Genomic DNA, 56,807 nt, shown 5'->3' on the forward strand with positions numbered 1-56,807 from the left:
TTCGTAATAATTCAACTAAATGAATTACTGCTTGGTCACTCTAAGACTTGATATTTTTTGCCACCGAAGTGGCTGATATCGTCTTGTGAGTGCCCACACAGATTGTCTGATAAATTGTTAAAGAGCAGTGAGTTACGCGCTTTCGCTTGCTAACTCGAGGTGGCGTATATTACGCTTTCCTCATTCAGTGTCAACCGTTTATTTTACCCGGTTGCCGCTGTTTTTAATCTTTCCGACCCGGTTACTTCGTGATGTTGTTCACGTTGTTCCCTGTCGATGGAGCGGCATTATAGGGAGTTCTCAGCAGGCCGCAAGGGCTAATTTCACTTTTTTAATCAACCGCCCACAAATTCGCCAAATGAATTAATAACGAACACATAATGCATAAAAAACGGGCTCCGGAGTAATCCGGAGCCCGTTGTGGCTTCCTTATTACCTAATTACTGTCTTGCAATGATGTGATCATTTTCCACATCGACAGTAATTGGTTTGCCTGGGATCAGCTTGCCAGACAAAATTTGCTGAGCCAGCGGGTTCTCGATCTCCTGCTGGATGGCACGTTTCAACGGACGCGCACCATAAACCGGGTCAAATCCGGTATTCCCCAGCAATTCCAGAGCGGCATCGGTCAGCGTTGCTGTGTAGCCGTGTTCTTCTAAACGTTTATACAAACGTTCCAGCTGAATCTTCGCGATATTCTTAATATGCGCATGACCCAGCGGATGGAACACGACGACCTCATCTATACGGTTGATGAATTCCGGACGGAAGCTGTGTGTGACCACTTCCATGACCGATTCTTTCATCTGCGCATAGCTGGCCTCACCGAAGTGCTGCTGAATAATGTCAGAACCCAGGTTAGAGGTCATGATGACCACCGTATTACGGAAGTCGACCGTTCTGCCCTGACCGTCAGTTAAGCGACCGTCGTCCAGCACCTGCAATAAGATGTTGAACACATCCGGGTGCGCCTTCTCTACTTCATCTAATAAGATGACAGAGTAAGGACGACGCCGAACCGCTTCTGTCAGATAACCGCCTTCCTCATAACCGACATAACCCGGAGGCGCACCGACCAGACGTGAAACCGAATGTTTTTCCATAAACTCTGACATATCGATGCGGACCATCGCGTCATCGCTGTTAAACAGGAATGTCGCCAGCGCCTTACACAGCTCTGTTTTACCCACACCGGTTGGACCGAGGAACAAGAATGACCCGATCGGACGGTTTGGATCCGACAACCCTGCACGACTACGGCGAATCGCATTCGATACGGCTTCTACCGCTTCATTCTGACCAATCACACGATTGTGCAGTTCTTCTTCCATACGCAACAGTTTTTCACGTTCGCTTTCCAGCATGCGTGCCACCGGAATACCGGTCCAGCGCGCCAGCACGTCGGCAATTTCCACATCTGTCACGCGGTTGCGCAGCAGCTTCATGGTTTTACCTTCCGCCTGAGTGGCGGCTGCCAGTTGTTTTTCCAGTTCAGGGATTTTCCCGTACTGCAATTCTGACATACGGCCCAGATCGCCAACGCGGCGAGCCTGCTCAAGCGTAATCTTCGCCTGTTCAAGTTCCGCTTTAATATTCTGCGTGCCGGTAAGGGAAGCTTTCTCCGCTTTCCACTCTTCTTCCAGCTCAGAATATTCGCGCTCTTTCTGGTTGAGCTCGGTTTCCAGCATCTCTAAACGTTTCACACTGGCGTCATCAGACTCTTTCTTCAAAGCCTGCTGTTCCAGTTTCAGCTGGATAATACGGCGATCGAGACGGTCAAGAGACTCCGGTTTAGAGTCCATCTGCATACGAATGCTGGATGCCGCCTCATCTATAAGGTCGATCGCTTTATCCGGTAACTGACGATCCGAAATATAACGGTGGGACAACGTCGCCGCCGCAACGATAGCCGGGTCAGTAATCTGTACATGGTGATGCAGCTCATAGCGTTCTTTCAGACCACGCAAAATCGCGATGGTGTCTTCAACAGAAGGCTCGGCAACAAACACTTTCTGGAAACGACGCTCTAACGCCGCATCCTTCTCTATAAACTGACGGTACTCATTTAATGTTGTCGCTCCCACGCAGTGAAGTTCACCACGCGCCAGAGCCGGTTTCAGCATATTGCCGGCATCCATTGCGCCATCGGCTTTACCCGCGCCAACCATGGTATGCAATTCGTCGATAAACAGAATGACGTTGCCTTCCTGTTTAGCCAGATCACTCAGCACGCCTTTCAGACGTTCTTCAAATTCACCGCGATATTTCGCGCCGGCCACCAGTGCGCCCATATCTAATGAAAGCACACGTTTATTTTTCAGGCCTTCCGGCACTTCACCATTAATGATGCGCTGGGCCAAACCTTCCGCAATCGCGGTTTTACCGACACCAGGCTCACCAATCAGAACCGGGTTATTTTTAGTACGACGTTGCAGAACCTGAATGGTCCGGCGAATTTCTTCATCACGACCGATGACCGGATCCAGTTTGCCCTGCTCGGCACGTTCGGTCAGATCGATAGTGAATTTTTTCAATGCCTGACGTTGGTCTTCGGCATTCTGATCATCCACTTTCTCACCTCCACGCATTTGATCGATAGCCGCAGTAATTTTCTCGGCCGTTGCGCCGCAGGCTTTTAACACATCAGTTAAAGAGCCGCGGTCTTTCATCACCGCCAGAACAAACAGTTCTGAAGAGATAAAGGTATCAGCACGTTGCTGTGCCAATTTGTCACAAAGATTTAAAACTCGTACCAGTTCATTGGATGGCTGAACATCACCACCGGTACCTTCAACTTGCGGCAAACGCCCCAAAGCCTGATCAACGTCCGTGCGCAGTTTCTGGGTATCGACCCCAGCTGCAGTTAATAAAGGACGAACGGTCCCGCCTTCCTGAGTAAGCAAAGCGCTCATCAGGTGAACAGGTTCGATAAATTGATTGTCGCGCCCAAGCGCGAGTGACTGAGCATCCGCGAGGGCAAGCTGGAATTTGCTGGTAAGACGATCCAGACGCATAACACCTCCAATACTGAACAAAATTGCTACTGGAGATTAGATGAGGTCAACCCTCACGTTTTCAAGGTTATCTTGACAGTATATTAGGAGGACTGCTGCTATGCGCGATGGATCGTCTTGATTCGATAGGTTATATCAGCCAAATTAAACTTGCCAGCCGTCCGGTTATTCCGTCGCGGCGGTAAGAGTAAAATTTGTTGCTGTCTGTCACAGTGCAGTACTCGCCACCATAAATCGCGGTGATGCCAGCGGCCTGTAAACGCAATCTGGCTAACAGGTAAATGTCGGCCATGAATTTGGCTCCCGCAGGCGTAAAAGCAGCGGAGGCATCACTGTTCACCGCCATAAAGGCTTCGCGCACTTCCCCGCCGACTTCAAAATGTGCAGGACCAATTGCCGGCCCCATCCACGCCATGATTTCCGCGGGAGCTGCCTCAAAGCAGGCAACCGTATTTTCCAATACGCCCGAACACAAACCACGCCAGCCCGCATGCGCTGCCGCCACTTCATCGCCGTTTTTACTGCAAAACAGAACCGGTAAACAATCGGCTGTCATTGCTGCACAGACGATGCCTGGCTCGCGGGTATAAGCCGCATCGGCAATCAGTGAGGGAACAGTCGGAGTTTGCAGTGATAACTGAACTACGTCGGTGCCATGAACCTGCTCCAGCCAGTGTGGCGCAGCAGGCAAACCACCAAGTTCGATTAACCGCTGACGGTTCAGCGCAACATGCTCAGGAGAGTCCCCGACATGACTGCCGAGGTTAAGCGAACCGTAGGGAGGCAGACTGATACCTCCTGCACGGGTTGTCGCACATGACCGAACCGATGCCGGTTGCGGCCACTGAGGCTGGATAATCGCGCTCATTACCAGTTCATCTGGTCCTTGAACTCTTCGGTATCTGCTTTAAGCGCATTAATCAGGTCAACCATATCCTGAGGAAGTGGCGCATGCCATTCCATCTGAATACCGGTTACAGGATGATAAAGGCGCAGCATGGTCGCGTGAAGAGCCTGGCGATCAAAGCCCCGCAGCATATTGATGAATGCTTCGGAAGCGCCCTTTGGCAGACGCGGACGGCCACCATAAAGCTGATCGCCCAACAGAGGGTGGTTAATATGTGCCATATGGACGCGGATCTGGTGCGTACGGCCCGATTCCAGACGCAGACGCAGACGCGTATGGGCACGGAAATGCTCCATGATGCGATAGTGCGTGGTCGCCGGTTTGCCCGTCGGGTGAACCGCCATGTGCGTACGCTTGGTGGAATGGCGCGCAATCGGCTCATTCACTGTGCCGCCTGCCGTCATTGTACCAATAGCGACTGCTTCATATTCGCGGGTAATTTCGCGTGCCTGAAGTGCAGTGACCAGATGCGTTTGCGCAGGAACTGACTTCGCGACGACCATCAGACCCGTGGTATCTTTATCGAGACGGTGAACAATGCCACAGCGCGGCACATCAATGATTGCCGGGTAATAATGCAGCAGCGCATTCAGTACCGTGCCATCAGGATTCCCTGCGCCCGGATGAACAACCAGATCGCGGGGTTTATTGATGACTAAAATATCGTTATCTTCATACACGATATCTAAAGCGATATCTTGGGGCAGCCAACGCGCTTCTTCTTCAATTTGCGCATCGATTGCGATAGCCTCGCCACCCAACACTTTTTCTTTTGGTTTGGTCACTTTTTTGCCATTGACCGTGACCCTGTCTTCAAGGATCCAATCTTTTATGCGAGATCTTGAATAATCAGGGAACAATTCGGCCAAAGCCTGATCTAACCGTTGACCGAGTTGAGATTCGGCCACCGTTGCGGTGAGTTGTACTTGTTGTGCCATATGCAGCTTCTTGGTTAACGTTGGGTTTTCACGGCGATGCCGTTTAAAATAATGTGCTATTGTAGCTGGTCTTTGTCGGGAGCTTAACGGACAGTCTCCCAGAATAACACCTGAGGATAATCAAAACGTCATGACGCGTGTGAAATATCTGGTGGCAGCAGCCACGTTGAGCCTGGCGCTGGTCGGTTGCTCCAGTTCCAAAGAAACGGTTCCCGATAACCCGCCTAACGTCCTTTATGCCACTGCCCAGCAAAAGCTGCAGGACGGTAACTTTAAAGGCGCGATTGCGCAATTAGAAGCGCTGGATAACCGCTATCCGTTTGGGCCTTACTCGCAGCAAGTTCAGTTAGATCTGATTTATGCCTATTACAAGTCTGCTGACTTGCCAATGGCTCAGGCTTCTATTGATCGCTTTATGCGTCTGAACCCAACCCATCCAAACATCGACTACGTCATGTATATGCGTGGTTTAACGGATATGGCGTTGGATGACAGTGCGCTGCAAGGATTCTTCGGTGTTGATCGTTCAGACCGTGATCCGCAGCATGCGCGTGCAGCATTCCGCGATTTCAGCCAGTTGATCCACACGTATCCAAACAGCCAGTACGCCACTGACGCGACTAAACGTTTGGTATTCCTGAAAGATCGTTTGGCGAAATACGAGCTGTCAGTGGTGCAATACTACACTAAACGCGGTGCTTACGTCGCGGTTGTTAACCGTGTTGAGCAAATGCTGAAAGATTATCCGGATACGAAAGCGACGCATGACGCGCTGCCGTTGATGGAAAGCGCCTATCGTGAACTGCAGCTGAACAACCAGGCTGATAAAGTCGCGAAAATTATTGCAGCCAATAACGCCGCATAATTTTAGAATGTCCGTACACACAAACGGTAGCTCAGGCTGCCGTTTTTTTTTGGCTTTGGTTCAGAAAAAGTCAGAGAAGAGTGAACGTGAGGAACGAAAAAACAGGCTATGAACGCAGAGGATAATGCACTGATCCCATCAATCATGCCTGCTACTGAACGAAGTCTCAAGGCCTTTCCCGCCATTAATTACCCTGGGTCACATAAACGTCAAAGTTGACAAAAAGTGACAAAAAACCGCGATTTTGGGCAGGCATTTCGTAAAAAGGCTGGTATGTTGGATTCATCGGAGACGGAAATAAGAGAGGTAAGTCATATGACAATCAACATTACCAGTAAACAAATGGACATCACCGCCGCGATTCGTGAACACATCGAAGGCCGTCTGAAAAAACTGGATAAATGGCAAACTCAGCTCATTAACCCGCACATAATCCTGTCGAAAGAACCACAGGGATTTGTCGCCGATGCGACCATCAGTACACCAAATGGAAAACTGGTTGCCAGTGCTACGCACGATGATATGTACGCTGCGATTAACGAAATGACCACTAAACTTGAGCGTCAACTCAACAAAGCGCAGCATAAGGGTGAAGCCCGCCGTGCAGAATCCGGCGTCAAAGAACTCAATCTGGAACCGGTGCAGGAAGAGGAATAACCGGCTTATCGGAAAGGTAGTTCGCAACGCGCTCTCAGGAGCGCGTTTTTTGTGCCCTGAGGAAATCTTATTGACACAGGGAAAAGCCAGCGGTTACTTTAAGACTCTGCTCAAACTTATGGAAACAACGCTTACATGAACACCCGTCTGTTTTTCTTCGCATTCTTTTTTACCTTCCCCTGATTGGGAGGCGTTTCGTCGCGAAAGAATGAATGCGAAGACGAACAACAAAGCCTCCTGAAAAGGGGGCTTTTTTTATGCCTGCGTTTCACACATTTTGCTGAAAGAAAGAACATCTAAAAGGGTAACAACATGACCGAGAACTCATTACTGGCTTTGCGCGAACGCATCAGCGCATTAGACCTGAAACTGCTGGCTCTGCTGGCAGAACGTCGCACGATGGCCATTGAAGTTGCGCAATCCAAAATGCACTCTCACCGCCCTATCCGCGACAAAGAACGTGAAATTGAACTGATTAATGCACTGATTCAGGAAGGAAAAAAACAGGGGCTGGACGGTCATTACATTACCCGCGTTTATCAGCTGATCATCGAAGATTCCGTTCTGACTCAGCAAGCTCTCCTCCAGCAACATCTGAATAAAACCCCTTCTGATTCCGCCCGCATCGCTTTCCTCGGTCCGAAAGGATCTTATTCACATCTTGCCGCACGTCAGTTTGCTGCGCGCCATTTCGGGCAGTTCATCGAATGTGGCTGCCAGAAATTCCAGGATATCTTCTCTCAGGTAGAAACCGGCCAGGCCGATTACGCGGTATTGCCGATTGAAAACACCAGCTCCGGCTCAATTAATGACGTTTACGACCTGCTGCAACACACCAGCCTGTCAATTGTTGGCGAACTGACCAATCCTATCAATCATTGCGTGCTGGTTGCGACAGACACTGATCTCTCCCGGATCCAGACGGTTTACAGTCATCCTCAGCCTTTCCAGCAATGCAGCCAGTTCATCAACCGTTTCCCTCACTGGAAAATTGAATACTGTGAAAGCACTGCGGCGGCGATGGAAAAAGTGGCAGCTGCTAATTCTCCACACGTGGCAGCGCTCGGCAGCGAAGCGGGTGGCGCGCTGTATAAACTTCAGGTGCTTGAACATAATCTGGCGAACCAGCAGGAAAACATCACCCGCTTCATTATTCTGGCACGCAAGGCAATTGAAGTGACGGATCAGGTTCCAGCCAAAACCACGCTGATTATGGCAACCGGTCAGCAGGCAGGTGCGCTGGTGAATGCGCTTCTGGTGCTGCGCGATCAGGGCATCATTATGACCAAACTGGAATCTCGCCCGATTAACGGCAATCCGTGGGAGGAGATGTTTTATATTGATGTACAGGCCAACCTGCGTTCTGAAGAGATGAAAAAGGCACTGAAGGATCTGGCTCCTATCACCCGTTCTCTGAAAGTGCTCGGTTGTTATCCAAGCGAAAACGTCGTCTCTGTCGATCTGTAATTTCAAAAATACGCTGTAATCATGCAAACAAAAAAGGCGCTGCACACAATGGCAACGCCCTTTTTTCATTTCAGGACAACTTACTTCCGGTTGTCGTTAGCCTGTCTCAACAATGCACCACTTTCTTTCAGGAAGCGTGGCGCATAATCGCCAAACCAGTGCTCAACCTTTCTGAATTTATCGATAAACGCCTGCTTATCGCCACTTTCCAGCAGAGCGAGTGCATCACCAAAACGCTGATAGTAACGTTTGATCAGCGCCAGATTGCTTTCTGACGACATAATAATATCAGCATAAAGTTGTGGATCTTGCGCAAACAGTCGCCCGACCATCGCCAGTTCGAGGCGGTAAATCGGTGAGGACAACGCCAGTAACTGTTCGATTTGCACATTCTCTTCCGACAAATGCAAACCATAAGCGAAGGTCGCGAAGTGGCGTAGTGCCTGAATAAACGCCATGTTCTGATCATGCTCGACGGCGCTGATTTTATGCAACCGAGCGCCCCAAACCTGCAACTGCTCAAGCAGCCACTGATATGCCTGAGGTTCGCGGCCGTCGCAGTACACCACTACCTGTTTAGCCAGGCTGCTGACATCCGGACCAAACATCGGATGCAGGCCAAGCACCGGGCCTTCATGGACGGCCAGCATCGCCTGCAGCGGACGGTTTTTCACCGACGCCAGATCCACCAGAATACAGTCTTCAGGCAGTTTCGGCAGACGCGCGATCACTTCTTCAGTCAGATGGATCGGCACGCTGACGATGACCATTCCAGCATCCGCGAGCAATGTTTCCGCCTGCGGCCAGTCTTCCTGCTCCAGCACTTTCACCTGATAGCCGGAAAGCTCCAGCAAACGGGTGAACAAACGACCCATTTGTCCGTTGCCGCCAATAATCACCACAGGACGCAACGCCGGATGCAGCGTTTTGAAACCTTTATCGTTTTCGCTTGAGTAGGACTCACGCATCACACGGCGCAATACATCTTCAATCAAATCAGGAGGAACACCGAGGTTCTGCGCTTCCTGACGGCGTGAAGCCAGCATCGCAGCTTCACGTTCAGGCACATAAATCGGCAAACCATAACGGCTTTTGACTTCCCCGACTTCCGCCACCAGCGCAAGACGCCGTGATAAGAGATCTAACAACGCTTTATCGACGTCGTCGATCTGATCGCGCAACGCGTTAAGTTCTGCCACCATAAAAACTTACTCTCCTGCGATTCGTGCCGCCAGCGCATCGCCCAGTTCCTGATGCATGGTACGCAGCAGATCTTCAGTCGTTTCCCAGTTAATACAGGCATCCGTAACAGACACACCGTATTTCATGGCTGAACGCGGTTGTTCAGAAGACTGGCTGCCTTCGTTCAAATGACTTTCCAGCATCAGCCCTGTGATAGAGCGGTTGCCGGCTTTAATCTGGTCGATGACGGACTGAGCCACAACAGGCTGGCGACGATAGTCTTTGTTTGAGTTACCGTGACTGCAATCTATCATCAAGGAAGGACGGAGTCCCGCGTCAGTCATCTGTTTTTCACAGGCCTGAACGTCCTGCTCGCTGTAATTTGGTGTCTTACCGCCGCGTAAAATCACATGCCCGTCCGGGTTACCCTGAGTCTGCAACAGACAAACCTGACCGGCCTGATTAATGCCTACAAAACGGTGCGCCATTTCAGCTGCACGCATAGCGTTGATCGCCGTGCCCAGGCTGCCGTCAGTTCCGTTCTTGAAGCCAACCGGCATTGACAGACCAGACGCCATTTCGCGGTGTGTCTGTGATTCAGTGGTACGCGCACCGATTGCCGACCAGCTGAACAGATCGCCTAAGTATTGCGGACTGTTTGGGTCCAGCGCTTCTGTCGCCAGCGGTAATCCCATACCGACCAGTTGCAGCAGCAAATCACGGGCAATGTGCAGCCCTGCTTCCACATCAAACGTGCCGTCCATGTGCGGATCGTTAATCAACCCTTTCCAGCCAACAGTGGTACGTGGTTTTTCAAAGTAAACGCGCATCACGATGTACAAACGGTCGCTCAGATCAGCTGCCAGTGTTTTCAAATGACGCGCGTAATCGAGCGCAGCATCAACATCATGAATCGAACAAGGGCCACACACCACCAGAAGACGAGGATCACGTCCATGCACGATATCGGCGATGGTTTTACGTGCTTCGGAAATACTGTTTTCATCGCTGACGCTTAATGGAAAACGGTTTTTCAGCTCTTCAGGAGTGATAAGGATTTGTTCAGCAGTGATGTGAACATTGTTCAGGGCGTCTTTTTGCATGATCGTGTTCCGCTATAAGGAAAATGGGCTGCCACTGAGGCATCTGCGGACAACATTAACACAGCACGTAAACTTATCAAGCCTTACTTGTAAACATAAGATTACCAATTCACCACAACCAAGCACTTAATGGAAAGTTAACTTTACATAAAGAATATCTTAGACGAAACAGGTGTACCGTAATGGTTACATACGGGTTAACAGAGAAAGTGACGGGAATTCAGGGCTGACTACAGGGAGGATGAGGCAGGAAATGCCCTCAGCAACAGGGTGCTGCTGAGGAAAAAAAATTTAAAGGTTACGATCCAGTGTAATAAATACCTGCCCTAAAGCAGTCACTTCATCCACACCACACTCGAAATGGCTTTCCTGACGCGTAACATTAAGACGGTTACCGGGCATACGCGCCACGTCGTAAATGTCCAAATCACCATCAATATCCAGCAACCAGCGGCCATTGCCCGGATGCGTGCTGCCCAGATCAATAATCCAAGAGTGATGGCCTTTCACGACATAAGCCGGCTGAGTCAGCGAGTCATCCAGCAATGAAGGATCCACGGACCAGACCCCTTCCTCTTCCAGCGCACCGCCACGCAATCTCAATTTTTTAAGTTGACGGATGTCACCGGACGCTGCGGCGCCTGAAAGAGCTGAATCCTGCATGCTACCTTTGCCTGTCGCCAGCCAGCGTAATGAAACGCCGGTGTCCAGCGCACAGGCCACGACCACATCTCCGGGGAAATAATCTCTTCTTACCCAGGTACTTATCGTTCCAGATGACAAACCGTACAGATCCCCCAGTTCCTTCTGCATGCTAAAGCCGTAAGCCTGAAGCATACGCGTCAGAACAGCTTTTCCACCTTCAAGTTCATCTAATTGCATCTGGCGAAAACCCCTGAATCTGTAAATATCATCTTGACAACTCGCAAATGCAAGCTTAGATTGATTATGTAATGTACCGACCGACGACCATGATACCAAATTTACGGCGTCGTGGAGAAATAAGGAGACGCGATGTTTTTAGGAACAGAGCAACAGCGCCAGACCGGATTGCGCCATATCGCTCATCTGAAAGAAATTTATTTCCCTCAGGCTAAGGATCCGGTTGAGGTTATTTATGATCAGGCCAGTGAAAAATGGAAGCTTACCTTATGTTTTCATGCCGGCCTTAAGCGTCATCACACCTTACTGACATATTCACAATTAAATGATGAGGAACAAATGAAATTGACGCAGGCCTTATTATCACTACGCCATTTCACGGCGATATTTAGAGGAGAACTTTACTGATGGCAGACTGGATAGATCAATCGCAGGAGTATCAGTTAAAAATTCTTGAAGCGCAGATTACGCAGGCTACCCGCGCGCAGCCTTCGCCTTCAGCCTTCTTCTGCGTGGATTGTGATACTGCGATTGCCGAGCCACGCAGGAAAATCCTTCCCGGCGTACAGCGATGTATTGAATGCCAGGAAATTGAAGAAATTAAAAGAAAGAATTATCGCCCCGTATAAATCGCCAAATTAATACGAGTAAATTTCGCCTGTGCTTTGGAAATAAACTTATTTCCGGAAGGGCTTCTGTATTCTAATTTTCGGAAATTACTATGTCACATAATAGAGGCAGGGTAATGCCTTCCCCGCCGCCAGCTTTTAACCGGGCATCCGGACAATTATTCGCAGGGAAATGGGGATGGAATGCTCCGCACGCGGCGCTCAGCAACCCGCTGGAGAAACCTCTTAGCCGTGATTTTTGCCAGCGCCAGCAAACGGCCCTTTCTCAGATTGCAGCGTTGCCCCGCTGTTTGCGTACGCCGCTACATCAGCGGTATACATTTTTGCTGGAAACAAGCGGAGTACGCGCGGCGGTTCATTTCCTGATGACGGTTTTTACGCAACGTTTGTTGCCGCGTATTCAGCAGGTTAACGCGCGCAACACTATGAATCATCAGATCTCGCAAAAGCTACTCATGGAAGAGGAAATGTTTAACCGCCTGCCTGATCTTAATGATGACAGCCTGAGAAGGCTGGCCAGCAAGCTGGCTGTGCATATGCAAGATGCTTACGAATATCACTGTGAATGCTGGCTGCAAAACCGGCCTCATGAACCCGACGTGTTATTGCAAGACAGCACGCAGCACGAGATTTACGGGCATATCGCCGCGATGGCCCGCTCATGTCGTGTACAGCCTCTTTACTGGCAGAGATGGCAAAAAGGCCGCATGACCGCACATTCAGCCGTCGCCAGTATTTCCCGGCTGGTGAGCGGTGAATGGTGGGAAAAACAGCTGCGTTCAAAACAGCGTTTGTGGCGTGAAGCCCTGATGATTGCCTCTGGTTATGTGAGCCGCGCGACATCGCCATACGCCAGTAAAAACGCCATCCGTGATGTGGTGTCACGCCGCTTATCCGCCATTAATTACCTGAAACAATGCCAGCTCGAAAATGTTGAATCAGGGGAAACACTGAGCCTGCTGGAGACCGTATTAGCCAGCATTTCCAACCCTAAACTTCGCCGTATGGAACTGATGACGCTGATCGCCGGTGTCGAAGACGTTGCTGACCAGCAGCGGGACTGCGGCCTTTTTATCACGCTGACCACTCCCTCAAAATACCATCCGCTAAAAACGACTGGCACCGTTTCATCACCCATTTTTAACCAGAAATGGGATCAGCACGCGTTTACGCCCAAAGATGCACAGCGTTATCTGGTCGCGGTCTGGGCAAAAATCCGCACCACTTTTAAAGACCGGAATCTGAAAGTGTACGGCGTGCGCGTCGTCGAGCCGCATCATGACGGCACGCCGCACTGGCACATGATGCTGTTCACACCACAGGATCAGCAGCAAAAGGTGACAGAAGTGATGCGCCGTTACGCGCTGGAAGAAGATCCGGATGAGCCGGGCGCGGCGGAGTCACGTTTTAATTGCAAGCCGCTGAACCGCGGTGGTGCGGCGGGTTACATTGCGAAATACGTCGCCAAGAATATTGATGGCTATGCGCTCGATGGCGAAACTGATTTTGACTCCGGGCGTCTGCTTACCGATGTCGCAACCGCTGTCACCTCATGGGCATCGACGTGGCGCATCCCGCAATTTCACGCCATCGGCATTCCTGCCGTCGGCGCGTGGCGTGAATGTCGGCGGATCAGGTATCAGAGCCTGAGCAGTCGCTTTGATACACGCGTTGAGGACGTCCGCAGCGCCGCCGACCGGGGGGATTTTGCCGGTTACATTCAGGCCCAAGGCGGCATACACATTCCGCGAAAAGAGCAAACGGTTCGCGTTGCGCGCCAGCTCAGTGAGGAAACCAATGCCTGGGGCGAGCCCCGTCATAAAGTCATCGGCATTTACGCTCCTCATCTTGGCCCCTCGCTTATTTTCCTGACACATACCGAACAATGGCGGATTGTCCGTCACCGGCCTTGTTCAGAGAAAGTGCCTGATATTCGCTTATCTTGGAGTTCTGTCAATAACTGTGGATCGCCCATTTTCGAGCAAAGTCATCAATTCATACAAAAACAGGATCAATAAAAATTAATGCATAAATTCAATGAATTATAATTTTTAAAATGCCCTAAGTGTTGACGTATTAACTCATTTAAAGAATACTGTATATAAACACAGTATCTGGCGAGGGGAGAAAATGGAAAACCTGACTAAACAACAGCTAACGTTGTCCAGGATACAATTGATCGCAGACATATCTCAGACGGCGCAATGCAATCCAAAAGAATTTCTGGTCGTGATGTCATTGATCTCAGAGCTGGCCAGTCAGGCGCTGACTGACGAAAATCAGAATGTAGTCTGCTACAACGGGAGTGCTGACGACCCTCACTGATTGCCAGACCCTGCGGCGGTAGTAGTCAACATTGTTGGCGCTTGCCCGACCGGTTTTCCTCCGGACTAAGCGCCCCGCCCTCTCCCTGTGTTATTTATCCATTTCTCTGTTGTGCCAGTCATTTCACATCCCATCCAGATTGCCGCTCCACGGCCGATTCCGCAGACTGATCTCATCACCTGACGATCCTACTCACTCGCGGAGAAAACCCATGAAAGTCTATGCACAACAGGGCGATACCCTCGATTCCCTATGCTGGCGCTATTACAACCGCACCGCTGCGGTCGTCGAAAAAGTCTATGCCGCCAATAAAGGCATCGCCGATTTAGGCCCGTTATTGCCTCACGGTACGGCCGTTGATTTACCTGACATAGCCGCACAACCGGTTCAGGAGGCGATCAAATTATGGGACTGAGCACTGAGCGCATCAGTTCAGGTTGCGCCTATTTTATAGCCACTTCGCTAACCTGGCTCGCCACCCTGACATCACAGGACATCGCCTTTCTGGTCGGCTCAGGGGTGGGTGTCGGTACGTTTCTGATCAACTGGTATTACCGGCGCAAAAGCTACCAGTTGCTGGCACGCAGCGGCCTGAGCAAAGACACCTATGAAAACCTCAACTCTTAAACGCTGTAGTGCTGCCGTCGTGCTAGGGCTGATGGCGGCATTGCCGGGCTATCTGTCACTGCAGGTGTCGGAAGAAGGATTGCGGCTTATCACCGATTTTGAAGGCTGTCAGCTGCAGCCCTACCAGTGCAGTGCAGGAGTATGGACCAGCGGCATCGGCCACACGGCCGGGGTTAAACCGGCACAAACCATTACCGAACATCAGGCCGCAGAAAACCTGCTGGCAGATATTCAGCAGACAGAGCGCGCCATCAAAAAATGTATGCCGGTGACTATGCCGCAGCCAGTTTTTGATGCCGTGGTGTCATTCAGTTTTAACGTCGGTACCGGTGCGGCCTGTACATCCACGCTGGCGTTTTTCATCAACCAGCAACGGTGGCAGCAAGCTTGTGACCAGCTGCCGCGCTGGGTTTTCGTGAATGGTGAACGTAATCGCGGGCTGGAACGCAGGCGAAATGCCGAGCGCACCGTCTGCCTGAAAGGGGTCTGAATGCGCCTGTTACCGTCCCTTCTGGCCGTGATGGTTTTGCTGATCGCTATCCTGCTGCTTTCCAATCGTTCGTTACAGCACGACCTCAACAACGCTGGTCTGCAGCGCGACGCCCTGACGACTCAGCTGCAGCAACGGGATCAGATGATCACCGTTCTGAACCAGCAAATGCGCCAGCGCGAGCAGGCTGAACTGGCGTTACGCGAAGACCTGAGCACCGCCCGGCAAGTGATGCAAAACCGCGAAAAACAGAGACAGAGGAGCCTTGATGAAAATCTGCAAACCCGTCAGTGGGCTGATACCGGGCTGCCTGCTGATGTTAGCCGGCTGCACCAGCGTCCCGCCTTCAGCTCCGCCATCGATTATTTACATTGGCTGTCCGGCGGTCAGCTCATGCCCGATCCCCGCCAGCAAACCGGTCACGAATGAAGATCTGAGCGCTGACATTCTCCAGCTGGAATCTGCGCTGATGGATTGCGGCTTACAAATCGAAGCCATCAAAAAGTGTCAGGAGGCACAACATGCAAAAACCGATTCAGTTGCAACAACGGCTCATTGAACAAATCCCTCAGCTTACAGCCGCCCCGGAAAAACTGGCCCTGGCGACCGGAGCCGGCAACGTGGTGGCCACATCGGCCCCTTCGCTTTCTTTTGAATATCGCTACCCGCTGACAGTGACGATTACGGATGAAGCGCTCAGCGAAACATTGGTCGATCTGGCCGTGGTCACCGTGCTCGACTGGCTGCAGGTTAATCAGCCTGAGATCCTCGGCAACGCGGCCCACCGGCTGAGTGATTTCACGTTTGTCCAGCAGGCAAGCAGCCTGGTGCTGACGCTGCAACTGACCGAGCGCGTGCTGGTTGCCGATGCAGAAGATGTCCGCACCATCACCCATCTGCCAGAACCGCCATTGCCGGAAAACGTGGCACTCCCGCGTGAGGTTTATCTTAACGGCGAACTGATCAGCAGCTGGACGGTGTGACCCGGTAAACCTTGTTGTGTCAGCCGCTGGCGAACGGTCACCGGTTGTCGCTCAACCCTCTGAAACGGCATCCTTTATCCCATGAATACGACTCTTCAACTCAACGACATAATGCGGCTGATTGGCAATCTGGTACGCATCGGCAACGTCTCAGAACTGGATCTTGCCAACGCACGTTGCCGCGTCGCGACGGGCAGCAATGTAACGGCCTGGCTGCCGTGGATGACGCACCGCGCTGGCCGTACGCGCAGCTGGTGGGCGCCTTCCGTCGGTGAGCAGGTGTTACTGCTCTCGATGGGCGGCGAACTGAATACGGCATTCGTTCTACCGGCGGTATTCTCCGATGCGTCGCCCGCCCCATCGGCCTCGCCAGACGCCCTTCATCTGGCCTTCCCGGACGGCGCCATTTTTGAATATGAACCGGCACAAAGCGCTTTAAAAGTGACGGGAATTAAAACCGCCGTCATTAACGCCTCGCAGAAAGTGGAGGTAACAGCGCCCGAAATCCGCTGTACCGCCAGCACCCGCATCACGCTGGACACGCCGGAAGTGGTTTGCACCAGCAAGCTGACCACCGGATCCCTTGAAGTGAAACAAGGTGGCACACTGACCGGCAACTTAATCCACAACGGCGGCAGCCTGACATCCAACGGCATCGTTGTGCACACCCATCGCCACAGCGGTGTTCAGACCGGTGGCGGTCAGACAGGAGGCCCGCAATGAGCAATCCGAAATACCTGGGGATGGACAGAAACAGCGGTCTGGCTATCGAAGATCTCGACCATATCCGCCAGTCCGTCAGCGATATTTTGAATACGCCGGTTGGCTCAAGAGTGATGCGCCGCAATTACGGCTCGCTGCTTTCGGAGCTGATTGACCAGCCGCAAAACGGCGCTCTGCGGCTACAGATGATGGCCGTGTGTTACACCGCCCTGTTGCAGTGGGAACCGCGCGTTTCACTGACTGCGATCACTTTCGACACCGGCTACGACGGCAAGATGGTGATTGAACTGACCGGAAGCCGTAACGATACGGCGACGGATTTTTCCCTGAATATTCCTGTGAGCTGACACTTATGGCAACGATCGATTTGAGCCAGTTACCGGCCCCCGATGTGGTCGAACAACTGGATTATGAAACCCTGCTTGAAGAACGTAAAACGACGCTGATTTCGCTTTACCCGGCAGACCAACAAGAAGCAGTCAGCCGGACACTGACGCTGGAATCCGAACCGCTGGTCAAACTTTTGCAGGAGAACGCTTACCGCGAACTGATCCTGCGCCAGCGCGTCAACGAATCCGCCCGCGCCGTGATGGTGGCTTATGCGACGGGCAGTGATCTGGATCAGCTGGCGGCGAATTTTAATGTTCAGCGCCTGGTTTTACAGCCAGCGGATAACACCAAAGTTCCGCCAGTCCCTGCCGTCATGGAAAGCGATGCAGATTTTCGCACCCGAATTCCGCAGGCTTTTGAAGGAATGAGCGTTGCCGGACCTTCCGGTTCGTACGAATTCCATGGCTTATCTGCCGATGGACGGGTGGCTGACATCTCGGTTATCAGTCCTTCCCCCGCCAATGTCACCATCTCAGTGCTGTCACGTGAAGCCAATGGTATCGCTCCGGAAGACTTATTAGCGAAAGTCCGTATCGCGCTGAATGACGAAAATGTCCGGCCTGTTGCCGACCGTGTTCTGGTGCAGTCTGCCAGCGTCGTCCCCTATGAGATTGATGCCACGCTCTACCTGTATCCAGGGCCAGAATCTGAACCCATCATTCTGGCCGCCGAAGAAAAGCTGAAATCTTACATCAGCGATCAGCATCGCCTGGGGCGTGATATCAGGCTTTCCGCCATCTATGCGGCGCTGCACGTTGAAGGTGTCCAGCGTGTTGAGCTTGCTAAACCCGCCGCAGACATTGTACTCGACAGCACGCAAGCCTCTTACTGCACAAATTACGTGATTACCGTCGGAGGCTCCGATGAGTAACAGGTTGCTGCCCAGTGGATCTTCCGCGCTGGAACTGGCAGCCGCAGAAGCCTGCGCTGAACTGGCTCGTGTGAATGTCCCGCTAAAAACATTATGGAATCCGCAGACCTGCCCCGCCAAATTTTTACCTTATCTGGCATGGGCACTTTCTGTCGACCGCTGGGACAGCGAATGGCCAACGGCGACAAAACGCAGCGTGATTCAGTCTGCATGGTTCATCCATCAGCATAAAGGCACCGTCGGCGCCATTAAACGCGTGGTCGAGCCTCTCGGTTATGTCATTAACGTCACCGAATGGTGGGAAACCAATGACCCGCCTGGCACGTTCAAACTCGATATCGGTGTTCTCGACTCCGGAATTGACGAAGCCATGTACGAAGAAATGGAGCGCCTGATTGATGATGCGAAGCCCGCCAGCCGTCATCTGATCGGACTGACGATTACTCAGGATATTCCCGGCACCGTCTATCTCGCCGCGGCAATGTATGACGCAGAAATACTCACTGTTTATCCGGACTGATAAGGAATCTTATGAGCAAATTTAAATCCGTCGTCACCACGCTTGGGCAGGCGCGCATAGCATCAGCCATCGAAAGCGGAAAAGACGTCAATATTACCCATCTGGCCGTCGGTGATGGTAAAGGCAACGCGACTGAGCCCTCTGTGGGTCAGACGGCACTGGTCCATGAAACCTACCGTCTGAAGCTGAACTCCATCAAAATCGACAATAAAAATGCCAACTGGATTATTGCCGAAGCCATTATCCCGGCAGAAGTCGGTGGTTTCTGGATGCGTGAGATGGGCCTTTATGCTGCAGACGGCACCCTGATTGCGGTCAGTAATATGGCCGATACTTATAAACCCACACTCGAGGAAGGTTCTGGCCGGACACAAACCCTGCGCATGATCATCACCGTCACAGATACTGATGCAGTTAGTCTGACCATCGACGACACACTGATTATTGCAACCGAAGAATACGTCAATAATCTGCTGGCTGAGCATGAAGCCTCACGACGTCACCCAGACGGTACGCTAACCGCGAAAGGTTTTGTGCAGCTGAGCAGCGCGGTGGGCAGTACCAGCGAAGTTCTGGCGGCAACGCCAAAAGCGGTGAAGGCGGCGAATGATAATGCAAACGGGCGCTTACCTTCAGGTGGAACAGCTGTTGCAGCGACTAAGCTGGCGACGGCAAGGAAAATAGCCGGTGTAGCATTTGATGGGACGGCGGATATCGAACTTACAACCTCTAATATCAAAAATATTGTTGGAAGCGAATATCCCGTTGGTGCACCTATTCCCTGGCCATCAGATATTATTCCGGATGGTTTTGCATTAATGATTGGCCAGGCGTTTGATAAAAATGCATATCCAAAACTTGCTCTTGCTTATCCTTCGGGCATTATTCCAGATATGCGAGGGTGGATTATAAAAGGTAAACCAACCAGTAACCGAACAATACTTTCATTCGAACAGGATGGTATTAAGACACATACGCATAGCGCATCTATTTCCAATACTGACCTCGGTACTAAAACCACATCTACGTTCGACTATGGGCGCAGAGATAGCTCAAGTTTCGATTATGGGAACAGAGGGACGGATGCGCAGGGGAATCACCAGCATGGTAATGGTATTCGTATACCAGGCAACCAAGATGGAGCCGTTATTTATGGCACCCGGCCAACTAGCCTGGTCAACGCAGCGTGGGCGAAAGGAGGAACAAATACAGGGGCAGAAGCTGTCACCTCTGCCGATGGCAATCACGCCCATACTATTAGTATAGGGGCACATAATCATTATACTGATATTGGTGCACATAATCATACAATGGTTATTGGGTCACATAGTCACGGAATAACTGTGAATGCTACAGGGGGCGTCGAAAATACCGTTAAAAACATTGCAATGAATTACATTGTAAGAATGGCATAAACCAGTAGAAAATATTATTGAGATGGGATATTAGTTAGCTCATCGTGGATTGAATTAAAAAACAATCCACGAACTTATAAATTACAACCGATTGCCCTTAAGATTTTTTTACTGTGATTATTTTATAGAAAATTGGCAAAAATATGCGTTTGAGACGACTTTTTAATTTAACTTTCAATGGGCGTCTACGCATAATTTTTTGCCAGGCTTGCTGCCGTTCATTTTTAAAAAGCTGAGTATCAACATCTTCGACGATTGTTGAAACCAATGCTTCCTCTGCCAGTGTAACTGGAGGTGGGAATACAGCCTGAACTTTAATAAATGAATAATCCTCAAACACTGCCCATTTATCTGCAGTTATCCAAACCGGATATAAATTTTCCAACAGGTTTTTGGCAGCAAGATTATTTATTATATAGCCATGGGAAGTAGTGGCATGATAGACAGGATAGATTTTTGCCCCATAAACGCCTAACGCCATAGGCTTATCGATAAGTCTATTCACAGGGGTTAGAAGGGTAACCATTGGGCATGATGCATTATTAAGTGAAATCACTGCTTCTATTATAGAGCTAAGATTTGTCGATAATAATGCGTCATCTTCCAGAACCAATGCAGCATTAAGACTATCCTCTACTATTTTCTCATATATGCGAAGATGACTTAAAGCACATCCGATCTCTCCTGGACGATATGCATAGTTGATTTCAGCGGTATGCAACTTTAATTCTTCAGGAGAAAAAATACGTCCATCGACAGCTTCAATCACCTCGTAATCTAAACCCAATGCGTCACACTGGGTTGTAATTGCTAACCTTCGTTCAACCGAACGTTTCAGGTTGATAATGTATATTTTCACTTAAAAAACCTTTTATTAACGTTGTATTTCAGTTTTCCGAACATAAATTCCCAGAAGCATCATAGAATTTTATCTCCCTTCAATTTTGAATTTAATTTTCATCAATTACAAGCCTAAAGAAGTAAACACGCTGAATGTAGTTTTCTAACCTCTGTTGTGCCACCGCCCTCACGCCCCTGATGAAATGCGCTTTCTGTTGCGAACCGGCATCCTTGCTTCACCACCCACAACAGAGAGAGTCACCCTGATGGCTGATTATCATCACGGCGTACGTGTCGTCGAAATCAACGACGGCACCCGCGTTATTTCTACCGTTTCCACCGCAATTATCGGCATGGTTTGTACCGCAGAAGATGCGGATGCGACCGTTTTCCCTTTGAATACTCCGGTTCTGATCACTGATGTTCTGGCAGCCAGCGGTAAGGCAGGCACCAGCGGGACGTTGCGCGCAGCGCTTCTGGCGATTGCTGACCAGTGTAAACCGGTCACTGTCGTGGTGCGTGTTGCCACGGGCGAAGATGAGGCTGAGACCACCAGCAATATTATCGGCGGTTCTGATGCCAATGGCCGTTATACCGGCATGAAAGCGCTGCTTTCTGCTCAGGCTGAGCTTGGCGTTAAACCACGCATTCTCGGTGTTCCGGGTCTGGATAATCAGGCAGTGGCAACCGCACTGGCAGGTGTTTGCCAGCAGCTGCGTGCCTTTGGTTATGTCGGCGTATATGGCGCAAAAACGATTTCAGATGCGATTAAATACCGTGAAAACTTCAGTCAGCGCGAACTGATGCTGATCTGGCCGGACTTTATTAACTGGAATACCACCACCAGCCAGTCCGATATCGCTTATGCCACCGCTCGTGCTCTGGGCTTACGCGCCAAAATCGACCAGGACACAGGCTGGCATAAAACCCTGTCAAACGTCGGCGTGAACGGTGTGACCGGCCTTTCTGCCAGCGTCTTCTGGGATTTACAGGCAACCGGCACCGACGCCGATTTGCTCAACGAAGCCTGTGTCACGACGCTGGTGCGTAAAGACGGCTTCCGTTTCTGGGGTAACCGCACCTGCAGCGATGACACGCTGTTCCTGTTCGAAAACTACACCCGTACCGCGCAGGTTCTGGCCGATACCATGGCTGAAGCACACATGTGGGCGGTCGATAAGCCGATGACCCCGACGCTGGTTCGAGACATGATCGACGGCATCAAAGCCAAAATGCGTGAGATGAAATCAGCGGGTTACATCATTGACGGCGACTGCTGGTACGACGAAACCGCTAACACGGCGGAAACCCTGAAAGCCGGCAAACTGTATATCGATTACGACTACACCCCGGTCCCTCCACTGGAAGATCTGACCCTGCGCCAGCGTATCACCGACTCTTATCTGGTGAACTTTGCCGCGTCCATTAACAGCTAAGGAGACAAAGACTCATGGCACTTCCAAAGAAATTGAAATACCTGAACCTGTTTAATGACGGGAACAGCTACCTCGGTCTGGTCTCTTCGCTGACACTGCCGAAACTCACCCGCAAACTGCAAAACTACCGTGGCGGCGGCATGAGCGGTTCGGTCGCGGTGGACTTCGGTCTGGATGATGATGCGCTGACGCTGGAATGGTCTATCGGCGGTCTGGATGAACTGGTTCTGCAGCAATGGGGCAGCACATCTGATATTCCGCTGCGTTTTGCCGGTTCACTGCAGCGCGACGACACCGGCGATGTTTCCGCGGTCGAAGTGATGATGCGCGGCCGCCATAAAGAATTTGATTTCGGCGAGTACAAACAGGGTGAAGACACTGAAACCAAAGTCACCACCCAGTGTACGTATTTCAAACTGACTATTGATGGCAAAGAGCTGATTGAGATCGACACCGTCAATATGGTCGAAGTCGTCAACGGCGTTGATCGTCTGGCAGAACACCGTACCGCGCTCGGCCTGTAATTCCCTTCCCCAAGCCGGCAGCCATTGCCGGCTTCATTTCCGACTTAAGCAGGAAAAACCATGAACCCGACTGACATTAACGACAATACCGTGATCCTCGATGTTCCGCTCAAACGCGGCGAAATGGAAATCACAGAAGTTCAGGTCACCAGACCTACCGCCGGCAGCCTGCGCGGTATCGGTCTCGCGGCACTGGCGAACGCGGATGTGGACGCGCTGATCACTATTTTACCGCGTATCACGTATCCGAATCTGACCAAAGAAGAGTGCTCGCGCCTGGAGCTGCCGGATCTGATTGCGCTGGCAGGCAAGGTGATTAGTTTTTTATCGCCGAAACCGGTGGCGTAAGTATTGCGTCCCGCCTCACCGTGGATGACCTGATGGCAGATATCGCGGTGATATTTCACTGGCCGCCGTCTGAAATGGACGGCATGTCACTTACCGATCTGCTGAACTGGCGACATAAGGCACTGCAACGCAGCGGAGTAAAAACAGATGAGTAATCTCGAAAAGTTACCCGACACGCTGGAAAAAATAAATCAGGATCTGGCCTCTTTCAGGGCCGAAACGGACAGAGTCAGAAAAAACCTGCTGACGCTGCCCGGGAAGACCTTATTCAGCGTCGTCTCAGACGATATCACTGACGCTTCCCTCCAGTTTGATAAGTCAGTGTTCGCCCCCGACAGCGGGACAGAAACGCAGGCATTTTCCGGCCTGAAAAAGGCAGTGGCCAGCCAGTCGGCAGAAAAGCTGCGCCAGCAACGCCCGATGCAAATGGAACAAAAAGGGCAGGAGATCGGGAAAGAGTTTAAAAATCGCGAACTGAAAATTGGCCAGTTAAAAAATATCAGCTCGTCTGCCCTTTCCTTTGCACAACCGAAACTGGCGCTGGCACAAAACTTTCTTAAACCGGGTGCAGAGCTGGAATCCGGGCTTGCAGAAGTGCAGTCTGTTCTCGGCCTGAAAAATGACGATCCGCACGTTGCCGCTTTACGCCAGCAAAGCTTGTCGATGGCGGCTGCCGGCCATTCACCGGCGGAAGTGGTCGCTAAACAGCAGGTACTCGCTAAAAACGGAATGAATGCCGATCAGGTTCTGGAACAAACACCGGCAGCACTGAATGGCGCAACGCCTGCGGCGCAGATGGCGGTGACCGTGAAAGGCGACAACCTTGACGGTGATATCGCCAAGCTTTTTGCCACCTGGGACACTATCCGTATCAACCTTTTCGACGGGCAAAGTGCCGCCCTGCGAGAACTGACGCAAACCGCCACCAGCTGGCTGGGCACGCTCAATACCTGGATCACTGATAACCCCGTGCTGGTGAATTCCCTGCTCGGTCTGGCCTTAAGTATTACGGGCATTGTCGGCGGCATGGGTACACTCGGCATGGCTATCGCACCGGTGCTGAGCGGTATCAACATGCTGATGGCCGGTGCCGGACTGCTGGGAACCATTTTTACCGGTACCGGCGGCGTTATTGCTGCAGCCTTTGCCGCCATCGGACTTCCGCTGCTGCCCGTCATCGCGCTGATTGCCGGGATTGGCATCGCCGTAGTGAAACTTTGGGAGCCGATCAGTGCGTTTGTTGGCGGAGTTATTGAAGGATTTAGCTCGGTAATGGGACCAATAAGCGCTGCGTTTACGCCTTTCAGAACCGCGCTGGGATGGATTACCGATTTGTTTGAACCGATAAAATTCAGTCAGGATACCCTGAGCGGCTTTACCGATATTGGCAAAGAGGTCGGTGAAGCGATCGCCGAGATTTTCGTCACGCTTAATAAAGCGGTCACACAAATCGGTGAAGTCTTCAGTTGGGCGAAAAAAGGTTGGGATGCCATTTTTGGCAATGACGATGCCGAAAGCCAGGGTATTCCGGCAGCGCCGGTGGAGAGCATTTCTCCGACAGGCGGTACGCTGAGCCTGTATCAGCCTGCTAAAAACAGCGTGGCAAATAACCTGACGGATAACCGGGCGACGACCGTGAACTTAAGTTTCACCGCGACGCCGGAGACAGATCATAACCAGATCAGAACCTGGATTGAAGATTCCATAAACCAGCAGAAATGGAACGATACCAACAATCTTCTCAGCCAGTACAACAACGGAGGGATTTACTCATGATGATGTCGCTGGGTTTATTTGTGTTTAAGTTAAGCACGCTGCCCTATCAGAATACGTCCCGTCAGGTGAACTATGGCTGGGGCACGAACGCGCGTTTCGGACAGCGTCCGGTTTCGCAATTTCTTGGACTGGGTGAGGAAACGATAAAAATTACCGGGCAGTTATTGCCTGAAATGACTGGCGGCATGCGCTATTTACAGATACTCCAGAGCATGGCCGACTCCGGCCGTGCATGGCCGTTGATTGAAGGCAGCGGCACGATTTACGGCATGTTTGTCATCAAAAATATCACCCATGACAATGCTGAGTTTAATTCCAGCGGCCAGGCGCGCAGCATCAACTTCACGCTCAATCTGACTCGTGTCGATGAGTCGCAGGCCGCCATGTTTGGTGATTTGCTGACTCAGGCCGAAGGTTTGTATAACAAAGCCAGTTCAACCATCAGCAATTTCACGAGCGGGGTCTGATCATGCTGACTGATTTTCAGTTACCCGTGGGTGCGCGCATCGCGCCGGTGTTCACCCTGGCGATAAAAAATAAGGTACTGGAAGAAAACATCTCGGATCGGATCATCAGTTTATCCGTCACGGATAACAGCGGTTTTACCGCAGATACCTTGAATTTAACCTTCGATGACAGCGACAGACAATTACAGATGCCCGTTCGCGGCGCCGTTTTACATCTGCATCTGGGATGGTCAAAACAGGCGCTCTATGACTGCGGCTATTTCACGGTAGATACCGTGGTTTATTCAGGCTCACCAGACAGAATTGCGGTCACTGCCCGCAGCGCAGATTTCCGCGGTTCGTTTACCACCAAACTCAGCCAGTCTTATGACGATTACACGCTGGGCGCCATTGTGCGCATCATCTCGAGCCGGAATAAACTGGATCTGCCGGTTATCCCCCAGGAACTCGATAGCATTAAGATCCCGCATATCGACCAGACCGCTGAAACTGACAGCTACTTCATCACCCGTCTCGCACAAAGCTATGGTGCGCAGGTGACTGTTAAAAACGGCACAATCTTGTTTTTTAAAGCTGGCACCGGCCGGACTGCTTCCGGACAGGCTATTCCCTGGAAAACAATTGTCCGCAGTGATGGCGATAATCACAACTATAAGACGATCGACAAGAAGGCTTACGACGGCGTAAAGGCACAGTGGCATGACCTCAAAAAAGCGACCACCAGCAATGTGGCGTTGAAAAACTCAGGAGAAAAGAGTTATACCGCGGGCTCAGGCAATAATATTTTACAGCTGGCTAAAATCTTTCCTGATGAAGAGACCGCCAAACGCGCAGCAGATTCCGTGTTTAACCAGATTCAGAATGATTCTGCGTCTTTCAGTATCCGGCTGGCATTAGGACGTGCCGACCTCAGTGCGCAAACACCGGTGAATGTGCAGGGGTTTAAAGATGTGATCGACAGTCAGGACTGGGTGATTGATTCCGCTGTGCATGAGATAAATGAGAAAGGGTATACCACCACATTGAATCTAAAGCCGTATGTTGCAGATATCACTTATGAGTCATCAATTTCATAATTACAACTTGCTTTTGCGAGTTATGCGTTTCATAATCACCTTATCGCTTACCTGTCATGCCGGAGGTTTTTATGATGCATTGCCCGCTTTGTGGAAAAGTAGCCCATACACGTTCAAGCCGTTATCTGAGTGAATCAACGAAGGAACGCTATCATCAGTGTCAGAATATCGAATGCAGCTGTACGTTTGCCACGCACGAATCGGTCGCCCGGGTTATCTCAAAACCCGGTAGCCAGCCATCCGCTGCGTAATTATTTTACAGGCCATAATACAAAAAAAGGGGTTAGCCGATGGCTAACCCCTTGTTCTATATTAACTAGTAGATGTCGCGTTAGCGATACCTTAGCCCAGACGTTCTTTGATACGTGCAGACTTACCAGTACGCTCACGCAGGTAGTACAGTTTAGCTTTACGAACGGCACCACGACGTTTAACAGTAATGCTGTCGATTACTGGGGAGTGAGTCTGGAATACACGCTCAACACCTTCGCCGTTAGAAATTTTGCGAACAGTGAATGCAGAGTGCAGACCGCGGTTACGAATAGCGATAACCACGCCCTCGAATGCCTGCAGACGCTTTTTAGAACCTTCAACGACCCATACCTTAATTTCCAGGGAATCACCTGGACGGAAAGCAGGTACGTCTTGCTTCATCTGCTCTTGTTCGATTTGTTTAATGATATTGCTCATAATATGTCTCTTACCCTAGGTAAACTGATATATCGGGACGGCCTCGCGTTACGCTTTGGCGTTCCCTTCATAGTTTTGTTGACTGAGCCGATGTTCCTTTTGGAACTCTCTCAGCAACACCTCTTGCTCGTCAGTCAGAGCTAGGTTTTCCAGAAGTTCAGGTCTTCTAAGCCAGGTTCGACCCAGCGACTGTTTCAGGCGCCAGCGACGTATATCAGCGTGGTTTCCCGACAGTAAAACCGGCGGTACCTCCATGCCTTCCAACACTTCAGGGCGGGTATAGTGGGGGCAATCCAACAATCCATCAGCGAAAGAATCTTCTTCTGCTGACGCCTGACGACCCAGAACACCCGGTATAAAGCGGGATACTGAATCAATCAGAGTCATTGCCGGTAACTCTCCACCGCTGAGAACATAATCGCCAATTGACCATTCTTCATCAATTTCGGTTTTGATTACGCGCTCATCAATCCCTTCATAACGACCACAAACCAGAATAATTTTCTGATGAGCCGCCAGTTCGCAAACACCGGTTTGATCCAGTTTGCGACCCTGAGGTGAAAGATAAATCACTTTCACACCTTCGCCTGCCGCTGCTTTTGCTGCATGAATCGCTTCCCGCAAGGGTTGCACCATCATCAGCATTCCGGGACCACCGCCGTAAGGGCGCTCATCCACGGTACGATGTCGATCGTATGCGAAGTCACGAGGACTCCAGCAATTTACGCTCAACAGGCCATTCTTAACTGCCCGGCCAGTTACCCCGTAATCCGTAATCGCGCGGAACATTTCAGGAAACAGGCTAATTATACCGATCCACATAGCCTACCCCTTCCAAATGTTTGACCGCTCAACCAGACCTTGTTTACGTGAATAAACACTACGGAGGTCAAAAACCAGGATCCCAATCTACTTCAACAGTGCGAGTAGCGAGATCGACTTTCTTGATAACCTGCCCATCGAGGAACGGAATCAACCGCTCCTTGAGTCCGAAGGCATCTTTCAGGTTGGCTTTAACTACCATCACATCGTTAGAACCGGTTTCCATCATATCGATGATTTTGCCCAGTTCGTAACCGGAAGTTGTCACTACCTGGCAACCAAAAAGGTCTTTCCAGTAGTAGTCACCGTCTTCCAGTGGAGGCAGTTGCTTTGAATCGACGACAATTTCGCAATTGGTCAGAAGATTCGCTGCATCCCGGTCATCAACGCCTTTGACTTTGATAATCAGGTCCTGAGTGTGGCGTTTCCAGCCTTCCAGCTCGACAACTTGCCACTTACCGGCACGCTGGATAAACCACGGCTGGTAATCGAAGATGCTTTCAGCGTCTTCGGTGGATGAAAACACTCTGAGCCAACCACGAATGCCGTATGTTGAACCCATTTTGCCGAGTACTAACGGCTCAGCGGGTACCACTGGATTGGATTGCTTGCTCATTGCCACCACCGCGACAGATTAAGCTGCTTTCTTAGCGTCTTTGATCAGCGCAGAAACGCGATCAGAAACGGTTGCACCCAGATCTACCCAATGGGCAACACGATCCAGGTCCAGACGCAGAGCTTCAGCCTGGCCAGAAGCCAATGGGTTGAAGAAACCTACGCGTTCGATGAAACGACCGTCACGAGCGTTGCGGCTGTCGGTCACTACTACTTGATAAAACGGACGCTTTTTTGCGCCGCCACGTGCTAAACGAATTGTTACCATAACATCCTCTTTAGTTAATAAAACAACCAGACCCCATCGGGGAACGGGGTCTGGTTGCAATATAAAAAGCCCGAAAATTTTACTCATTTTGGCGCAAAAAGCAATCTAAAGCGTAGATAGCCTAGCCCGCAATTTGCATGAGCCGCCTATGTGGCTGATATATAGACAGTGATGTCGATTAACGGCCCGGGAAACCTGGTGGCATCATACCCTTCATGCCACGCATCATTTTCGCCATGCCGCCATTCTTCATTTTCTTCATCATGCGCTGCATGTCGTCGAACTGCTTCAGTAAGCGGTTGACGTCCTGCACCTGCATGCCGGAACCCACCGCGATGCGGCGTTTACGGGAACCTTTAATAATTTCTGGCTTGGCGCGTTCTTTGTGCGTCATCGAGTTGATGATCGCTTCCATCCGCACCAGCACTTTGTCATCCATCTGGGATTTGACGTTATCCGGCAACTGGCCGACACCCGGCAGTTTGCTCATCATACTCGCCATGCCGCCCATATTACGCATTTGCTTGAGCTGCTCGAGGAAATCAGTCAGGTCAAAGCCGTCGCCTTTCTTGAGTTTGCTGGCCAGTTTTTCAGCCTGCGCGCGGTCAACTTTGCTCTCAATGTCTTCGATAAGAGAGAGAACGTCGCCCATGCCCAGAATACGCGACGCGATACGATCCGGATGGAACGGCTCCAGAGCATCGGTTTTTTCACCCATACCCAGGAATTTAATCGGTTTGCCGGTGATGTGACGAATGGACAGTGCAGCACCGCCACGCGCATCACCGTCGACTTTGGTCAGGATAACACCGGTGAGCGGCAGCGCTTCGTTAAAGGCTTTCGCAGTATTCGCGGCATCCTGACCGGTCATGGCATCGACAACAAACAGCGTTTCAACCGGATTAATCGCGGCGTGAACCTGTTTGATTTCGTCCATCATCGCTTCGTCGACGTGTAAACGGCCGGCGGTATCGACGATCAGAACGTCGTAGAATTTCAGTTTGGCCTGCTGCAGGGCGCGGGTGACGATATCAACCGGCTTCTCCTGCGCATCAGACGCAAAGAAATCCACTTCAACTTGTTGCGCCAGGGTTTCCAGCTGTTTAATCGCCGCAGGGCGATAAACGTCGGCAGACACCACCAGCACTTTTTTCTTTTTCTTCTCTTTCAGAAATTTCGCCAGTTTACCGACGCTGGTAGTTTTACCTGCACCTTGTAAACCCGCCATCAGAACTACAGCCGGAGGCTGCGCCGCTAAGTTAAGCTCGGTGTTAGCCTCGCCCATCGCGGTTTCCAGCTCTTTCTGGACAATTTTGACAAATTCCTGACCCGGAGTGAGGCTCTTATTGACCTCAACGCCAACGGCGCTCTCTTTCACCCGGTTGATGAAGTCGCGAACTACCGGCAGCGCAACGTCCGCTTCCAGTAATGCCATACGCACTTCACGTAATGTTTCTTTAATGTTTTCTTCGGTCAGCCGCCCGCGGCCGCTGATATTGCGCAGTGTGCGCGACAATCGATCGCTTAAATTCTCAAACATCGTCTCTTGCTCAACGTTATGACAGGCCGCTTTTGCGACGTAATTGCGGGATTATAACACGAAGCGCGGACGATCTCTGCTTTGGCATCTCAGATAGGTTGGAGCGTGACGCCGGTAACGTTATACTGCGGTTCTCATTCACTTTTCGATGCTACTGAAACGCTATGTCAGTTTTTGCTCTCGTCGCCATGTTGGCCTATCTGCTCAGCCTTGCACTGATCATTCCGAGCATTATCCGGAAGAACAGCGCATACCGGCGTTTAGCATTGATTTCTGTTGTGGTGGCGCTTGTCTGCCATGCCGTGGCATTGCAGCAGCGTATTTTTGATGTCAGCACCGGCCAGAATCTCAGCCTGGTGAACATCGGCTCTGTGGTCAGCTTAATCATCGGAACGGTGATGACCATCGTTGCATCCCGTAATCGCGGCTGGTTTGTGTTACCGATAGTTTACAGCTTCTCGCTGATCAATCTGGCATTTGTCACCTTCCTGCCGGGCGAGTTCATCACGCATCTGGAAGAAAGCAAAGGCTTGCTGGTGCACATCGGACTGGCATTATTCTCCTATGCAACGTTGATGATCGCGGCCCTTTACGCGTTGCAGCTGGCGTGGCTGGATTATCAGCTCAAGAACAAACGCCTGACGTTCACAGCCGACATGCCGCCGCTGATGAGCATCGAACGTAAGCTGTTTCACATCACACAGATTGGCGTAATCTTACTGACGCTGACGCTGTGCACCGGATTACTGTACCTGAACAACCTGTTCAGCCCGGAAAATATCGACAAGGCTGTCTTATCGATACTGGCATGGTTCGTTTATATCGTCCTGTTATGGGGCCATTATCACGAAGGCTGGCGTGGCCGCCGCGTGGTATGGTTCAGCATGGCGGGCGCCATCCTGCTTACTCTTGCCTATTTTGGCAGCCGCCTGATCCAGCAAATCATGGTTCATTAATTAAAAGGAATACCCGTTGGAGCACGTCTCGACAACAACCCTGATCATCACATTGATCATCATGGTGGTGGTTTCGGCTTATTTTTCAGCCTCCGAAACCGGTATGATGACACTCAACCGTTACCGGTTACGTCACCTGGCCAAACAGGGTAACCGCGCGGCACGCCGCGTCGAAAAGCTGTTAAAACGCCCGGACCAGCTGATAAGCCTCGTGCTCATCGGCAACAACCTGGTCAACATCCTTGCTTCCGCTCTGGCAACAATTGTGGGCATCCGTCTGTACGGTGATGCAGGTGTGGCGATTGCCACCGGTGTACTGACGTTTGTCGTCCTGCTGTTTGCCGAAGTGTTGCCAAAAACATTTGCCGCGCTGAACCCTGAACGCATCGCTTTCCCGAGCAGCATTTTGCTGCGACCGCTGCAGACCATCATGATGCCACTGGTGTGGATCCTGAACAGCCTCTCACGCCTGCTGATGAGAATGTTCGGCATCAAAACCACCACCGGCCTGAGCGACGCGGTCAGTAAAGAAGAACTGCGAACCATCGTTAACGAATCACGCTCGAACATCTCCCGCCGTAATCAGGACATGCTGCTTTCCGTGCTGGATCTGGAAAAAGTGACGGTGGACGACATCATGGTGCCACGCAATGAAATCGTGGGTATTGATATCAATGACGACTGGAAATCCATCATCCGCCAGCTGACGCACTCGCCTCATGGCCGCATCGTGCTTTATCGTGATTCGCTCGATGATGCGATTGGTATGCTGCGCCTGCGTGAAGCCTATCGTCTGATGACGGAGAAAAAAGAGTTCACCAAAGAAAACCTGCTGCGCGCCGCCGATGAGATTTACTACATTCCGGAAGGCACGCCGCTGAACATTCAGCTGGTAAAATTCCAGCGGAATAAAAAGAAAGTGGGCATCGTGGTGGATGAATACGGTGATATTCAGGGACTGGTCACCGTTGAAGATATCCTCGAAGAGATCGTCGGTGATTTCACCACGTCTATGTCACCCACGCTTGCCGAAGAAGTCACGCCGCAAAGCGACGGCTCTGTCCTGATCGAAGGCAGCGCTAACGTCCGTGAGCTGAATAAAGCCTTTAACTGGCATCTGCCGGAAGACGGGGCGCGCACCATTAACGGCATGCTGCTGGAAGTGCTGGAAGAAATTCCCAATATCGGTACGAGTTTGCGTATTGAAGATTACGAAGTCGAGGTTCTGGATGTGCAGGACAATATGATCAAGCAGGTGCAGGTTCGTCCGTTACAGCCGCTGAAAAACACCGTAAATCAGCACTAATCCGCTGAATCTGAGGCATAAAAAAAGACGCGAACATCGCGTCTTTTTTGTCTTCGGTATACATCAAAACTAGATGTGCAGCTCAGACAGTTTTTCTTTTGGGAGAGCCAGTTCGTCGTTATGGTTCACCACAACGTCATGGTCGATAATGTGCTGCGCGATTTCCTGCGCTTCTTTCAGGGAATGCATCTCGAAAGTACCGCACTGGTATTCATTCAGCTCAGGGATTTGACGCTGTTCTTTTACCTTCAGAACATCCGCCATCGCCGCTTTCCAGGCATCCGCCACGCGTTGCTCTTCAGGCACACCGATCAGGCTCATATAGAAACCTGTGCGGCAACCCATCGGAGAAATATCGATGATCTCAACACCGCTACCGTTCAGGTGATTACGCATGAACCCTGCAAACAGGTGCTCAAGAGTATGAATACCACGTTCAGGCATCACTTCAATGTTCGGGCGGCAGAAGCGCAGATCGAACACAGTAATGGTATCGCCGTGCGGGGTATGCATGGTTTTTGCGACGCGAACAGCAGGTGCTGCCATACGGGTATGGTCTACGGTAAAGCTATCCAACAGTGGCATATCGTCACCTCTCCTAAATAAATTAATTTTTTTTACGAACTCAGGAAACCTTTTCCCAGCATGCGGGTCTTACTTAGTGAAAGACGCGCATTTGTTATCATCATCCCTGTAAACAGAGATGTTTATTTGGCCACATTGATTGTGGCCTTTTTCTTTTCTACTCAACGCTACTTTTATTCAACGCTACTGCCTGCATTCGCAGCCAGGTATTCTTCAAAGCTTAGCTTATCCGCCGCTTCCAGTGCGCGCTGACGCTGCCATGAGCCGTCCTGCTCAGCCATTAATGCGCTGGCATCTAATACTTCCAGCGGCTCACTGACCAGCATCTGACGATACTTCTCCGCCAGTTCCAGTCCAAGATTACCCACACCCTGCTGTTTCAGATCCTTCAGGATACGTGCCGAATACGTTAGCTCAGGATTATCAAACGCAGCGACCAGCTCTTTGCAGACGTCCTGATAAAGAGTATCACCGTTCTGGTTATCCATGACCTGAGCCACACGATTCAAATCAGCAAACAGCGCATTACCCACTTTGGCTAACGGTTGGCGCTCATCATGACACCCGATACCGATCGTCTGACCCGGTTTACGCCCTTCAAGGATCACCCGGTTCCAGTTCTTACGCGTACAGAGCAGCTCATCGCTGTTCATTTCCGGGGCATCCGCCAAAGCACACCATACCAAAAACAGATCCAGGAAACGCGCCTGAGTGGCATCAATGCCTACCGGAGAGAACGGATTGACATCCAGTGAACGGACCTCAATGTATTCGATCCCGCTACGCATCAGGGCATCGGAAGGTGTTTCGCCCGATTTGGTGACGCGCTTAGGACGAATTGGCGCATAAAGTTCGTTCTCAATCTGTAACACATTGGTGTTCAGTTGCAGATATTTTCCGTCCTTCTGCACCCCCATTTCTGCATATTCAGCAGACGGGGTACGAATCGCTTTCTTCACGCCCTGAACGTAGGTGGTCAGGTCGTTAAAGGTAATGCCCAGATTGCTTTGTGATTTATTGGTGTAACCCAAATCACTCAGACGCAGCGATGTCGCATACGGCAGATAGCACACTCCCGCTTCGGTATATTCAAACGGCAAATCTGTTTCACGCCCTTTCAGGAACGAAGAACAGATCGCAGGCGAGGCCCCGAACAGATAAGGGATCACCCAGCCAAAACGATAATAGTTGCGGATGAGTTTGAAATAACCCGCAGAAATCGCCTCTTTACCGCTTTCAGCATCTTTCACACCTAATCTTTCCTGCCAGAAATTCAGTGGCAGTGAGAAGTTGTAATGGATGCCTGAAATCACCTGCATAAGCGCGCCGTAACGGTTTTTCAAACCTTCACGATAAAGCGTTTTAAAGCGCCCGACGTTAGACGAACCGTACTGCGCCAGCTCGATATCCTGTCCGGATTCGATAAAGCACGGCATACTGAACGGCCACATGCGCTCGTCACCGAGCTCACGGGCTACATGACGATGAATGTCACGCAGGAACGCCATCAGATGTTCGATGTTGTCATCGACGGGCGTAATGAATTCCAATAAGGCTTCAGCAAAGTCGGTGGTTATCCAGCGATGCGTCAGTGCGGCACCTAAAGATTCCGGGTGGCCGGTTGTCGCTAATGAACCATCGGGATTGACCCGCAGCGTTTCACGCTCAATACCGCGACGAATACCTTTTAATGCCTGAGGGTGGGCTTCCAGCCAGGAAAGCGCCTGAGATACATCCGGGATCAAATTGACCTCCCGCTCGGTGAAACCATTAATTTGCAAGCATACTGAGTCTGCATAGATGTGACCATAATTGATAGCTGATGCCAATCTAACCGAACCATGAGAGCCCCTCCAGCGTCACCACCGTCAAAAGGATGTAACGCAGCGCTTTTCCAATAAGCATGAAAAAGACCACAGGCCCCCACGGCATTCGCAGCCAACCTGCTAACACGCATAACACATCACCTATCACCGGTAACCAGCTCAGCAATAAAGCTGCCGGTCCAAAGCGCTTCAACCAACCCTGTGCAACGTGGAGCCCACGCTGAGGTTTAAGCTGTGGCAGAAAGCGTCCGATGATGACGTTGGTTATGCCACCTAAGGTATTGCCAACAGTTGCAGACAAAACCAATGCCGCTGGCATTGCGCTGCCAGCTGACAATAAAGCCACTAATAAAACTTCTGAATTTCCAGGCAAAAGTGTGGCACTTAAAAAGCTGCTGCCGAATAAGGAAGCCAGCGCCACAGCGCTGCTCACAGCGTACGCACGTCCACAAAAGCCATATTGGCGCGTTTCGCCGCCTCGATACCGAAATCTGCATCTTCAAACACAACGCATTTTTCGGGAGGCACGCCGATTAACTCAGCGCAACGCAAAAAAGTGTCCGGCGCAGGTTTGTGGTTCTGCACGTCATTAGCGCCCACAATGGCATCGAAGCAATCACGCAGGCCTAAATGCCGCAACAGTGCATCCGCCATCCAGTGCTCACTGCCCGTACCCACCGCCATTGGCCGGCGACCATGATAGGCCTTCACGACATCTATCAGTGGCAAAGGACGCACGGTATCAAGCAACATTTCCTGAACCGCTGCTGTCTTCTCAGCCGCCAGAAGATGGGGATCCATCTCAACGTGATTACTGTCGATCACAAACTTCGCGATGCGCCAGGTCGGAGAACCATTCAGAGCAACCATGGATTCAACATCATACTGCATGCTGTATTTGGTCAATACCTGATGCCATGCCTTACGGTGCGTCGGTTCGGTATCCAATATGGTGCCATCCATATCAAATATTAGCCCTTCGTATCGATCGTACATCGAAAGCTCCATGATCACGAAAAAACAGGAAAACTACTTTATCGCAAAGTCTTTCGAAAGTCGCATTTTGTCCACACCTACAGCACATCCGAACACGCAGGAAACCTCATGGAAATGAAAAGGAAGGGATAAAATCAGGAGATAAAATGCAGAAAGCAAAAAACCCGCCGAAGCGGGTTTCTCTAACATGCCGGAGGACTCTATATGAAAGTCGTCGCTCAAACATGTTTGGAATAGGGTGCACCCAGGAAGATTACTCGGCTAACGCCTCGCCCGCGGGCCGTTGCTAAAGCAACGTTATCTTCCTTCGCGCTATCTGCATGCTGAGTGCTATATAGAATTCTATCATCGCGTCAACATACACAAAATATGGTGCACCCAGGAAGATTCGAACTTCCGACCGCTCGGTTCGTAGCCGAGTACTCTATCCAGCTGAGCTATGGGTGCATTGGGGTGGTGCTGAGTTTTTTCGGAAAATACTAAGAGAAAGAATGGTGCACCCAGGAAGATTACTCGGCTAACGCCTCACCCTGTGGGCCGTTGCTAAAGCAACGTTATCTTCCTTCGTGCTATCTGCATGCTGAGTGCTATCTAGAATTCTATCATCGCGTCAACACACACAAAATATGGTGCACCCAGGAAGATTCGAACTTCCGACCGCTCGGTTCGTAGCCGAGTACTCTATCCAGCTGAGCTATGGGTGCATTTTGATTCTTACTGCAGATTTACCTGACCATTTTTCCGTACTACATCGGCTTTCGCCTTTGCCCATCACGCTCATTTGATTGCAAATCAATATACGTTCAGGAAAGTATGGTGCACCCAGGAAGATTCGAACTTCCGACCGCTCGGTTCGTAGCCGAGTACTCTATCCAGCTGAGCTATGGGTGCATTTTAAATGGCGGTGAGGCGGGGATTCGAACCCCGGATGCAGCTTTTGACCGCATACTCCCTTAGCAGGGGAGCGCCTTCAGCCTCTCGGCCACCTCACCATACGCCTCTTGCGAGTGTGCTGACTAACTTTGTTTAAGCTCATCGGCACTGCGTGGCGCACATATTACTTTCTGGCCCTTATAAGTCAAACCCTTTTTTCCTAACAATCACCCGTTTGGACATTTCACGCGCAACCTGAGCAGTTTGAACACAAAAACAGGCTATCGAGGGTGAAAAAACGGCTTCTTTTAGGCAAAGGCAGTCGAAGGGATATGACACTGACAGAAATGAAAAACGAAAAACGCAGGAAAATAAGGGAGGGAAAATCGATAACGCGCACAAAAGAGGATCAGCGCCTCGCCATTAGCGAGACGCCTCGTAAATCAGTAACTCGTCTGTTGAGACTTCTCAGCCTGAATACGCTGATAAATCTCTTCACGGTGAACAGAGACCTCTTTTGGCGCATTCACACCAATGCGCACCTGATTACCTTTAACACCTAAAACGGTAACAGTAACCTCATCGCCAATCATGAGGGTTTCACCAACTCGGCGAGTTAGAATAAGCATTCTTTGCTCCTTGAATAATTAAAAGAGTCGGGTCTCTCAGTTTCCCGGCCATTATCGATCATAAGCGGGTAAAACGTAAGCCATGACCCCCACATTAAATGTAAGCAGCCTGCAACTTCAGCCATGAGTACTTTAAGTTTAGCCGATATCGTCATTGTCGCGACTTTAATCGCGAAGCTCACACCGCCATTAAGACTGAAAACGCCATACAGCACAATAGATTATGGCGTTTTCAGGGTTAGCTATTTATTTCTTCTTACAGCTTAGCTTCAACCCAGGCTTCAACAGTCGCCAGAGCAGCAGGCAGTGCCTGCACATCGCTGCCACCTGCCTGCGCCATATCAGGACGACCACCACCCTTACCACCGACCTGCTGTGCTACAGAAGCAATCAGCTCACCGGCTTTAACGCGATCAGTCAGATCTTTCGTGACGCCCGCAATCAGACTGACTTTATCGTCAGCAATGGTTGCCAGAACAATAATCACAGAACCCAGCTGATTTTTCAGGTCATCAACCATCGTACGCAGAATTTTAGGCTCTACGTTATCCAGCTGACGAACCAGCAACTTAACGCCTTTCACTTCTTTAGTCTGGCTGGAAAGCGATGCACTTTCCTGCGCAGCTTGCTGACCTTTCACCTGCTGAAGCTCTTTTTCCAGCAAACGTGAACGCTCAATCAGAGTACGGATTTTATCGGTAATGCTGTTCACATCACCTTTAACCAGATGCGCGACATCCTGCAGCAAATCGCTTTGCTGATGCAGGGCATTAATCGCGTTTTCGCCGGTGATCCCTTCGATACGACGGATACCCGCCGCTGTACCTGATTCACTCTGAATACGGAACAGACCGATATCGCCGGTACGGCTGGCGTGAGTACCACCACACAGTTCAGTGGAGAAATCGCCCATGGTCAAAACACGAACGCTGTCTTCGTATTTCTCACCAAACAGCGCCATTGCGCCTTTTTCTTTCGCTTCTTCCAGATCCATGATCGTGGTCTGGATTGGCAGGTTGCGACGAATCTGAGCATTCACCAGATCTTCCACCTGACGGATCTCTTCAGGTTTCATCGCTTCAAAATGAGAGAAGTCGAAACGCAGATAGTTATCGTTAACCAGAGAACCTTTCTGAGCCACGTGCTTACCCAGCACCTGACGCAGCGCTGCATGCAGCAAGTGCGTTGCAGAGTGGTTCAGACGGATACGGTCACGACGTGCAATATCCACTTCAGCTTCAACGCTGTCGCCAACGCTCAGCTTACCGGCATTCAGGGAACCCTGATGACCAATTGCTTTGCCGTATTTCTGGGTATCAGACACAGAGAATACGCCTGATGCCGTTTTCAGGATGCCTTTATCGCCAACCTGACCACCGGATTCGCCATAAAACGGCGTGTCATCCAGCACTACGATCGCGTTAACGCCCGCCTGGATATCATTGACTGGCTGACCATCAACAAACAGCGCCACCACTTTAGAATGGCGTTGCAGATGTTCGTAGCCGGAGAACTGAGTCACGCCATCAACACGAACCATGCTGTTATAGTCGGCGCTGAAACCGCTGGACTCACGCGCACGACGACGCTGAACTTCCATCGCTTTCTCAAAACCAGCTTCGTCCACTTTCAGATTGCGTTCACGGCAAACGTCAGCGGTCAGATCCAGCGGGAAACCAAAGGTGTCATACAGACGGAAAGCAATTTCGCCGTCCAGAGTGTCGCCTTTCAGTGCGGACAACTCTTCGTCCAGCAACGCCAGACCGCGCTCCAGAGTACGGGCAAACTGCTCTTCTTCGGTTTTCAGCAGTTGCTCAACCATCGCCTGCTGTTCTTTCAGTTCTGTCGCAGCCGGGCCCATCACTTCAATCAGCGGAGCAACCAGTTTGTAGAAGAACGTATCTTTTGCACCCAGCATGTTTCCGTGGCGGATCGCGCGACGAATGATGCGGCGTAGCACGTAGCCACGGTTTTCATTCGATGGGATCACGCCGTCTGCAATCAGGAATGCGCAGGAACGAATATGGTCGGCGATAACACGCAGGGATTTGTTGGTCAGATCGGTCGCGCCTGTGACTTCAGCCACCGCAGCGATCAGTTTCTGGAACAGGTCGATATCGTAGTTGGAGTTCACATGCTGCATAACCGCAGTGATACGCTCCAGCCCCATTCCGGTATCTACGGACGGTTTCGGCAATGGCAGCATCGTACCATCAGCCTGACGATTGAACTGCATGAACACCAGGTTCCAGATTTCGATGTAACGGTCGCCATCTTCTTCAGCAGAACCCGGAGGGCCGCCCCAGATGTGATCGCCATGATCGTAGAAAATCTCAGTACATGGGCCGCAAGGACCGGTATCGCCCATCTGCCAGAAGTTGTCAGAAGCGAATGCACCGCCTTTATTATCGCCAATGCGGATAATACGTTCTTTCGGAACGCCGACTTCTTTTTCCCAGATTTCAAACGCTTCGTCATCCGTCTCATAGACGGTGACCCACAGCTTTTCTTTCGGCAGATTGAACCAGTGTTCGCTGGTCAGTAATTCCCAGGCGTAGCTGATGGCTTCATGCTTGAAGTAATCGCCGAAGCTGAAGTTGCCCAGCATTTCGAAGAAAGTGTGGTGACGTGCGGTATAACCGACGTTTTCGAGGTCATTGTGTTTACCGCCTGCGCGGACACAACGCTGGGACGTGGTAGCGCGGTTGTAATCGCGCTTGTCCAGACCGAGGAAAACATCTTTAAATTGGTTCATCCCGGCATTGGTAAACAACAGTGTCGGATCGTTTGTCGGGACAAGCGAACTGCTTGAAACAATGTTGTGTCCCTTACTATGGAAGAAATCGAGAAACGCTTGACGGATCTCAGCGGTGCTCTTGCTCATAAATATCCCGGAATCATGCTGGAAGAACGGCTCTTGAGCCGGATAACGCTGCATATGGCAGCAATCTGTACAGCTCACGAACGAAAAAGTGCGGATAAGATAAAATTTCTGCGCGGGGAAGTAAAATACCGTATGCGGTCAATCGTCAAAATCGCGATAAATAGACTGTATTTCTTCCTGAAAGAAGCCCCGATAGAGCAAATAACGCAGAACTTTTGATTTTTCTTTCCAGTCAGTCGGTAAATTTTCACCAAATTTTCTGACCGCCAAATCGCGTGCCAGAGCGCACCAGTCCACGTCTGTGTTTTCCAGTGCGACTGTGATGATTTCTTTATCGACACCTTTTTGCAGTAATTCCGAACGGATACGCTGCGCGCCGTAACCTTTATTACTGCGACCCGAAATATAGCGGCTGGCAAATTTGGCATCATCGAGCCACTGATGTTGATAACAGTAGTCGATCACCGCCTGCACATGCTCTTCAGGAATCTCTTCCGGCACTGGTCGCGGCTCTTGTTTGGCTCTCACGACTTCTTCTTCGGCGAACTCATTCTGCACCGGTTTTTTTCGCGAAGACCAGCTGCTTTTCTTATTCTGAGGCTTAACAAAAGGCATCGGAGGAATGAGTAACTTGCGGCGCAATTCTGTTTCGCCATGATCGCGCTGAGCAAGAAGGCGCATTGCCCGGTTAATCAGCGTATTGATCTTCGCTGCATCGCCGTCTTTTTTGGGCGGCTCAAACATCGTGGACTCGCTGTTTTGTGCGACCTCTTCCAGCAGTTTTTTCAGATCGATGACTTTTTTATCAGGTATGTTTTCATCGGACATAAGGTTTCCCCTTATATGCAAAATGCCAGTCTGGAAACCAGACTGGCATTTTAACGACGTTTGAAAGTAACGGACAAAGTCCCCTGCCCTTCAAATGTCTTTGTCAGACAACCGCGAAATTAAAACTCTTCGCTGGTTTCCATGTTGTCGTCAGCGGCTTCAGCCGTCGTTGCTGCGCTCAGTTCACCGGTGCCGCTCAGCAGCATGTCACGCAGTTTTTTGTCCAGCTCAGCAGCCACTTTCGGGTTTTCTTTCAGATAGTTGCAGGAGTTAGCTTTACCCTGACCAATCTTCTCACCGTTGTAGCTATACCATGCACCGGCTTTCTCGATCAGCTTGTGCTTAACGCCCAGGTCGATCAGCTCGCCGTTGATGTTGATACCTTCGCCGTACATGATCTGGAATTCAGCTTGTTTAAATGGCGCAGCGATTTTGTTCTTCACCACTTTCACACGCGTTTCGCTACCAACAACCACATCGCCTTCTTTGATAGCGCCGATACGACGGATATCCAGACGAACAGAGGCGTAGAATTTCAGCGCGTTACCACCGGTAGTGGTTTCCGGGTTACCAAACATCACACCAATTTTCATACGGATCTGGTTGATGAAGATAAGCAAGGTGTTGGCGTTTTTCAGGTTACCGGCCAGCTTACGCATCGCCTGGCTCATCATACGTGCCGCGAGGCCCATATGAGAGTCACCAATTTCGCCTTCGATTTCTGCTTTCGGCGTCAGTGCTGCCACGGAGTCAACGATGATCACGTCAACAGCGCCTGAACGGGTCAGCGCGTCACAGATTTCCAGAGCCTGTTCACCCGTATCTGGCTGAGAACACAGCAGGTTATCGATATCTACGCCCAGTTTTTTAGCGTAGATCGGGTCAAGGGCGTGTTCTGCATCGATGAACGCACAGGTTTTGCCTTCGCGCTGTGCAGCTGCGATAACTTGCAAAGTCAGCGTGGTTTTACCGGAAGATTCTGGTCCGTAGATTTCAACGATACGGCCCATTGGCAAACCACCGGCACCTAACGCGATATCCAGAGACAAAGAGCCGGTAGAGATCGTTTCTACGTCCATGGAGCGATCTTCACCCAGACGCATGATGGAGCCTTTACCGAATTGCTTTTCAATCTGGCCCAGTGCTGCAGCTAACGCTTTTTGCTTGTTCTCATCAATAGCCATTTTTACTCCTCGTCTGATACAGGGGAACATCCCGCCTGCATCACTGAATATAATTTGTGTACAGGTAATTGGCAGTAATTATACTGTATGCTCATACAGTATCAAGCCTAATTTTTAATAAACTCACGCAATGCAGTTTGTAGCGAAAAAACAGCAGCTTGCAAACGCACCGCTTCGCGATCGCCGGAAAACTGCTGTTTAGCCGTCAGAACGCGCCCGTCTTTTCCGGCAAATCCAAACCAGACCGTGCCGACAGGTTTTTCTGCAGAACCGCCATCAGGTCCGGCAATGCCGCTGACCGAAACGGCCACATCCGCGCCCGCAGCGTGCAATACCCCCTGCGCCATTTCATGCACTACCTGCTCACTCACCGCGCCATGTTGCTCAAGCGTACTTTCAGACACGCCCAGCAATTCATGCTTGGCCGCATTACTGTAAGTCACAAATCCACGATCAAACCAGGCGGAACTGCCGGCAATGTCAGTAATCGCTTTAGCAATCAGGCCGCCGGTGCAGGATTCCGCACAAGTGATCCACCATCCCTTCACTTTCAGCGCCGCTCCGATTTCCACACTCAATTCATGTAAACGCTTTTCGTCCATATCCCCTCCCGGCGGGACATCTGAAACTGACCCGATGTTAGCATTTCTCTTCCGCTCTGCGAGTCCCGTCGAAGCAATTTGCGCGATGTATTCAGAACTTAAGTGAAAAGAAAAAAAAGGGCCACACTCTGTGGCCCTCATCAACGTTGAACGACCCGGCGTTAGCGCGCGGCTTTCACCGCTTCACCCAGTTGCCATACCGCCATCGCATAATGCACGCTGTGGTTGTAACGGGTGATGGTGTAGAAGTTCGGCAACCCGTACCAGTACTGGTAATTGGTGCCCATATCAAGGCGCAGCAGACTCGCTTCCTGATAGTTGCCAAGTGATCCTAACGGGCTCAGTCCGGCGGCTTTCAAGGTATACAGCGGATATTTGGTTTTGAAGCCATTCTCAAGCAGAGGCGCCTGACCGGCAGCTGGCACCGCAATCGGCGCGCCTTTGGTCCAGCCATGGGCTTTGAAATAGTTGGCGACACTGCCGATGGCATCAATCGGATCCCACAGATTGGCATGACCGTCGCCGTTAAAGTCCACGGCGTAGTCTTTATAAGATGACGGCATAAACTGGCCATAACCCATTGCGCCTGCGAAGGAACCGCGCAGACTCAGCGGATCATCACCTTCCCGGCGTGACATCAGCAGGAACGTTTCCAGCTCACCGGAGAAATACGCTGCACGGCGCGGATAGGCAAAGGATAAGGTCGCCAGCGCATCGATAATGCGGGTTTTACCCATTACGCGTCCCCAGCGGGTTTCCACGCCGATAATGCCGACAATGATTTCCGGCGGCACGCCATAGACCTGTTCCGCACGCTGCAACGCATCCTGATATTGATTCCAGAACACCACGCCATTCTGCACGTTATCCGGCGTGATGAATTTGCTGCGATAACGGTTCCATGCGCCATTCGGCACGGTGGATGGCGGGCCGGAAGGCGCCTGCTGATCCATCAGACGTAATACGAATCCCAGACGTTTGGTTTGCGACAACACATCATGCAGTTGCTGACGGTCAAAACCATGCTCACGCACCATTTTGTCAACAAACTGATTCATGGCCGGATCATAGGCGAAATCGCCGGTCTGAACCGCGCCGGTATGCTCAGGCAGGAGCAGAAAACCGCCGTCAGGAACCGTATCCGCGCTGGCATTTCTTCCATCGGAGAAAGGATTACGCGGCCCTTCAGGCTGAGGCGCGGGCTTATTACTGCTACAGGCAGAAAGTGTAAGAACCAGGGGAAGAATGATTGCCAGGTGGCGCATCGGATATCCGTAACCATGCAATAAAAGAGGTACAGATATGGTAGAGCATTATCAGAGCCGAAAAAACTGAAAATCACCGTCTTTACAAGCTTGTTAACCAGATTACTGCGCCATAATTAATGGAGAGGAGTGAGGTGATGTGGCGGCGGCATTTTTAATCAGTCCGGCAATTTTATTCTGTATGCTTTCTTCCAGACCAGGATAGAGCGGCAAACAGATGACTTTTTCCGCGAGCCGGTGCGCAACAGGCAGATTTTCCTTGCTGGCACTTTCAGCAAACTTATACATAAAGAAACTGCTGATTAAGGGATAAAAATAGCGTCGCGCCATGATGTGATTGTCTTTCAGCAATTCGTACAGTTCGTCACGCGTCAGAGTAAAATCTTCATCGATCATGATCGGGTAATACGCGTAATTCCAGGTCACATCCTCAGGAACTGCTATCAGTGAAACACCTGGAATATCCGCCAGCAGCATATTGTAATGGCGATATAATCTGCCGCGCTCGTCCAGCGCCTTATCAATGTGTTGCAACTGAAGGAGCCCGTACGCGGCCTGTAATTCATTCATCTTGCCATTGATACCCGCCGCGACAACGGTGGTTTCATTAACGAAACCAAAATTTTTCAGATAATCGATGCGCTGCTTCATTTTGGCGTCGTGACAGATGATGGCACCGCCCTCAATCGTATTGAACACTTTGGTGGCATGAAAACTCAGAATAGACAGGTCGCCCTGACGCAGAACGCTGACGCCATTTTGTTTAACACCAAAAGCGTGGGCAGCATCGTAGATGACCTTCAGCCCGTACGCATCCGCCAGTTCTTCGATTTTGCGGGTATTACAGGGGATGCCGTAACAATGGACGGGCAAAATGGCCGTTGTGGCCGGAGTAATCGCCTGCTCAAGCTTGTCCGCATCAAGATTGAACGTATCAGGATCGGTATCGACAAAGACCGGCGTAAGGCCATTCCAGAGCAGTGAATGTGCCGTAGCGACAAAAGAATAAGGCGTTGTGATCACCTCACCGGTAATCCCAAGCACCTGAAAAGCAGTCAGTAAGGCCAGCGTACCATTTGAAAACAAACACAAATGCTCCACACCCAGATACTCTGCCAGTTCTTTTTCCAGCTGTTGATGATACGGGCCAGCGTTAGTCAGGTGCTGACTTTCCCAGATATTTTCCAGATAAGGAATAAACTCCTCAAGCGGAGGTAATAAAGGACGAGTAACAAATATGTTTTTTTCCATGACGGCTGTGATCCTGAAAAAGTTAGAACAAGCGATATTCTGATAATAAGTCCCGAACGGTTTCTACAGAGCAGTTCATCAGCACATCAATAATAGAAAGATTAGAATGAAACTCATCACCCCCCTGCGGATAGCGGATGTTATTCATTTTTATAAACTTCAAATCCAGCTTTGATTTTAAAAACTGTCCGCGGTCATATAAATCAATACCACCTGCGCTGTTAATATAAATATCTGCGCCAAGCTCATGGCATATGGCGATCACTTTCTCACTGGCACTGCCCGTCTGATCGTAATTAATCTGGCTGGAAAGCATGACAACCTTTTCGATACCCAGATAATCAAAAACACAGCGCATCATCTTCTGGCACATTAAGGCAATACTTCGCTGCTCCGACTGCAACACCTCTTCAATAATGGGAAAAACGGAGCCAAAGAAAGGCCTGTTCTGATAGGCCTGCCGTATTTGTTTGTTCAATTTCCCCATATCCGGACTGAACTCCAGTTCCTTAATAGGTTTGAAGGAGGATGCTCCGGGCACAGGAATAACAAAGCGCTGGATCTGACCGGCACTGAGAATATAATTCCTGTTTATAAACCCCTGTTTGATATAGTTCGCATTATCATATAACACAAAAATATCACCTGAAGCAGCCAGCTGAAAATACCCTAAATAAGGAAAGAGGTAAGGCTGCATAATAGCAACGCGTTTTAATTTACTCATCAGAAAGACTTTCAGGAACAAAATAAAATACGGTCTCTAAAAGGCCCTCGGAATAATGGCGTAAATACATTTTATAGTCAGGGTTGTAGCTCAGAACCCGCTGCGGAATTGTCCACAGATCATCAGGTTTGTGGTAACAACAAATCGCCAGCAGGGGCTTTTGAGTTTTAATCATATTCTGCGCACCGGCTAATGCAGGCAATTCATAGCCCTCAATGTCCATTTTTAAGTAGCTGACATCTCCTTTAAGCAATCCATCCAGCGTCACAACTTCAACGGTGACGTCGCCCGAATCACAAATCTTCGATGCACTGCCGGACCGTGAAAACCGCAGTGTTTCTGACTGGTCTGAAACACCAAAAGGATAGACCCTGACACCGGGAAGAGCACTCAGCGTTTGCGCGACCAGCCGGCACTGACTGATGTCAGGTTCAAAAACCTGAATACTTTTATAATCCGGAAACAGTCTCGAAAATTCCAGGCTGGTTGCGCCATCAAAACCACCGCAATCTACAAAGTGACGGGCATGATCTTTGACAAACGGCAGATCAAAATACTGCTCATTCGTCCGGCAGGTAAACCCTTCAAGTGCCGCTAAGCGGTTTGTCAGCCTGAAATTAATAATTTTGTCGAACGTTTCAGCTGAGAGAACATCTGCCAGCTGAAGACGCACATTGTCATAGCGGCTTTTATTCAGGTAGTAATCATCGACAAAAGCCTGACCATGGTAAAAAGCGACAGGGTTTAAAAAAGTCGTGAAATACCGATAGAAGGAAAAGAAATCCAGGCAGTCACACTGTTTATCTTTCATCACCCGCTGCGCGGCAAGCGGGTGGCAATCGGCAATCCCTGACACCACCATGGCATCTGCCGGCACCTCTGACCATAAAACGACAGGCAGACCGTCAACCGACGTGGCATCAGTAAACTCATCGATAAATCCGGTTACCGCAAATTTTCTGGCGATATCTTTTGAATAAGGCGTCACCCCAAAAACAAACCGTGGACGGGTGGTTTTCGCAAACTCCTCGCAAAAAACAACAGTATCTTTAATTATCATATTAATTTCCGTATCCGGTTAACGTAGCAAAAACTCAACAGCATCCACATCCATCACTGCGACATTTTTCAGCCTGGCGACATCCTGACGCTCAATAAAATAGTTATCGATAAAAAGACTCTTCTCAGGAATATAAAATGACTTCTTATCTGTACTTTCTGTTAAATGAATAACCTGATCAAATAAAGACTCAGCAATGGCAGACTGACGCAGGGTATCCACAGGATCGCTGATATGCCGGGTAATCAGGTGAAGTTTTTTACCCTGTGCTTTGCACTGATAAAGTAATGCCATCACAGCCGGAACGGCATGACCGTTAATGATGAGCGTATCGTCGAGATCAATAAAAACATGTTCAACAGGGAAATTGATACGGCTGACGGTTTTAACCGATCTGTCTACCAGAGTAATATGTTCACTGGCGAGCGGCGTTATACTGCGCTCCAGAAAATCATGCAGCGTCATCAGAGGTAAATTAATGCCGCGCGCGCGCTGGAAAACCATTGTGCCTGCGATACGGCAAGATATTTCCAGCAATTTCCATTTGCCATATTTATCTTTTTTTAACTGAACAAACCACGGACCACGAAATACCAGCCGGGAGTTTATCGTGGTGATGATGTCCATGATTTCATCATCCGGGTTCTGTTTTTGCGAACGCATACTGATACCGGCACGTACTCGTTCCCGGCTGCGTGGCCCTGCCCAGATGAGCTGCCTGTTTCGGTCAGTGAAGCAATCAACTGTGATTTCTTCACCGGGCAGATACTCCACCACCAGTGGCTGAGGAACGTTCTTAATGACCTGAAGTAACTGAGCTTCATCATCGATCCTCTGAACATCCCTTCCCCCCTGCCCGCAATCCGGTTTAATCAGCACCGGCCATTCAGCCACGGGATATTCCGGGTGATAACAGACGGGCACCCAGCGACAATCATGAAAAAGCGCATAAGTTTCGCTTTTATAACGGGTAATTTGTGCAGTTGCTGGATTGCCATTTACCAGATAAAACCCCTGCCGCTGCGCCAGTAGCGCGAGTTTTACGGCTACACTGTCATGGGTAGCAAAAACAATATCTGTCCGGCTCTCTTCTAACAGGGCCAGAAAAGCCTCGTCAAAACTTTCGTCATCAATCAGCGGCAAACCGCCGCGGTAATTTTCGAACCTGAACTCACCATGATCGCTGACACCTGATGCCCCCACCAGCTGATTAACATGCACGGAATACCGGAGTGCCTGATATATTTCACCCGCATTTTCCGAGCCGCAGGGGAAGACTAAAACGTTTAATTTTTTCATTTAAGTTTTTAATTTAAACACCAGCAGACGGATTAAGAAAATAAGCGACTTTCTCAACAATGAATTCCATTTCCGCAATGCCATATCTTTGATCGACAGGCAAAGGGATCAGATGGTTAATAAAATTGCTCTCAATGCCTGATGGCATCACTCTGCCGGCTGCATCATGCCAGTACGCCGGGGTGTAAATACGTTCATTATTTAAGAACTGACGCAGGCCGGATGTTCTGTTCAAAAAGGGATAGCAAAGAGCCCCGTCGGCAGCAGCGTTATCAAAGGCAGCCTCGTTAAAGCGCCCGAGGTGCTGATGCAGGAAGCGGAAGTTTTCGTTCCTCGCCACTTTGCATTGCTGATAATCAATCGTTTTTAACAGTGTTTCCGTCAGCTGAGACATTGCAGACGGCGTTTCTGTAAACGTTTCTTCTGCCTGCTGATAGGCGGCAAAACCAGATTCCGCGTTCTCTGCCAGTCTGCGCAGCAAATGCGCCGAACGGTTTAGTGAAACCAGCGGGTCGGTTTGCGGCACATCCACCGGCAATGACGTTGCCAGCAGGCCACCGTCAGGAACACCGAAGAACTTTCTCGCAGAATACAGCGTTGCCAGACAATCACCCGGCGGGGAATAAAAGGCCTGGGAATGATCAAGAATCAGCTGACGGGGATTAAACCGGGCGAGCAGTTTTTGCCTCTGAACCTCACATAACCCGAAATAATTGACCCACAGTACCCATTCATTCTGCGCAGGAACCACTTCAGAGCCCGGCATTAACTGGCTATCCAGCGAATAATATTTCACCGGGATCTGCAATGTTTCCAGGGGTGAAAGCATCGCATCACAGATATAGCGCGGCACCCAAACAGCATCGGGTTTTCCTGACATCAGTAATGCGTAAAAAGCGCCACGGGCAGATGAAAATAACGCTAAATTCGGATAAAAATGCCCCTGCAAGCAGGGAAGCTCAAGGGGGAAATATCCCCCGATAGCGTCTGAGAATTTAGTCATCAGCAAGGACTATGGCTTGTGCGGGCAACCCTTGCTTGTGCAAACTCCAGGCCTGTTCGAGAACTTTTTCAAAGTAGAATGCGCGGTGGCTGACTCTTTTTTCTCTTTCCAAAATACGTTCACGAAGGGACAGGCGCACATTGTTCAGATGCTCAAGCTGCTCATTAAGCGCGACGGCTTTCGCCACGTATTCATCCGCTGAACTCGCGACAAACTCCTCAAGACCCAGGAATTTCATCGCTGCGCCGGCCTGACGTGAAACGACGCTATCCCCTTCCAGGGTCAGTGAAGGGATCCCCATCCAGGAAGCATGATTGGTGGTTGTACCGCCGGTGTAAGGGAAAGTATCGAGAATAATATCCACTTCGCCATGCATGTGCAGATACGGGCCAAATCCGCACTTCAGGCGTGCAATAATTTGTTCCCTGCGGACTCCCCGGCTTTCAAACTCCAGCATGTATTTCTCAATCATTTCCTCATCGCTCATTGAAGCGAAAAGTAATCTGGCATCAGGAAGCCGAGTTAATATTCTTGCCCAGGCATCAAGCACAGCAGCAGTAATTTTTTGCGGACGGTTAAACGTGGCAAACGTGATATACCCATTTTTGAGCGCAGGAAGGGTATTAATATCTATATTGTAATCCGCAGGCTCGAATTGCTTCGCCGCAGGTAAATAAGCCAGTTTCTCGGTAAAGTGACTGTCTAATACCCCCGGCGCGGCAAAATTGCTATCAATAAGATAGTAGTCCATCTCTTTTACGCCGGTAGTCCCGGGATATCCTATCCACGACATTTGAACCGGGGCCGGTTTCAGACCAAAAACAGGTAAACGGTTGTAGGCCGTGTGGCCCGATAAGTCGATCAGGATATCAATGCCATCCGCTGCAATTTTTTCTGCCAGCTCAATATGACTCAGACTTTTAACGTCATTCCATTCTGAAGATAATGCCGCATAAAGCTGTGTATGGCGGTCATTAGAAGGAGAAACATTATAGCCAATGACGTCAAAGCGGGTTTTATCGATTGAACTGAGCACGGGATAGATGAAATTACTCACCGGATGATCCCTGAAGTCACCCGATACAAAACCAATCCGCAGGCGGGGGTTGTCATTCACTGAAACCGGGCGTTCGACCGTTTTATTTTTCGCCCACGCACTCAGCTTGTGGCCGTACTTCTGGTGTTCGGAAAGGATTTCTTGTGGCGAACACTGATGATCGTGAAGAATGACAAACAGCATGTTGCTGTAATTGGCGAAATATCCGAGAGAAGACTCTGACAGTCGCACGCCTTTTTCCAGATACGCTCTGGCTTCACGCATCTGATTACGTTCACTCAGAACGTTACCTAATTTGAGCAGGTATGCGGCGTTATTACTGTTCATGTCTGCGGCTTTACGTGCGCAGTATTCATATTTCAGGCTGTTACGCAGATCGTTATAAACCTTCCCGAGTAAATCCCACGCTTGCGCATTTTTCGGATGATTTCTCAGCAAATGCTGTGCAACTTTTTTAGGATAATGACGATCATTGAGTTTTGAAAGGCACAATACGATACCGCTGTAAAATTCAAACAAATTCGAATTGATCGACAAACCTTTGGTAAGGCATTTTAATGCCTCATCCACGTTGTTAGCCTGATGATAAATAGAGGATATATCACTTAACAGCGTAATACTGTCCGGGTATTTTGCTCTCAGCTCTTCCATTATTTCAAAAGATTCCTGGACATGTCCGGACAAATATAAGCCTTTTAGTTTACTCAGAGATTTCTGGTCAACATCATTATCGGTTTTTTTACTGAGGCTTTTATGACCGGCATGTTCCTGACGGAATCCCCCTTCTTTTGTGCTTGTGGAAAACAGCATTAAGCTTGAAATCCGGCGTCTGGCAATATCCACATCTTGCAATGCCATGACCTGCTGATATAAGCGCAACCAGGCAATGTCTGAGCCGGTAAGCAGCCCTTTGCTGACCAAATCCATCGCCAGGCTATAACTTTCCTCATCTGAAATACGTAAACCAGATTGAACAAACTCTGCTTCACTTTTCTTCAGAACAGCCTTTTCACCCCACAGATTCTCTGATTCGATGTAGCCACACTCTGGCCAGACAATGTTGTCAGTCGGGTAAATCAGTTTAAGATTGCCAAAGCGTGAGTGGTTATAAGGTGAAGGCGTTAAAGACGTATAAATACCCGAAACATTCTCTATGTATAATGCCTGCAGCGTTTTAATCACTTTGCCGGCATGCTCTTCAGGCTCTTCGGGCAAACAGGTATTCTTTATAATCTGCTGCGTACTGACACTCAAAGGCCAGCTGTTTCCTATTACGTCAAGGATCCGACCCAGCAAATCATTCTCTGAGGTCAGGGATTCTCCCTGCCGGTTATAGAACGTTTTTGCATCAGCTTGTCTTTGATAATTGCCTGCCCAGTGCAAATTTTCAACTTCACTGAGCTGAACCTGTTTATGAATCACTGACTGATTGTTTTTGGAAATCAGAAGACTAAAGCGAATCTGCCGGTCGACGGCAAAGTCCAGATATTGCTGGGCTGTGATGTTGTCGAGTAAACCGGTGGCCGTCGCATGTACCGCAGTGACATCTTTCCCGTAATGCTGCGCTATTTCATACTGAGGCGTCACATCGCCGACGTAGTTAATATTTGATTTTATAATGTCGTGAGTAAAATTAACCAAATAGCGTGCATCATTTTTACTGTAAATATAACGTACAGCCAGCTCTGTATCCGATAAAGATAATGCTTCAGTGATACGGTCTTTCAGGGCACCGTCAGGATGAGCAATATTCATAAATCCCAGCATCGCTCTTGCTGATGATATTTTCTCTTCATCGCTGACTGAATTTTGGGTATGCAGTGCAATGGCTTCACGTAACGTATCAGTGATCTGCGCGCCCGGTAACGTATTCCACTTTACCGCGACAATTCCCTGTTCTGTTAAATGTTGCTCACAAAAACTCAGCAATGAATGACGGGTTTCCTCATCCAGCAGGCTGAAAAGTTCCTCAATAATAATATAATCAAACTTACCCGGATCGATGGAAAATAAATCCTGTAACCCGAGGCAATATAAATGGGTGTTTTCAATTCCAAAACAGGAAGCCGTCTGTTGCCCCTGCTTAATAGAATCAGGATCAATATCTATTCCTGCTGACGTACTTAAAGGGTTCGCAACGGCAAAACGAATGAGATGCGCGCCTTCGCCACAACCGATTTCGAGAACGTTCGCCGTTTTCGGATCAGCGCCTTTTACGCCGTACATTGCCGCAGAGGTATAAATTCCGGCAGGAGAAAAGTGATGAGATGAATACAAATCTTTCAAAATATAAATCCTGTTATCTCAAATTTGTTTTAGTTATCTGTAAGCAAAGCTACCGCACGACTCGCGCAATGCAGCCTTATTTTTTACACAGTAATAATATGGGGGTATTTTATCATCAGAAGCCGGGAGTCCATTGTTTGAAAAGATGACAACTTAACAACCAAATAGCGTTATCAGATAAAAAAAAAGAGGCGTGTTCGCCTCTTCCGGTAATAACGTGAGTCATCAAATTAATTAAAATTCGGTCCAGGCACCTTCAGTCGTGCTGACGTCTTTTTTAAATGCAATTTCTTTCGGTTGGGTGGTTTTCTTAATCCGGCCTGACTGACGGACAGCTTCCCCGTGAGTGGACTCCTGCGTCACAGGCTGTGCAGCATTATCGGTTTTTTCCACCCGGAAGAAGGAGACAATATCAAACAGATGCCGGGCATTATTATTTAAGTTTTGAGTAATCACGGATGACTCTTCCACCATTGCCGCATTCTGCTGAGTGGCTAAATCCATTTCATTCACCGCCATTGCTATCTGGGCAACACCCGTACTTTGTTCTTCAGAAGCCTGGGTTATTTCCTGCATGATATTGCTGACGTGGGTGACTGATGTGACAATCTCATGCATCGTTTTACCGGCATCTTCTATCAGGCGCGCACCGTCATCGACGTTTTTAACAGACTCATTGATCAGCAGATTAATTTCTTTTGCCGCATCGGCACTGCGGGCGGCAAGATTGCGAACCTCACTGGCGACAACGGAGAAACCGCGTCCCTGCTCACCGGCACGTGCGGCTTCAACAGCGGCATTCAGTGCCAGAATATTCGTCTGATTGGCGATGCCATCAATCACGCCGTTGATTTCAGAAATTTTTCGCGCACTTTTGGAAATCTTATCCATGGTGGAAACCACGTTGGCCATCACCGAAGATCCGTTATCCGCAGTGTTACGCGCCTGCTGAGACAACAGATTTGCCTGACGTGCATTTTCAGCATTGTTAGACACGGTGGTTTTAATTTCTTCCATGCTCGCTGCGGTCTGTTGCAGTGCGCTGGCTTGTTCTTCGGTTCGGGAAGCCAGATCATGGTTACCGGTGTCGATTTCAGAAGCATCGGTTCGGATGTTATCCGACGTATAGCGGACGGAAGTAATAATCCCGCTCAGTGAGCCTTTCATGTTCTGCAGCGATTCCAGCATCACACCAATTTCGTTGCGAGCCCCTGTTTCAAACTCATGGAACAATTCGCCGGAGCTGATTTTATCCAGCATGGATGACGCAGTTTGCAGACGATTGAACACAAATCGTTTGATAAGAATAAATGACAGACATGAGATACAGATGGTCACCGCCAGAAGAAGCCCCGAGATGATCAGGAACGCCAGACGGTCTGCGGAAAATTTGTTGGTAATATTATTTTCTACCTCAACGCTATAATTTGCGTATTCCTGTACGGCGTCATCCAGCGCATTCTCCAGCTTACCGTTATCGAAGCCAGTATTGTTGTTAGCTTCGAGAGAACGCATATTATTGGTGTAACTTTCAATTAATGCGTTGAATTTATTATAAACATTGGTTGCATAAACCTCACCTTCCTTATTGTTTTCAGCGGAACGTTGAAAATTACTGGCATGGCGCTGTGCATTTTTAATCCCTTCAGAAATTACTGCTGCTTTTTCTGCGAGGAACTCATGGGAAGCATTCGGGTCATTGTACACATAGTTAATATCCCCGCGGACAGAGCCAAGAAATGCACTCATGCGGCGTAGCTCTCTGATATTTTGAGTCAGAACTTTCATTTCATTGAAAGAATCACCGGCTTGTGACATGGATTTAAATGAAAAAGCCGAGGTGACCAACAGAATAAAACAAAGCAGAAATAAAATAGTCTTAATCAGGGTCGATATTTTGAAGGATGCCATTAAAGCCTCTGCAATAATCTACTATATTAAAAAGTCAGGTCAACAGAAGGATTATTTTTGTCAGGTGCTCAAAAATATCTTCCATCATATTTTCAAAAAACGGCGCAAGGGTATACATGATCATCGACATCGCTATCATGCCGATACTCAGCGTCAGCGGAAAACCGACGACAAAGATGGAAAGCTGAGGCGTCAGGCGGTTAAGCAGCCCCAGCGTCAAATTCAGTGTCAGAAGCAGAGTGATAATGGGCAGTCCCAGCATCAGCCCGCATTTAAAGACCATTCCGGCGGTGTAAGTAATCGCTAACAAACCATCTGCATTGATCGGCGTTGCGCTCACAGGCAGTAATACAAAACTGTCCGCCAGAATATTAAGCATCCATAAATGACCATTAAAGGTCAGAAACAGCAACGTCACGAGCAGATTCAGGATGCGGGAAATCACCGGCATATTTCCCCCGGCGGCGGGGTCAAAGAATGTGGCAAACGATAATCCCATTTGCAAACCGATAATCTCCCCGGCATTGCGCACGGCCACAAAAATAAACTGTACCGTCAGCCCTATGGCAGCACCGATAATGAATTGTTGCGCGCCCACCCATAATCCGGCGAAAGAAAAAATTTCTATATGTGTGTTAGGCTGATGCTGTCCAATCAGTAATGAGATAATTATCGCCAGACCTATTTTGGCTTTCTTCCCGATGCCCTGTTCATTAAAAATTGGCGCGGTCGTGAATAAAGCCAGTACCCGCAGCATTGGCCAGAAATACTGGTTCATGACGGCATATAAGCTGGCAACGGACAATGTAAGCATAACTATCCGATGACGTACGGCAAATTAGTGAAAAGCGTGCGCATATAATCCAGAAACAGATTTAGCATCCACGGGCCCATCAGAATACCGACAGTCACGATCATCAGGATTTTGGGAATAAATGATAATGTCATTTCATTAATTTGCGTGGATGCCTGAAATATACTGACCAGCAACCCGGTAAACAATGCGGCAAATAACAAAGGTGCCGCAATCATCAACCCGACTTTCATGGCCTGGAATCCCATCGCCATTACACTTTCCGGTGTCATTTTCCATCCTGTTTAACTTTTTAACTGTTTAACTATTCACTGCTTACTGTTCACTGCTTAACTAAAGAAACTTTGTGCCAGTGAGCCCATCAGTAATTGCCAGCCATCCACCAGAACAAACAGCATCAGTTTGAAAGGCAACGAAATGGTCGCAGGGGGAACCATCATCATGCCCAGCGCCATCAGTACGCTGGCGACCACCAGATCGATAATCAGGAACGGAATGAAAACGGTGAAGCCAATCTGGAATCCGGTTTTCAGTTCACTGGTCACGAAAGCGGGCAGTAAAATGCGCAGTGGCACTTCTTCCTTACTCTGGAAGTTTTCTTCTTTGGCCATACGCGTATACAGCGCCAGATCGGTTTCACGGGTTTGTTCGAGCATGAAAGTGCGCAGTGGCTGAACGCCTCGTTCCAGCGCCGTTTCCATGCTGATTTTATCTTCCGATAAAGGTTGCCAGGCGTCTTTGTAGATCTGATTAAAGACCGGAGACATAACATAAAACGTCAGGAACAGCGCCAGCCCCAGTAAGACCTGATTGGGCGGCGTAGAGGGGGTACCGAGTGCATTGCGCAATAGCCCTAAAACGATGATCACCCGGGTAAAACCGGTCATCATCAGCAGGATTGCTGGCAGGAAAGTGAGTGAGGTCAGCAGCACCAGCGTCTGCACCGGCAGTGACCAGTTTTCACCATCGGCTGAACGGGTCAGCATCACATCGCCGTTCGCGGCGAAAACATCCCGGGCAGGTAACATCAGCCCGACAATCATTAAAAGAAACAGTCCCGAAGGCAGCCACCGGCGGG

Annotated in this window: 61 protein-coding genes, 4 tRNA genes and 1 other annotated feature; of the genes, 29 read left to right on the plus strand and 36 right to left on the minus strand. The window is 49.9% G+C overall.

Annotation, left to right across the window (positions count from 1 at the left end; translation table 11 throughout):
- Positions 1-440: 440 nt before the first annotated feature.
- The 3 genes from clpB to rluD all read right to left on the minus strand — a co-directional run bounded on the left by clpB (position 441) and on the right by rluD (position 4,859).
- On the minus strand, positions 441-3,014 hold the full coding sequence (gene clpB / locus J1778_RS01780) for an ATP-dependent chaperone ClpB (protein ID WP_113878078.1): 2,574 nt from the start codon (positions 3,012-3,014) through the stop codon (positions 441-443).
- A 130-nt stretch (positions 3,015-3,144) separates the two neighbouring features.
- Positions 3,145-3,882 carry a purine nucleoside phosphorylase YfiH gene (gene yfiH / locus J1778_RS01785; protein WP_217171730.1) on the minus strand — a complete coding sequence of 246 codons (738 nt, stop codon included), beginning with the start codon at positions 3,880-3,882 and terminating at the stop codon, positions 3,145-3,147.
- A complete protein-coding gene (gene rluD / locus J1778_RS01790; RefSeq protein ID WP_217171731.1) occupies positions 3,882-4,859 on the minus strand; it encodes a 23S rRNA pseudouridine(1911/1915/1917) synthase RluD in 978 nt (325 codons plus the stop codon). Before rluD ends, yfiH begins: the two co-directional genes overlap by 1 nt.
- Before the next feature lie 130 nt (positions 4,860-4,989).
- On the opposite strand from rluD, the gene bamD reads away from it, so the two are divergent.
- The 4 genes from bamD (at position 4,990) to pheA (ending at position 7,848) form a co-directional block, all read left to right on the plus strand.
- Entirely contained in the window at positions 4,990-5,724 is a 735-nt protein-coding gene (gene bamD, locus J1778_RS01795) for an outer membrane protein assembly factor BamD (RefSeq protein ID WP_112290596.1), read from the plus strand.
- Positions 5,725-6,039: 315 nt separating this feature from the next.
- Positions 6,040-6,381, plus strand: coding sequence for a ribosome-associated translation inhibitor RaiA (raiA, locus tag J1778_RS01800; RefSeq protein WP_217171732.1), 342 nt, complete (start codon positions 6,040-6,042; stop codon positions 6,379-6,381).
- 134 nt (positions 6,382-6,515) lie between these two features.
- Positions 6,516-6,640 (plus strand) — a sequence feature (Phe leader region).
- The gene (locus tag J1778_RS24835; protein WP_369794779.1) at positions 6,517-6,564 is read left to right on the plus strand and encodes a hypothetical protein; all 48 of its coding nucleotides are present in this window, start codon (positions 6,517-6,519) and stop codon (positions 6,562-6,564) included. (Overlaps the previous feature by 48 nt.)
- A gap of 53 nt (positions 6,641-6,693) precedes the next feature.
- Positions 6,694-7,848, plus strand: coding sequence for a bifunctional chorismate mutase/prephenate dehydratase (gene pheA / locus J1778_RS01805; RefSeq protein WP_217171733.1), 1,155 nt, complete (start codon positions 6,694-6,696; stop codon positions 7,846-7,848).
- Positions 7,849-7,928: 80 nt separating this feature from the next.
- Here pheA and tyrA read toward each other — a convergent pair whose 3' ends face one another.
- The 3 genes from tyrA to J1778_RS01820 all read right to left on the minus strand — a co-directional run bounded on the left by tyrA (position 7,929) and on the right by J1778_RS01820 (position 11,015).
- Positions 7,929-9,050, minus strand: a complete 1,122-nt coding sequence (gene tyrA / locus J1778_RS01810) for a bifunctional chorismate mutase/prephenate dehydrogenase (protein ID WP_217171734.1) — start codon at positions 9,048-9,050, stop codon at positions 7,929-7,931.
- A 6-nt stretch (positions 9,051-9,056) separates the two neighbouring features.
- Positions 9,057-10,133, minus strand: a complete 1,077-nt coding sequence (locus J1778_RS01815) for a 3-deoxy-7-phosphoheptulonate synthase (protein ID WP_217171735.1) — start codon at positions 10,131-10,133, stop codon at positions 9,057-9,059.
- Between the two features lie 291 nt (positions 10,134-10,424).
- Entirely contained in the window at positions 10,425-11,015 is a 591-nt protein-coding gene (locus tag J1778_RS01820; protein ID WP_217171736.1) for a phage repressor protein CI, read from the minus strand.
- Positions 11,016-11,147: 132 nt separating this feature from the next.
- Between J1778_RS01820 and J1778_RS01825 the strand changes: the two genes are divergently transcribed.
- The 15 genes from J1778_RS01825 (at position 11,148) to J1778_RS01890 (ending at position 19,988) form a co-directional block, all read left to right on the plus strand.
- Positions 11,148-11,423, plus strand: coding sequence for a hypothetical protein (locus J1778_RS01825; protein ID WP_217171737.1), 276 nt, complete (start codon positions 11,148-11,150; stop codon positions 11,421-11,423).
- The gene (locus J1778_RS01830; RefSeq protein ID WP_217171738.1) at positions 11,423-11,644 is read left to right on the plus strand and encodes a TraR/DksA C4-type zinc finger protein; all 222 of its coding nucleotides are present in this window, start codon (positions 11,423-11,425) and stop codon (positions 11,642-11,644) included. The genes J1778_RS01825 and J1778_RS01830 overlap by 1 nt, the downstream gene beginning before the upstream one ends.
- Positions 11,645-11,736: 92 nt before the next feature.
- Entirely contained in the window at positions 11,737-13,662 is a 1,926-nt protein-coding gene (locus tag J1778_RS01835; protein ID WP_217171739.1) for a replication endonuclease, read from the plus strand.
- A gap of 112 nt (positions 13,663-13,774) precedes the next feature.
- Complete coding sequence (locus J1778_RS01840) at positions 13,775-13,969, plus strand: hypothetical protein (RefSeq protein ID WP_217171740.1); 195 nt, start codon at positions 13,775-13,777, stop codon at positions 13,967-13,969.
- Positions 13,970-14,180: 211 nt separating this feature from the next.
- Positions 14,181-14,384 (plus strand): tail protein X, encoded by a 204-nt coding sequence (locus J1778_RS01845; protein ID WP_217171741.1) that lies wholly within the window; start codon positions 14,181-14,183, stop codon positions 14,382-14,384.
- Positions 14,375-14,596, plus strand: coding sequence for an HP1 family phage holin (locus J1778_RS01850; protein WP_217171742.1), 222 nt, complete (start codon positions 14,375-14,377; stop codon positions 14,594-14,596). Before J1778_RS01845 ends, J1778_RS01850 begins: the two co-directional genes overlap by 10 nt.
- Positions 14,577-15,086: a lysozyme gene (locus J1778_RS01855; protein ID WP_217171743.1), complete on the plus strand. Its 510-nt coding sequence runs from the start codon at positions 14,577-14,579 to the stop codon at positions 15,084-15,086. Before J1778_RS01850 ends, J1778_RS01855 begins: the two co-directional genes overlap by 20 nt.
- Positions 15,087-15,515: an Rz-like lysis system protein LysB gene (lysB, locus tag J1778_RS24550; RefSeq protein ID WP_238484521.1), complete on the plus strand. Its 429-nt coding sequence runs from the start codon at positions 15,087-15,089 to the stop codon at positions 15,513-15,515.
- A complete protein-coding gene (gene lysC, locus J1778_RS01860; RefSeq protein WP_238484522.1) occupies positions 15,403-15,645 on the plus strand; it encodes an Rz1-like lysis system protein LysC in 243 nt (80 codons plus the stop codon). Before lysB ends, lysC begins: the two co-directional genes overlap by 113 nt.
- On the plus strand, positions 15,608-16,069 hold the full coding sequence (locus J1778_RS01865; RefSeq protein WP_217171745.1) for a phage tail protein: 462 nt from the start codon (positions 15,608-15,610) through the stop codon (positions 16,067-16,069). The genes lysC and J1778_RS01865 overlap by 38 nt, the downstream gene beginning before the upstream one ends.
- 81 nt (positions 16,070-16,150) lie before the next feature.
- Entirely contained in the window at positions 16,151-16,792 is a 642-nt protein-coding gene (locus tag J1778_RS01870; protein ID WP_113878069.1) for a phage baseplate assembly protein V, read from the plus strand.
- The gene (locus J1778_RS01875; RefSeq protein ID WP_112290622.1) at positions 16,789-17,139 is read left to right on the plus strand and encodes a GPW/gp25 family protein; all 351 of its coding nucleotides are present in this window, start codon (positions 16,789-16,791) and stop codon (positions 17,137-17,139) included. Before J1778_RS01870 ends, J1778_RS01875 begins: the two co-directional genes overlap by 4 nt.
- A gap of 5 nt (positions 17,140-17,144) precedes the next feature.
- A complete protein-coding gene (locus J1778_RS01880; RefSeq protein WP_217171746.1) occupies positions 17,145-18,053 on the plus strand; it encodes a baseplate assembly protein in 909 nt (302 codons plus the stop codon).
- The gene (locus tag J1778_RS01885) at positions 18,046-18,573 is read left to right on the plus strand and encodes a phage tail protein I (protein WP_217171747.1); all 528 of its coding nucleotides are present in this window, start codon (positions 18,046-18,048) and stop codon (positions 18,571-18,573) included. The genes J1778_RS01880 and J1778_RS01885 overlap by 8 nt, the downstream gene beginning before the upstream one ends.
- Positions 18,574-18,584: 11 nt before the next feature.
- Positions 18,585-19,988, plus strand: coding sequence for a phage tail protein (locus J1778_RS01890; RefSeq protein ID WP_217171748.1), 1,404 nt, complete (start codon positions 18,585-18,587; stop codon positions 19,986-19,988).
- A 97-nt stretch (positions 19,989-20,085) separates the two neighbouring features.
- On the opposite strand, the gene J1778_RS01895 is transcribed toward J1778_RS01890, so the two are convergent.
- On the minus strand, positions 20,086-20,847 hold the full coding sequence (locus J1778_RS01895) for a glycosyltransferase family 25 protein (protein ID WP_217171749.1): 762 nt from the start codon (positions 20,845-20,847) through the stop codon (positions 20,086-20,088).
- A gap of 247 nt (positions 20,848-21,094) precedes the next feature.
- Here J1778_RS01895 and J1778_RS01900 point away from each other — a divergent pair, with 247 nt between their 5' ends.
- The 8 genes from J1778_RS01900 (at position 21,095) to J1778_RS01935 (ending at position 26,706) form a co-directional block, all read left to right on the plus strand.
- Complete coding sequence (locus tag J1778_RS01900) at positions 21,095-22,264, plus strand: phage tail sheath protein (RefSeq protein WP_217171750.1); 1,170 nt, start codon at positions 21,095-21,097, stop codon at positions 22,262-22,264.
- A gap of 14 nt (positions 22,265-22,278) precedes the next feature.
- Positions 22,279-22,788, plus strand: coding sequence for a phage major tail tube protein (locus J1778_RS01905; protein WP_013574045.1), 510 nt, complete (start codon positions 22,279-22,281; stop codon positions 22,786-22,788).
- A 60-nt stretch (positions 22,789-22,848) separates the two neighbouring features.
- The gene (locus J1778_RS01910) at positions 22,849-23,136 is read left to right on the plus strand and encodes a phage tail assembly protein (RefSeq protein ID WP_217171751.1); all 288 of its coding nucleotides are present in this window, start codon (positions 22,849-22,851) and stop codon (positions 23,134-23,136) included.
- Between the two features lie 20 nt (positions 23,137-23,156).
- Entirely contained in the window at positions 23,157-23,291 is a 135-nt protein-coding gene (locus tag J1778_RS01915; RefSeq protein WP_013574043.1) for a GpE family phage tail protein, read from the plus strand.
- A complete protein-coding gene (locus J1778_RS01920; protein WP_217171752.1) occupies positions 23,284-24,912 on the plus strand; it encodes a phage tail tape measure protein in 1,629 nt (542 codons plus the stop codon). The genes J1778_RS01915 and J1778_RS01920 overlap by 8 nt, the downstream gene beginning before the upstream one ends.
- Entirely contained in the window at positions 24,909-25,379 is a 471-nt protein-coding gene (locus J1778_RS01925) for a phage tail protein (RefSeq protein WP_217171753.1), read from the plus strand. Before J1778_RS01920 ends, J1778_RS01925 begins: the two co-directional genes overlap by 4 nt.
- Positions 25,380-25,381: 2 nt before the next feature.
- A complete protein-coding gene (locus J1778_RS01930; protein ID WP_217171754.1) occupies positions 25,382-26,455 on the plus strand; it encodes a contractile injection system protein, VgrG/Pvc8 family in 1,074 nt (357 codons plus the stop codon).
- A 71-nt stretch (positions 26,456-26,526) separates the two neighbouring features.
- Positions 26,527-26,706 (plus strand): ogr/Delta-like zinc finger family protein, encoded by a 180-nt coding sequence (locus J1778_RS01935; protein ID WP_129954609.1) that lies wholly within the window; start codon positions 26,527-26,529, stop codon positions 26,704-26,706.
- 91 nt (positions 26,707-26,797) lie between these two features.
- Here J1778_RS01935 and rplS read toward each other — a convergent pair whose 3' ends face one another.
- The 5 genes from rplS to ffh form a co-directional block, all read right to left on the minus strand.
- Positions 26,798-27,145 (minus strand): 50S ribosomal protein L19, encoded by a 348-nt coding sequence (rplS, locus tag J1778_RS01940; RefSeq protein WP_095923499.1) that lies wholly within the window; start codon positions 27,143-27,145, stop codon positions 26,798-26,800.
- Between the two features lie 48 nt (positions 27,146-27,193).
- Positions 27,194-27,967: a tRNA (guanosine(37)-N1)-methyltransferase TrmD gene (trmD, locus tag J1778_RS01945; protein WP_217171755.1), complete on the minus strand. Its 774-nt coding sequence runs from the start codon at positions 27,965-27,967 to the stop codon at positions 27,194-27,196.
- 67 nt (positions 27,968-28,034) lie between these two features.
- Positions 28,035-28,583, minus strand: coding sequence for a ribosome maturation factor RimM (rimM, locus tag J1778_RS01950; RefSeq protein ID WP_013574036.1), 549 nt, complete (start codon positions 28,581-28,583; stop codon positions 28,035-28,037).
- A gap of 18 nt (positions 28,584-28,601) precedes the next feature.
- On the minus strand, positions 28,602-28,850 hold the full coding sequence (rpsP, locus tag J1778_RS01955; protein ID WP_056772785.1) for a 30S ribosomal protein S16: 249 nt from the start codon (positions 28,848-28,850) through the stop codon (positions 28,602-28,604).
- Positions 28,851-29,028: 178 nt separating this feature from the next.
- A complete protein-coding gene (ffh, locus tag J1778_RS01960) occupies positions 29,029-30,390 on the minus strand; it encodes a signal recognition particle protein (RefSeq protein WP_112286849.1) in 1,362 nt (453 codons plus the stop codon).
- A 164-nt stretch (positions 30,391-30,554) separates the two neighbouring features.
- Here ffh and J1778_RS01965 point away from each other — a divergent pair, with 164 nt between their 5' ends.
- Together J1778_RS01965 and J1778_RS01970 are read left to right on the plus strand one after the other, a co-directional pair.
- Positions 30,555-31,346, plus strand: a complete 792-nt coding sequence (locus tag J1778_RS01965) for a cytochrome C assembly family protein (protein WP_013574033.1) — start codon at positions 30,555-30,557, stop codon at positions 31,344-31,346.
- Between the two features lie 16 nt (positions 31,347-31,362).
- Complete coding sequence (locus tag J1778_RS01970; RefSeq protein ID WP_217171756.1) at positions 31,363-32,652, plus strand: HlyC/CorC family transporter; 1,290 nt, start codon at positions 31,363-31,365, stop codon at positions 32,650-32,652.
- A 69-nt stretch (positions 32,653-32,721) separates the two neighbouring features.
- On the opposite strand, the gene luxS is transcribed toward J1778_RS01970, so the two are convergent.
- From luxS to fliP, 24 genes are all read right to left on the minus strand, one after another.
- A complete protein-coding gene (luxS, locus tag J1778_RS01975) occupies positions 32,722-33,237 on the minus strand; it encodes an S-ribosylhomocysteine lyase (RefSeq protein WP_120134262.1) in 516 nt (171 codons plus the stop codon).
- A gap of 173 nt (positions 33,238-33,410) precedes the next feature.
- Positions 33,411-34,982, minus strand: a complete 1,572-nt coding sequence (gshA, locus tag J1778_RS01980; RefSeq protein WP_217171757.1) for a glutamate--cysteine ligase — start codon at positions 34,980-34,982, stop codon at positions 33,411-33,413.
- Positions 34,983-35,067: 85 nt separating this feature from the next.
- Complete coding sequence (locus tag J1778_RS01985) at positions 35,068-35,496, minus strand: YqaA family protein (RefSeq protein ID WP_217171758.1); 429 nt, start codon at positions 35,494-35,496, stop codon at positions 35,068-35,070.
- The gene (gene yqaB, locus J1778_RS01990) at positions 35,493-36,059 is read right to left on the minus strand and encodes a fructose-1-phosphate/6-phosphogluconate phosphatase (protein WP_120163542.1); all 567 of its coding nucleotides are present in this window, start codon (positions 36,057-36,059) and stop codon (positions 35,493-35,495) included. The genes J1778_RS01985 and yqaB overlap by 4 nt, the downstream gene beginning before the upstream one ends.
- Positions 36,060-36,429: 370 nt before the next feature.
- Positions 36,430-36,506, minus strand: a tRNA-Arg gene (locus J1778_RS01995).
- 180 nt (positions 36,507-36,686) lie between these two features.
- Positions 36,687-36,763, minus strand: a tRNA-Arg gene (locus J1778_RS02000).
- A gap of 110 nt (positions 36,764-36,873) precedes the next feature.
- Positions 36,874-36,950, minus strand: a tRNA-Arg gene (locus J1778_RS02005).
- An 8-nt stretch (positions 36,951-36,958) separates the two neighbouring features.
- A tRNA-Ser gene (locus J1778_RS02010) sits at positions 36,959-37,051 on the minus strand.
- Positions 37,052-37,375: 324 nt separating this feature from the next.
- Positions 37,376-37,561, minus strand: coding sequence for a carbon storage regulator CsrA (gene csrA, locus J1778_RS02015; RefSeq protein ID WP_013574027.1), 186 nt, complete (start codon positions 37,559-37,561; stop codon positions 37,376-37,378).
- 256 nt (positions 37,562-37,817) lie between these two features.
- A complete protein-coding gene (alaS, locus tag J1778_RS02020) occupies positions 37,818-40,445 on the minus strand; it encodes an alanine--tRNA ligase (RefSeq protein ID WP_217171759.1) in 2,628 nt (875 codons plus the stop codon).
- A 138-nt stretch (positions 40,446-40,583) separates the two neighbouring features.
- A complete protein-coding gene (recX, locus tag J1778_RS02025; protein WP_217171787.1) occupies positions 40,584-41,150 on the minus strand; it encodes a recombination regulator RecX in 567 nt (188 codons plus the stop codon).
- 242 nt (positions 41,151-41,392) lie between these two features.
- Positions 41,393-42,457 carry a recombinase RecA gene (gene recA, locus J1778_RS02030; protein WP_217171760.1) on the minus strand — a complete coding sequence of 355 codons (1,065 nt, stop codon included), beginning with the start codon at positions 42,455-42,457 and terminating at the stop codon, positions 41,393-41,395.
- A gap of 107 nt (positions 42,458-42,564) precedes the next feature.
- Positions 42,565-43,059, minus strand: coding sequence for a nicotinamide-nucleotide amidase (gene pncC / locus J1778_RS02035; RefSeq protein ID WP_217171761.1), 495 nt, complete (start codon positions 43,057-43,059; stop codon positions 42,565-42,567).
- A 161-nt stretch (positions 43,060-43,220) separates the two neighbouring features.
- On the minus strand, positions 43,221-44,324 hold the full coding sequence (gene mltB / locus J1778_RS02040; RefSeq protein WP_217171762.1) for a lytic murein transglycosylase B: 1,104 nt from the start codon (positions 44,322-44,324) through the stop codon (positions 43,221-43,223).
- Between the two features lie 102 nt (positions 44,325-44,426).
- On the minus strand, positions 44,427-45,575 hold the full coding sequence (locus tag J1778_RS02045; RefSeq protein ID WP_217171763.1) for a DegT/DnrJ/EryC1/StrS family aminotransferase: 1,149 nt from the start codon (positions 45,573-45,575) through the stop codon (positions 44,427-44,429).
- 22 nt (positions 45,576-45,597) lie between these two features.
- Entirely contained in the window at positions 45,598-46,299 is a 702-nt protein-coding gene (locus J1778_RS02050; RefSeq protein WP_217171764.1) for a WbqC family protein, read from the minus strand.
- The gene (locus J1778_RS02055; protein ID WP_217171765.1) at positions 46,292-47,359 is read right to left on the minus strand and encodes an FkbM family methyltransferase; all 1,068 of its coding nucleotides are present in this window, start codon (positions 47,357-47,359) and stop codon (positions 46,292-46,294) included. The genes J1778_RS02050 and J1778_RS02055 overlap by 8 nt, the downstream gene beginning before the upstream one ends.
- Before the next feature lie 18 nt (positions 47,360-47,377).
- Entirely contained in the window at positions 47,378-48,658 is a 1,281-nt protein-coding gene (locus tag J1778_RS02060; RefSeq protein WP_217171766.1) for an ATP-grasp domain-containing protein, read from the minus strand.
- 13 nt (positions 48,659-48,671) lie between these two features.
- Positions 48,672-49,661 carry a hypothetical protein gene (locus tag J1778_RS02065; RefSeq protein ID WP_217171767.1) on the minus strand — a complete coding sequence of 330 codons (990 nt, stop codon included), beginning with the start codon at positions 49,659-49,661 and terminating at the stop codon, positions 48,672-48,674.
- Positions 49,654-53,004 (minus strand): O-linked N-acetylglucosamine transferase family protein, encoded by a 3,351-nt coding sequence (locus J1778_RS02070; protein ID WP_217171768.1) that lies wholly within the window; start codon positions 53,002-53,004, stop codon positions 49,654-49,656. Before J1778_RS02070 ends, J1778_RS02065 begins: the two co-directional genes overlap by 8 nt.
- Before the next feature lie 234 nt (positions 53,005-53,238).
- The gene (locus J1778_RS02075) at positions 53,239-54,915 is read right to left on the minus strand and encodes a methyl-accepting chemotaxis protein (protein ID WP_238484523.1); all 1,677 of its coding nucleotides are present in this window, start codon (positions 54,913-54,915) and stop codon (positions 53,239-53,241) included.
- 34 nt (positions 54,916-54,949) lie between these two features.
- On the minus strand, positions 54,950-55,729 hold the full coding sequence (gene fliR, locus J1778_RS02080; protein ID WP_217171769.1) for a flagellar biosynthetic protein FliR: 780 nt from the start codon (positions 55,727-55,729) through the stop codon (positions 54,950-54,952).
- Positions 55,730-55,731: 2 nt separating this feature from the next.
- A complete protein-coding gene (gene fliQ, locus J1778_RS02085) occupies positions 55,732-56,001 on the minus strand; it encodes a flagellar biosynthesis protein FliQ (RefSeq protein WP_112291438.1) in 270 nt (89 codons plus the stop codon).
- Positions 56,002-56,058: 57 nt separating this feature from the next.
- Positions 56,059-56,715, minus strand: coding sequence for a flagellar type III secretion system pore protein FliP (gene fliP / locus J1778_RS02090; RefSeq protein WP_238484530.1), 657 nt, complete (start codon positions 56,713-56,715; stop codon positions 56,059-56,061).
- Between the last annotated feature and the right edge of the window lie 92 nt (positions 56,716-56,807).

The sequence above is a fragment of the Rahnella bonaserana genome (genome assembly GCF_019049675.1).
Classification (GTDB): Bacteria; Pseudomonadota; Gammaproteobacteria; order Enterobacterales; family Enterobacteriaceae; genus Rahnella; species Rahnella bonaserana.

Excerpts from the sequence above, each read along its gene's own strand:
- alaS (WP_217171759.1), bottom strand. The coding sequence starts at position 40,445 with ATGAGCAAGAGCACCGCTGAGATCCGTCAAGCGTTTCTCGATTTCTTC.
- rpsP (WP_056772785.1), bottom strand. The coding sequence starts at position 28,850 with ATGGTAACAATTCGTTTAGCACGTGGCGGCGCAAAAAAGCGTCCGTTT.
- J1778_RS01905 (WP_013574045.1), top strand. The coding sequence starts at position 22,279 with ATGGCACTTCCAAAGAAATTGAAATACCTGAACCTGTTTAATGACGGG.
- pheA (WP_217171733.1), top strand. The coding sequence starts at position 6,694 with ATGACCGAGAACTCATTACTGGCTTTGCGCGAACGCATCAGCGCATTA.
- J1778_RS01900 (WP_217171750.1), top strand. The coding sequence starts at position 21,095 with ATGGCTGATTATCATCACGGCGTACGTGTCGTCGAAATCAACGACGGC.
- J1778_RS01845 (WP_217171741.1), top strand. The coding sequence starts at position 14,181 with ATGAAAGTCTATGCACAACAGGGCGATACCCTCGATTCCCTATGCTGG.
- J1778_RS02045 (WP_217171763.1), bottom strand. The coding sequence starts at position 45,575 with ATGGAAAAAAACATATTTGTTACTCGTCCTTTATTACCTCCGCTTGAG.
- J1778_RS02055 (WP_217171765.1), bottom strand. The coding sequence starts at position 47,359 with ATGATAATTAAAGATACTGTTGTTTTTTGCGAGGAGTTTGCGAAAACC.
- J1778_RS01820 (WP_217171736.1), bottom strand. The coding sequence starts at position 11,015 with ATGCAATTAGATGAACTTGAAGGTGGAAAAGCTGTTCTGACGCGTATG.
- J1778_RS01965 (WP_013574033.1), top strand. The coding sequence starts at position 30,555 with ATGTCAGTTTTTGCTCTCGTCGCCATGTTGGCCTATCTGCTCAGCCTT.
- J1778_RS01865 (WP_217171745.1), top strand. The coding sequence starts at position 15,608 with ATGCAAAAACCGATTCAGTTGCAACAACGGCTCATTGAACAAATCCCT.
- J1778_RS01925 (WP_217171753.1), top strand. The coding sequence starts at position 24,909 with ATGATGATGTCGCTGGGTTTATTTGTGTTTAAGTTAAGCACGCTGCCC.
- J1778_RS02075 (WP_238484523.1), bottom strand. The coding sequence starts at position 54,915 with ATGGCATCCTTCAAAATATCGACCCTGATTAAGACTATTTTATTTCTG.
- ffh (WP_112286849.1), bottom strand. The coding sequence starts at position 30,390 with ATGTTTGAGAATTTAAGCGATCGATTGTCGCGCACACTGCGCAATATC.
- raiA (WP_217171732.1), top strand. The coding sequence starts at position 6,040 with ATGACAATCAACATTACCAGTAAACAAATGGACATCACCGCCGCGATT.
- fliP (WP_238484530.1), bottom strand. The coding sequence starts at position 56,715 with ATGCTGACCCGTTCAGCCGATGGTGAAAACTGGTCACTGCCGGTGCAG.
- trmD (WP_217171755.1), bottom strand. The coding sequence starts at position 27,967 with ATGTGGATCGGTATAATTAGCCTGTTTCCTGAAATGTTCCGCGCGATT.
- rimM (WP_013574036.1), bottom strand. The coding sequence starts at position 28,583 with ATGAGCAAGCAATCCAATCCAGTGGTACCCGCTGAGCCGTTAGTACTC.
- J1778_RS02060 (WP_217171766.1), bottom strand. The coding sequence starts at position 48,658 with ATGAAAAAATTAAACGTTTTAGTCTTCCCCTGCGGCTCGGAAAATGCG.
- yqaB (WP_120163542.1), bottom strand. The coding sequence starts at position 36,059 with ATGTACGATCGATACGAAGGGCTAATATTTGATATGGATGGCACCATA.
- J1778_RS01850 (WP_217171742.1), top strand. The coding sequence starts at position 14,375 with ATGGGACTGAGCACTGAGCGCATCAGTTCAGGTTGCGCCTATTTTATA.
- lysC (WP_238484522.1), top strand. The coding sequence starts at position 15,403 with ATGTTAGCCGGCTGCACCAGCGTCCCGCCTTCAGCTCCGCCATCGATT.
- J1778_RS01870 (WP_113878069.1), top strand. The coding sequence starts at position 16,151 with ATGAATACGACTCTTCAACTCAACGACATAATGCGGCTGATTGGCAAT.
- J1778_RS01815 (WP_217171735.1), bottom strand. The coding sequence starts at position 10,133 with ATGCAAAAAGACGCCCTGAACAATGTTCACATCACTGCTGAACAAATC.
- J1778_RS01830 (WP_217171738.1), top strand. The coding sequence starts at position 11,423 with ATGGCAGACTGGATAGATCAATCGCAGGAGTATCAGTTAAAAATTCTT.
- tyrA (WP_217171734.1), bottom strand. The coding sequence starts at position 9,050 with ATGGTGGCAGAACTTAACGCGTTGCGCGATCAGATCGACGACGTCGAT.
- J1778_RS01855 (WP_217171743.1), top strand. The coding sequence starts at position 14,577 with ATGAAAACCTCAACTCTTAAACGCTGTAGTGCTGCCGTCGTGCTAGGG.
- bamD (WP_112290596.1), top strand. The coding sequence starts at position 4,990 with ATGACGCGTGTGAAATATCTGGTGGCAGCAGCCACGTTGAGCCTGGCG.
- fliQ (WP_112291438.1), bottom strand. The coding sequence starts at position 56,001 with ATGACACCGGAAAGTGTAATGGCGATGGGATTCCAGGCCATGAAAGTC.
- J1778_RS01935 (WP_129954609.1), top strand. The coding sequence starts at position 26,527 with ATGATGCATTGCCCGCTTTGTGGAAAAGTAGCCCATACACGTTCAAGC.
- fliR (WP_217171769.1), bottom strand. The coding sequence starts at position 55,729 with ATGCTTACATTGTCCGTTGCCAGCTTATATGCCGTCATGAACCAGTAT.
- J1778_RS01880 (WP_217171746.1), top strand. The coding sequence starts at position 17,145 with ATGGCAACGATCGATTTGAGCCAGTTACCGGCCCCCGATGTGGTCGAA.
- pncC (WP_217171761.1), bottom strand. The coding sequence starts at position 43,059 with ATGGACGAAAAGCGTTTACATGAATTGAGTGTGGAAATCGGAGCGGCG.
- J1778_RS01920 (WP_217171752.1), top strand. The coding sequence starts at position 23,284 with ATGAGTAATCTCGAAAAGTTACCCGACACGCTGGAAAAAATAAATCAG.
- J1778_RS01930 (WP_217171754.1), top strand. The coding sequence starts at position 25,382 with ATGCTGACTGATTTTCAGTTACCCGTGGGTGCGCGCATCGCGCCGGTG.
- J1778_RS02065 (WP_217171767.1), bottom strand. The coding sequence starts at position 49,661 with ATGACTAAATTCTCAGACGCTATCGGGGGATATTTCCCCCTTGAGCTT.
- J1778_RS01875 (WP_112290622.1), top strand. The coding sequence starts at position 16,789 with ATGAGCAATCCGAAATACCTGGGGATGGACAGAAACAGCGGTCTGGCT.
- csrA (WP_013574027.1), bottom strand. The coding sequence starts at position 37,561 with ATGCTTATTCTAACTCGCCGAGTTGGTGAAACCCTCATGATTGGCGAT.
- J1778_RS02050 (WP_217171764.1), bottom strand. The coding sequence starts at position 46,299 with ATGAGTAAATTAAAACGCGTTGCTATTATGCAGCCTTACCTCTTTCCT.
- J1778_RS01885 (WP_217171747.1), top strand. The coding sequence starts at position 18,046 with ATGAGTAACAGGTTGCTGCCCAGTGGATCTTCCGCGCTGGAACTGGCA.
- J1778_RS01840 (WP_217171740.1), top strand. The coding sequence starts at position 13,775 with ATGGAAAACCTGACTAAACAACAGCTAACGTTGTCCAGGATACAATTG.
- J1778_RS01835 (WP_217171739.1), top strand. The coding sequence starts at position 11,737 with ATGTCACATAATAGAGGCAGGGTAATGCCTTCCCCGCCGCCAGCTTTT.
- recA (WP_217171760.1), bottom strand. The coding sequence starts at position 42,457 with ATGGCTATTGATGAGAACAAGCAAAAAGCGTTAGCTGCAGCACTGGGC.
- rluD (WP_217171731.1), bottom strand. The coding sequence starts at position 4,859 with ATGGCACAACAAGTACAACTCACCGCAACGGTGGCCGAATCTCAACTC.
- J1778_RS01910 (WP_217171751.1), top strand. The coding sequence starts at position 22,849 with ATGAACCCGACTGACATTAACGACAATACCGTGATCCTCGATGTTCCG.
- yfiH (WP_217171730.1), bottom strand. The coding sequence starts at position 3,882 with ATGAGCGCGATTATCCAGCCTCAGTGGCCGCAACCGGCATCGGTTCGG.
- luxS (WP_120134262.1), bottom strand. The coding sequence starts at position 33,237 with ATGCCACTGTTGGATAGCTTTACCGTAGACCATACCCGTATGGCAGCA.
- mltB (WP_217171762.1), bottom strand. The coding sequence starts at position 44,324 with ATGCGCCACCTGGCAATCATTCTTCCCCTGGTTCTTACACTTTCTGCC.
- clpB (WP_113878078.1), bottom strand. The coding sequence starts at position 3,014 with ATGCGTCTGGATCGTCTTACCAGCAAATTCCAGCTTGCCCTCGCGGAT.
- lysB (WP_238484521.1), top strand. The coding sequence starts at position 15,087 with ATGCGCCTGTTACCGTCCCTTCTGGCCGTGATGGTTTTGCTGATCGCT.
- J1778_RS01825 (WP_217171737.1), top strand. The coding sequence starts at position 11,148 with ATGTTTTTAGGAACAGAGCAACAGCGCCAGACCGGATTGCGCCATATC.
- rplS (WP_095923499.1), bottom strand. The coding sequence starts at position 27,145 with ATGAGCAATATCATTAAACAAATCGAACAAGAGCAGATGAAGCAAGAC.
- J1778_RS01890 (WP_217171748.1), top strand. The coding sequence starts at position 18,585 with ATGAGCAAATTTAAATCCGTCGTCACCACGCTTGGGCAGGCGCGCATA.